Annotated in this window: 49 protein-coding genes (2 of these 49 running past the window's edge); 25 read left to right on the top strand and 24 right to left on the bottom strand. The window is 70.4% G+C overall.

What is annotated here, in order from left to right; translation table 11 throughout:
• The 7 genes in view from ACSHWB_RS26980 to ACSHWB_RS26950 are tightly spaced (each overlapping or abutting the next) and all read left to right on the top strand, a layout consistent with a single transcriptional unit that may run on beyond the window.
• Nucleotides 1-496, top strand: the final stretch of a protein-coding gene (locus tag ACSHWB_RS26980) for a glycosyltransferase (protein ID WP_439656075.1). It extends 539 nt beyond the left edge of the window; 496 of the gene's 1035 nt are visible here — the last part of the coding sequence; its start codon lies beyond the left edge, outside the window; its stop codon occupies nt 494-496.
• On the top strand, nt 493-1347 hold the full coding sequence (locus ACSHWB_RS26975; protein WP_439656074.1) for a hypothetical protein: 855 nt from the start codon (nt 493-495) through the stop codon (nt 1345-1347). Before ACSHWB_RS26980 ends, ACSHWB_RS26975 begins: the two co-directional genes overlap by 4 nt.
• Nucleotides 1344-1751, top strand: coding sequence for a hypothetical protein (locus ACSHWB_RS26970; protein ID WP_439656073.1), 408 nt, complete (start codon nt 1344-1346; stop codon nt 1749-1751). Before ACSHWB_RS26975 ends, ACSHWB_RS26970 begins: the two co-directional genes overlap by 4 nt.
• Complete coding sequence (locus ACSHWB_RS26965; RefSeq protein ID WP_439656072.1) at nt 1748-2998, top strand: glycosyltransferase family 87 protein; 1251 nt, start codon at nt 1748-1750, stop codon at nt 2996-2998. Before ACSHWB_RS26970 ends, ACSHWB_RS26965 begins: the two co-directional genes overlap by 4 nt.
• Complete coding sequence (locus ACSHWB_RS26960) at nt 2995-4395, top strand: oligosaccharide flippase family protein (protein WP_439656071.1); 1401 nt, start codon at nt 2995-2997, stop codon at nt 4393-4395. Before ACSHWB_RS26965 ends, ACSHWB_RS26960 begins: the two co-directional genes overlap by 4 nt.
• Nucleotides 4392-5459 carry a glycosyltransferase family 4 protein gene (locus ACSHWB_RS26955; protein ID WP_439656070.1) on the top strand — a complete coding sequence of 356 codons (1068 nt, stop codon included), beginning with the start codon at nt 4392-4394 and terminating at the stop codon, nt 5457-5459. Before ACSHWB_RS26960 ends, ACSHWB_RS26955 begins: the two co-directional genes overlap by 4 nt.
• A complete protein-coding gene (locus ACSHWB_RS26950; protein ID WP_439656069.1) occupies nt 5456-6553 on the top strand; it encodes a glycosyltransferase family 4 protein in 1098 nt (365 codons plus the stop codon). Before ACSHWB_RS26955 ends, ACSHWB_RS26950 begins: the two co-directional genes overlap by 4 nt.
• Here ACSHWB_RS26950 and ACSHWB_RS26945 read toward each other — a convergent pair.
• Together ACSHWB_RS26945 and ACSHWB_RS26940 are read right to left on the bottom strand one after the other, a co-directional pair.
• Nucleotides 6534-7769: a putative glycoside hydrolase family 15 protein gene (locus ACSHWB_RS26945; RefSeq protein WP_439656068.1), complete on the bottom strand. Its 1236-nt coding sequence runs from the start codon at nt 7767-7769 to the stop codon at nt 6534-6536. The genes ACSHWB_RS26950 and ACSHWB_RS26945 overlap by 20 nt on opposite strands.
• Nucleotides 7751-9094, bottom strand: coding sequence for an exopolysaccharide biosynthesis polyprenyl glycosylphosphotransferase (locus tag ACSHWB_RS26940; protein ID WP_439656067.1), 1344 nt, complete (start codon nt 9092-9094; stop codon nt 7751-7753). Before ACSHWB_RS26940 ends, ACSHWB_RS26945 begins: the two co-directional genes overlap by 19 nt.
• Nucleotides 9095-9433: 339 nt before the next feature.
• Here ACSHWB_RS26940 and ACSHWB_RS26935 point away from each other — a divergent pair, with 339 nt between their 5' ends.
• From ACSHWB_RS26935 to ACSHWB_RS26915, 5 genes are all read left to right on the top strand, one after another.
• On the top strand, nt 9434-10258 hold the full coding sequence (locus tag ACSHWB_RS26935) for a glycosyltransferase (protein WP_439656066.1): 825 nt from the start codon (nt 9434-9436) through the stop codon (nt 10256-10258).
• The gene (locus ACSHWB_RS26930; protein WP_439656065.1) at nt 10258-11592 is read left to right on the top strand and encodes an NAD(P)/FAD-dependent oxidoreductase; all 1335 of its coding nucleotides are present in this window, start codon (nt 10258-10260) and stop codon (nt 11590-11592) included. The genes ACSHWB_RS26935 and ACSHWB_RS26930 overlap by 1 nt, the downstream gene beginning before the upstream one ends.
• The gene (locus ACSHWB_RS26925; RefSeq protein ID WP_439656064.1) at nt 11568-12518 is read left to right on the top strand and encodes a lysyl oxidase family protein; all 951 of its coding nucleotides are present in this window, start codon (nt 11568-11570) and stop codon (nt 12516-12518) included. The genes ACSHWB_RS26930 and ACSHWB_RS26925 overlap by 25 nt, the downstream gene beginning before the upstream one ends.
• A 304-nt stretch (nt 12519-12822) precedes the next feature.
• Nucleotides 12823-14007 carry a tryptophan dimethylallyltransferase family protein gene (locus ACSHWB_RS26920; RefSeq protein ID WP_439664671.1) on the top strand — a complete coding sequence of 395 codons (1185 nt, stop codon included), beginning with the start codon at nt 12823-12825 and terminating at the stop codon, nt 14005-14007.
• Nucleotides 14008-14083: 76 nt separating this feature from the next.
• The gene (locus ACSHWB_RS26915) at nt 14084-15445 is read left to right on the top strand and encodes a tryptophanase (RefSeq protein ID WP_439656063.1); all 1362 of its coding nucleotides are present in this window, start codon (nt 14084-14086) and stop codon (nt 15443-15445) included.
• Between the two features lie 51 nt (nt 15446-15496).
• On the opposite strand, the gene ACSHWB_RS26910 is transcribed toward ACSHWB_RS26915, so the two are convergent.
• The 6 genes from ACSHWB_RS26910 to ACSHWB_RS26885 all read right to left on the bottom strand — a co-directional run bounded on the left by ACSHWB_RS26910 (nt 15497) and on the right by ACSHWB_RS26885 (nt 22406).
• Nucleotides 15497-16105: a GTP-binding protein gene (locus ACSHWB_RS26910; RefSeq protein WP_439656062.1), complete on the bottom strand. Its 609-nt coding sequence runs from the start codon at nt 16103-16105 to the stop codon at nt 15497-15499.
• The gene (locus ACSHWB_RS26905) at nt 16086-16463 is read right to left on the bottom strand and encodes a DUF742 domain-containing protein (RefSeq protein ID WP_439656061.1); all 378 of its coding nucleotides are present in this window, start codon (nt 16461-16463) and stop codon (nt 16086-16088) included. The genes ACSHWB_RS26910 and ACSHWB_RS26905 overlap by 20 nt, the downstream gene beginning before the upstream one ends.
• The gene (locus ACSHWB_RS26900; protein WP_439656060.1) at nt 16460-16897 is read right to left on the bottom strand and encodes a roadblock/LC7 domain-containing protein; all 438 of its coding nucleotides are present in this window, start codon (nt 16895-16897) and stop codon (nt 16460-16462) included. The genes ACSHWB_RS26905 and ACSHWB_RS26900 overlap by 4 nt, the downstream gene beginning before the upstream one ends.
• Nucleotides 16898-16923: 26 nt before the next feature.
• Nucleotides 16924-19317: a nitrate- and nitrite sensing domain-containing protein gene (locus tag ACSHWB_RS26895; protein WP_439656059.1), complete on the bottom strand. Its 2394-nt coding sequence runs from the start codon at nt 19315-19317 to the stop codon at nt 16924-16926.
• 453 nt (nt 19318-19770) lie between these two features.
• Complete coding sequence (locus tag ACSHWB_RS26890) at nt 19771-21678, bottom strand: FtsX-like permease family protein (protein ID WP_439656058.1); 1908 nt, start codon at nt 21676-21678, stop codon at nt 19771-19773.
• Entirely contained in the window at nt 21678-22406 is a 729-nt protein-coding gene (locus ACSHWB_RS26885) for an ABC transporter ATP-binding protein (protein ID WP_439656057.1), read from the bottom strand. The genes ACSHWB_RS26890 and ACSHWB_RS26885 overlap by 1 nt, the downstream gene beginning before the upstream one ends.
• Nucleotides 22407-22499: 93 nt before the next feature.
• Between ACSHWB_RS26885 and ACSHWB_RS26880 the strand changes: the two genes are divergently transcribed.
• The 4 genes from ACSHWB_RS26880 (at nt 22500) to ACSHWB_RS26865 (ending at nt 26025) form a co-directional block, all read left to right on the top strand.
• Nucleotides 22500-23642 (top strand): sensor histidine kinase, encoded by a 1143-nt coding sequence (locus ACSHWB_RS26880; protein WP_439656056.1) that lies wholly within the window; start codon nt 22500-22502, stop codon nt 23640-23642.
• Nucleotides 23642-24271 (top strand): response regulator, encoded by a 630-nt coding sequence (locus ACSHWB_RS26875; RefSeq protein WP_439664670.1) that lies wholly within the window; start codon nt 23642-23644, stop codon nt 24269-24271. Before ACSHWB_RS26880 ends, ACSHWB_RS26875 begins: the two co-directional genes overlap by 1 nt.
• Nucleotides 24272-24343: 72 nt before the next feature.
• Entirely contained in the window at nt 24344-25222 is an 879-nt protein-coding gene (locus ACSHWB_RS26870) for an ATP-binding cassette domain-containing protein (RefSeq protein WP_439656055.1), read from the top strand.
• Entirely contained in the window at nt 25219-26025 is an 807-nt protein-coding gene (locus tag ACSHWB_RS26865; RefSeq protein WP_439656054.1) for a hypothetical protein, read from the top strand. The genes ACSHWB_RS26870 and ACSHWB_RS26865 overlap by 4 nt, the downstream gene beginning before the upstream one ends.
• Before the next feature lie 3 nt (nt 26026-26028).
• Here ACSHWB_RS26865 and ACSHWB_RS26860 read toward each other — a convergent pair whose 3' ends face one another.
• Nucleotides 26029-26676 (bottom strand): hypothetical protein, encoded by a 648-nt coding sequence (locus ACSHWB_RS26860; protein ID WP_439656053.1) that lies wholly within the window; start codon nt 26674-26676, stop codon nt 26029-26031.
• Between the two features lie 445 nt (nt 26677-27121).
• Between ACSHWB_RS26860 and ACSHWB_RS26855 the strand changes: the two genes are divergently transcribed.
• The 5 genes from ACSHWB_RS26855 to ACSHWB_RS26835 are packed head-to-tail and all read left to right on the top strand — an operon-like array spanning nt 27122 to nt 35463.
• Complete coding sequence (locus ACSHWB_RS26855) at nt 27122-28423, top strand: helix-turn-helix domain-containing protein (protein WP_439656052.1); 1302 nt, start codon at nt 27122-27124, stop codon at nt 28421-28423.
• A 35-nt stretch (nt 28424-28458) separates the two neighbouring features.
• Nucleotides 28459-29415: an AAA family ATPase gene (locus tag ACSHWB_RS26850; RefSeq protein WP_439656051.1), complete on the top strand. Its 957-nt coding sequence runs from the start codon at nt 28459-28461 to the stop codon at nt 29413-29415.
• Between the two features lie 59 nt (nt 29416-29474).
• Nucleotides 29475-30593, top strand: a complete 1119-nt coding sequence (locus tag ACSHWB_RS26845; RefSeq protein ID WP_439656050.1) for a DUF58 domain-containing protein — start codon at nt 29475-29477, stop codon at nt 30591-30593.
• On the top strand, nt 30590-32860 hold the full coding sequence (locus ACSHWB_RS26840; RefSeq protein WP_439656049.1) for a transglutaminaseTgpA domain-containing protein: 2271 nt from the start codon (nt 30590-30592) through the stop codon (nt 32858-32860). The genes ACSHWB_RS26845 and ACSHWB_RS26840 overlap by 4 nt, the downstream gene beginning before the upstream one ends.
• The gene (locus tag ACSHWB_RS26835; RefSeq protein ID WP_439656048.1) at nt 32857-35463 is read left to right on the top strand and encodes a PKD domain-containing protein; all 2607 of its coding nucleotides are present in this window, start codon (nt 32857-32859) and stop codon (nt 35461-35463) included. The genes ACSHWB_RS26840 and ACSHWB_RS26835 overlap by 4 nt, the downstream gene beginning before the upstream one ends.
• Before the next feature lie 3 nt (nt 35464-35466).
• Here ACSHWB_RS26835 and ACSHWB_RS26830 read toward each other — a convergent pair whose 3' ends face one another.
• Nucleotides 35467-36855, bottom strand: a complete 1389-nt coding sequence (locus tag ACSHWB_RS26830; protein ID WP_439656047.1) for a toll/interleukin-1 receptor domain-containing protein — start codon at nt 36853-36855, stop codon at nt 35467-35469.
• A 316-nt stretch (nt 36856-37171) separates the two neighbouring features.
• On the opposite strand from ACSHWB_RS26830, the gene ACSHWB_RS26825 reads away from it, so the two are divergent.
• On the top strand, nt 37172-37603 hold the full coding sequence (locus ACSHWB_RS26825) for an XRE family transcriptional regulator (protein WP_439656046.1): 432 nt from the start codon (nt 37172-37174) through the stop codon (nt 37601-37603).
• Here the strand turns inward: ACSHWB_RS26825 and ACSHWB_RS26820 are convergent.
• The 5 genes from ACSHWB_RS26820 to ACSHWB_RS26800 are packed head-to-tail and all read right to left on the bottom strand — an operon-like array spanning nt 37557 to nt 41851.
• Nucleotides 37557-38633 (bottom strand): MAB_1171c family putative transporter, encoded by a 1077-nt coding sequence (locus ACSHWB_RS26820; RefSeq protein ID WP_439656045.1) that lies wholly within the window; start codon nt 38631-38633, stop codon nt 37557-37559. The genes ACSHWB_RS26825 and ACSHWB_RS26820 overlap by 47 nt on opposite strands.
• Complete coding sequence (locus tag ACSHWB_RS26815) at nt 38626-39135, bottom strand: toxin (RefSeq protein WP_439656044.1); 510 nt, start codon at nt 39133-39135, stop codon at nt 38626-38628. Before ACSHWB_RS26815 ends, ACSHWB_RS26820 begins: the two co-directional genes overlap by 8 nt.
• Nucleotides 39136-39168: 33 nt before the next feature.
• On the bottom strand, nt 39169-40194 hold the full coding sequence (locus tag ACSHWB_RS26810; protein ID WP_439656043.1) for an NAD(P)-dependent alcohol dehydrogenase: 1026 nt from the start codon (nt 40192-40194) through the stop codon (nt 39169-39171).
• Complete coding sequence (locus ACSHWB_RS26805) at nt 40191-40841, bottom strand: iron-sulfur cluster assembly protein (RefSeq protein ID WP_439656042.1); 651 nt, start codon at nt 40839-40841, stop codon at nt 40191-40193. Before ACSHWB_RS26805 ends, ACSHWB_RS26810 begins: the two co-directional genes overlap by 4 nt.
• A complete protein-coding gene (locus ACSHWB_RS26800; RefSeq protein WP_439656041.1) occupies nt 40838-41851 on the bottom strand; it encodes an amidohydrolase family protein in 1014 nt (337 codons plus the stop codon). Before ACSHWB_RS26800 ends, ACSHWB_RS26805 begins: the two co-directional genes overlap by 4 nt.
• 145 nt (nt 41852-41996) lie before the next feature.
• Here ACSHWB_RS26800 and ACSHWB_RS26795 point away from each other — a divergent pair, with 145 nt between their 5' ends.
• Nucleotides 41997-43394, top strand: a complete 1398-nt coding sequence (locus ACSHWB_RS26795) for a helix-turn-helix domain-containing protein (protein ID WP_439656040.1) — start codon at nt 41997-41999, stop codon at nt 43392-43394.
• Here ACSHWB_RS26795 and ACSHWB_RS26790 read toward each other — a convergent pair.
• The 3 genes from ACSHWB_RS26790 to ACSHWB_RS26780 form a co-directional block, all read right to left on the bottom strand.
• Entirely contained in the window at nt 43369-44448 is a 1080-nt protein-coding gene (locus ACSHWB_RS26790; protein ID WP_439656039.1) for a serine hydrolase domain-containing protein, read from the bottom strand. The genes ACSHWB_RS26795 and ACSHWB_RS26790 overlap by 26 nt on opposite strands.
• A gap of 86 nt (nt 44449-44534) precedes the next feature.
• Nucleotides 44535-45203, bottom strand: a complete 669-nt coding sequence (locus ACSHWB_RS26785; RefSeq protein ID WP_439656038.1) for a phosphoribosylformylglycinamidine synthase subunit PurQ — start codon at nt 45201-45203, stop codon at nt 44535-44537.
• Nucleotides 45200-47983: an AIR synthase-related protein gene (locus tag ACSHWB_RS26780; RefSeq protein WP_439656037.1), complete on the bottom strand. Its 2784-nt coding sequence runs from the start codon at nt 47981-47983 to the stop codon at nt 45200-45202. Before ACSHWB_RS26780 ends, ACSHWB_RS26785 begins: the two co-directional genes overlap by 4 nt.
• 180 nt (nt 47984-48163) lie before the next feature.
• On the opposite strand from ACSHWB_RS26780, the gene ACSHWB_RS26775 reads away from it, so the two are divergent.
• Together ACSHWB_RS26775 and ACSHWB_RS26770 are read left to right on the top strand one after the other, a co-directional pair.
• Nucleotides 48164-49102 (top strand): DUF6461 domain-containing protein, encoded by a 939-nt coding sequence (locus ACSHWB_RS26775; RefSeq protein ID WP_439656036.1) that lies wholly within the window; start codon nt 48164-48166, stop codon nt 49100-49102.
• Nucleotides 49103-49114: 12 nt separating this feature from the next.
• Nucleotides 49115-49948, top strand: coding sequence for an SAM-dependent methyltransferase (locus tag ACSHWB_RS26770; RefSeq protein WP_439656035.1), 834 nt, complete (start codon nt 49115-49117; stop codon nt 49946-49948).
• A gap of 188 nt (nt 49949-50136) precedes the next feature.
• On the opposite strand, the gene ACSHWB_RS26765 is transcribed toward ACSHWB_RS26770, so the two are convergent.
• The 6 genes in view from ACSHWB_RS26765 to ACSHWB_RS26740 are tightly spaced (each overlapping or abutting the next) and all read right to left on the bottom strand, a layout consistent with a single transcriptional unit that may run on beyond the window.
• Nucleotides 50137-50283, bottom strand: coding sequence for a hypothetical protein (locus ACSHWB_RS26765; protein ID WP_439656034.1), 147 nt, complete (start codon nt 50281-50283; stop codon nt 50137-50139).
• On the bottom strand, nt 50280-52109 hold the full coding sequence (locus tag ACSHWB_RS26760) for a hypothetical protein (RefSeq protein WP_439656033.1): 1830 nt from the start codon (nt 52107-52109) through the stop codon (nt 50280-50282). The genes ACSHWB_RS26765 and ACSHWB_RS26760 overlap by 4 nt, the downstream gene beginning before the upstream one ends.
• The gene (locus tag ACSHWB_RS26755) at nt 52106-53173 is read right to left on the bottom strand and encodes a TRAFAC clade GTPase domain-containing protein (RefSeq protein WP_439656032.1); all 1068 of its coding nucleotides are present in this window, start codon (nt 53171-53173) and stop codon (nt 52106-52108) included. The genes ACSHWB_RS26760 and ACSHWB_RS26755 overlap by 4 nt, the downstream gene beginning before the upstream one ends.
• A complete protein-coding gene (locus ACSHWB_RS26750; RefSeq protein ID WP_439656031.1) occupies nt 53170-54153 on the bottom strand; it encodes a hypothetical protein in 984 nt (327 codons plus the stop codon). Before ACSHWB_RS26750 ends, ACSHWB_RS26755 begins: the two co-directional genes overlap by 4 nt.
• A complete protein-coding gene (locus ACSHWB_RS26745; RefSeq protein ID WP_439656030.1) occupies nt 54150-56396 on the bottom strand; it encodes a hypothetical protein in 2247 nt (748 codons plus the stop codon). Before ACSHWB_RS26745 ends, ACSHWB_RS26750 begins: the two co-directional genes overlap by 4 nt.
• Nucleotides 56393-57671, bottom strand: partial view of a tubulin-like doman-containing protein gene (locus tag ACSHWB_RS26740; protein ID WP_439656029.1) — the 3' portion only. Its footprint extends 1874 nt past the window's final position; only the last 1279 of its 3153 coding nucleotides appear in the window; its start codon lies off the right edge, out of view; it ends in the stop codon at nt 56393-56395. Before ACSHWB_RS26740 ends, ACSHWB_RS26745 begins: the two co-directional genes overlap by 4 nt.

Here is a 57671-nt window from a genome sequence, read left to right as displayed (position 1 = left end):
CGTCGCGCTCTGCCCCGCCCGCCTGGAACCGCAGAAGCGGCACGACGTGCTTCTGGACGCGTGGGCGCAGGTGCCCGGCGACGCCGAACTGTGGCTGGCCGGCGACGGCAGCCTGCGCGCCTCGTTGGAAGCCAAGGCGCCCAGCAGGGTCCGCTTCCTGGGCACCCGGACCGACGTGCGCGACCTGCTGGAAGCGGCGGACGTCACCGTGCTCACCAGCGACTGGGAGGGCATGCCGATCGCGCTGCTGGAGTCGCTGGCGGCCGGTCGCCCAATCGTCGCGTCCGATGTGGACGGTGTGCGGGAGGTCCTGTCCGGCGGTGGCGGCGTCCTGGTGCCCCGCCGTGACCCCGCGCGGACCGCGAAGGCGTTGCGCGGCCTGCTCAACTCCCCCGCAGCGCGTTCGGTGGCGGCCTCCCACGACGGCTCGGCCGACGCGCACACCTTGATGAAGTCCTACGACGAACTGCTTCGTACCGTCCTGGAGGGACGATGAAAGCTTCACGAGCTGTACTGGAGGGCGTGCTGGCCGCCGTGTTGGTCGGCGCCGCCGTACTGCTGGCCGTGGCACTGCGCGACGGCGTGACCGAGGGCAGGCTGACCCTGCTCGCCACCCCGTCCGCACCGGACAGCGCCCAGTTCGGCGAGGTCACCTCACTCGCCGCGCCGGCCGTTGTGCAGCTGGTCCGCAGCCCGTCCGTGCTGGAGGTGGCGGCGAAGGCCGCGGGCACGACGCCGGACCGCCTGTCCGACGCCATCGCCGTCGAACTGGTGCCCGCGTCCGGCGTGGCCCGGATCTCGGTGCGCGCGGACTCGGCTGCGCACGCCTCTGCGGCCGTGACCGCGGTGGCCACGGCCGTGATCGAGGCGGACCTGCTGGCGCCCGCGGCTCGGTTCCGGCTGGTGGACCCGCAGCCCGAGACGACTCAGGTGACGCCGGACTGGCGTCTCGCTGTTGGGCTCGCCCTGGTGGCCGCGGTGATCGCCGGGGTGGCCGTGGTGGCGTTGCGTCGGTTGCGGGGCAACGTTGTTCGTGCCGCCCTCTCTTCGGCGGGGGTTACGCATCCCGTTGTTGTCGCCACAGATGACGACCCTGCGCTCGCCTCGCGTCTTGCGGCGTTGTGTGTGGCGGCGGCTCGTCCGGTTCGGGTGGTGGCGGTGAGTCCTTCGTTGGAGGAACGGGCGGAGGAGCTTGCTCGGGCGTTGCCGGACAAGGCTTCTGAGCCTGCCGATGGGTGGGCGGTGATCGCTGTCGCTTCCGGGGATCGGGCTCGGCGTGGGGATCTCGCTACGGCGTTGGCGGTGCTGCCGGCTTCGTCGGTGCTGGTGGCGGTGGTGGTGGCGTGATCGCCAGGACCGCGACGGTGAAGCGACTGTCAGACCTGCTTGAGATGATGGGAGTGGGGGCTCGCTCTCCCCTGGGGGCCGGTGAGTCCGAATCGATCCCGAAGGCAGCGGTCGCGGGCAGTCAGTCCGAGTCGGGCTCGAAGGCGGCGGGTGGGGGCGGTCGAGCCGAGTCGGCCTCCAAGGCAGCGGTCGGAGGCGACCGAGCCGAATCAGGCCCGAAAGCAACCGCCGACAAGACCCAGCCCAAGCCAACCCCGAAACCGGCCACCGAACCCGACCAACCCGAGCCACTCCCCAGGTCCACCACGCTGCTCGCAGTCGCCGGCCTAACCGCCCTGGCAGCCCTCACCGCCGTAGTGGCGATAGCCACCACCGCGGTCATCCTGGCGGTGGTGCCGGAATGATCACCACCACCAACCGGGCCGGCCTCGCCAAGACCATCACCCTCGCCCTGGTCGCCCTCGCCGGCATCCTCAGCGCCATCCGCGCCCTGCAGCCGTCGTGGGAGGTGCCGCTCCCCACCGAGGCGAACCTGCCGGAAGAACGCATGCAGGACTTCCGCGACGCGCTCTACTTCCCGATCCGCGAGTTCCTCAACGGCGGCAACCCCTACGACCCGGCGGTGATGTTCGAGCACTGGCCGGTCCGGCAGAACTTCAACCTCTACCAGCCCTACCACCTGGTGCTGCACCTGCCGTTCGCGCTGCCCGAGTACCGGGTGGGTGCGGTGGCGTTCGCGCTGGCGTGTCTGGTGTTGCTGGTCGGGCTCGCGGTCATGGCGGCGGGCAGGGCGAAGTTGCCGATGGTCGCGGGCACCGTCGTCATCAGCACGCTGCTGGTGACGAGTCAGGTCGGCAAGGCGCAGATGTACGTCGGACAGGTCAACCCGCTGATCGCGGTCGGGGCTGCCGGGGCGTTGTTGTTGCGCACCAAGAGTCCTGGGTGGGCTTCGGCGGCGTTGGCGTTGGCGTGGTTGAAGCCGCAGTTCGGGTTGCCGTTGGCGTTGCTGTTGTTCGTGCGCGGTGATCGGAAGGTCGCGCTCATGGGCACGGCGGTTGCCGCGGTGGCAAGTTTGCCCGTGGCGGCGTTGCTCGTGGTCAGGGGTGGTGGCGTCGGCGAGTTCCTTGAGGTCGTCAAGCGGAACCTCGACTGGGCCAGCAGCACCGGGTACGGCGCGGTCGACTCCATGACGGCGCAACGGGTCGACCTGCCGGCCGTGTTCTTCCGCACGACCGGGTGGTTGCCGCCCGCGGCGGAACTGGTGGCGTTGTGCGGGGTTCTCGCCGTCACGGCGGTGCTGGCGCGCAGGCTCGACCAGAGCAAGAACGGCGGTGAGGCGGCGGATCTGCTTACCTGCCTTGGTGTTGTGGTTGCGCTGGTGCATCAGCCTGGCGACGTGCTGATCGCGGTTCCCGCGATGACGGCGTTGGCTGTGGTGTGTTGGCGGCGGCGCAAGGACAGTCACTGGCGGTGGGCCGGCGTGGCGACGCTGCTGCTCCTGGTTCCGTTCGCTCACCTCTACTTCGTGAACACGGCGATCAAGAACGTCCTGGGCGCGCGGGCTGACGTGACGCTGGACGGTGCCGCGGTCGTGGCAGCCTGGCTGGTGCTCACGGTGTTCGCGGTCCGGCACGTCCGGCGCGGCGCATGACAGACGTGGCGGTGCGGGGGTCGTTGTGGCTCTTCGCGGTCAACCTGGTGAGCAAGAGCAGCCAGATCGTGGTGACCCTCGCGCTCGCCCTGTTCCTCACGGAGGCCGACCTCGGCGCGGTGGCGCTGGTCGTGTCGATCGTCAACATCGGCCAGGTCATCCAGGCGATGGGCGTCTACGACATCGTCAGCCGCACCGCCCTTGACCCGCTGCGGACCGCGGGAACCGTGCTCGTCATGAGCGTCGCGGCTGGAGCGGCGCTCACCCTGATCATCCTGGCCACCGCTGACCCGATCGCCACTGCGCTCGGTGCTCCCGAGGCCGCCGGGATGCTGCGGCTCGCGGCGCTCACCCTGCCGTTCACCGCGGCGGGCGGGGTGCAGATGGCGTTGATGCACCGCGACCTCGACTTCCGGCGCCGCATGCTCCCCGACGCGGGCGGCATGCTCATCGGCGCCGCGGTCACCGTGACGCTGGCAGCCAAGGGAACCGGGCCGACAGCACTGGTGATCGGCCTGCTGTGCACGGCCGTCGCCCAGCCGGTGCTCGCCGTCGTCGCCGGGGCGCGGATCCGTCCTGTCTGGGATCGCGAGGCGGCCGGAGAAGCTGCTAGGTGGCTGGCGGTGGTCGGGCCCGGTGCGTTGATCGCCGTGCTGCTGATCAACGTCGACTACCTCGCGATCGGGCACGTCCTCGGGCCCGAGGCGGTCGGCGGGTACAGCCTCGCCTTCCGCATCGCCTGGGTGCCCTACATCATGATCGCGGTCGTGCTGGGCGGGGTGCTGTTCCCGATCTGCGCCGAGCTGGTCCGGAATGGACGGACCGGCCGGCTTCCCGAGACCTTGCAACGGTTCACCGTCGCAACGCTTGTCATCACCGGCGGTCTGTACGTCGTCACGGCGCTGTCCGCGCACGGCATCGTGGTCCTCGGCGCGCAGTGGGCCGATGCCGCGCGAATCCTCGTCCTGTTGTGCGGCTACGGACTCGGCCTGAGCCTGCTGCACGTCTGGTACCAGGTGATCAGGGCAGCCGGGCACGCCCGCCAGTACCTCGCCCTCGAAGCCACCCACCTCATCGCCCTGCTGACGGCGCTCGCGTTCACCACCGAGCTCGGCCCGCAGGCCGTCGCGATCACCCAGCTCTCCGTGGTGTGGCTGCTGGTGCCGGTGACCTGGCTGGTCCTGACCCGCAACGGCCTCGCGTTCCCCCTCCCGCTCCGCGCCATGACCGGCGTTGCCGGGGCAGCGCTCGCCTGCCTGGCCATCAGCACTCTCCTGCCGGAGAGCAGGACCGTCGCGGGCCTCGTCACCACCGGCCTGGTCCTGCTCGCCACCTACTGCGCGATCACCCTTCCCCTGAACAAATCCGTCCTCATCGGACTGAAGGAGCGCGCGTGAAGATCGTCCACGTGACGCAGCCGGTCGAGGCCGGGGTCGCCGTCGTGGTCCTGGACCTCGTCAGGGCACAGCAACGACGAGGCTGGGACGTCAGCATCGCCTGCCCACCAGAGGGGTGGCTCGCCCGAGAAGCAACCAAAGCCGGAATCCCGTTGCACCCCTGGCGAGCAACCCGCACCCCAGGACCGCGCACCGCTCTGGAGCTCCACAACCTCCGGAAAGCCCTGAAGAAGCTCCGGCCAGACGTCGTCCACCTGCACAGCTCCAAGGCCGGTCTCGCCAGGCTCGTCCTGCGCGGCCGCACCCCGACGATCTTCCAGCCCCACCTGTGGTCGTTCCGCGTCGCCACCGGCCTGCTCAGCCGGGCCTCCCGGTTCTGGGAGGCGAAGGCGTCCCGCTGGACGACCCTGCTCCTGTGCGTCAGCGACGACGAGCTCCGAGCCGGCCGCAGCGCACGGATCACCGCACGAGCCGCGGTCGTCTGGAACGGCATCGACACGCAACGACTGACCCCCCGGCCCAAACCCCACGACACCCCCACGGCGGTGTGCGTCGGCAGACTCGCCCACCAGAAGGGCCAGGACCTGCTGCTCGAAGCGTGGCCCCACGTGCTCGAGAAGGTCCCGGACGCCGAACTCCTGATCGTCGGCGACGGCCCTATGGCGGAACAGCTCAAAGCCGAACACCACCCGAACACCCGCTGGCACGGCCACAGCACCGAGGTCGCCGCCTTCTACGCCGAGGCCGACGTCGTGGTCCTGCCCTCCCGTGCGGAAGGCATGGCACTCGTTCCGCTGGAAGCCATGGCCTGCGGACGCCCGGTCGTCGCGTTCGACGTCGAGGGCGTCCGGCACAGCCTCGGCGACGCAGGCGAGGTGGTGCGCCCAGGCGACACGAAAGCCCTGGCGCAAGCGATTGCGCTGCGGCTGGCGGACCCGGAACTGGCGGCCACCGAAGGCAAACGCGGCAGGCAACGGGCCGAGACCCTGTTCGACCGCGACCGCATGACCGACCAGATCGTGAGCCTCACGGCGCACCTGGTCACCGAGGAAGGACGACGATGACACGGATCGCCTACCTGCTCACCCAGGACAGCGGTGGCCCGGTGGACGTGACGGTGCGCCTGGCCGCCGCGCTGGCCAAGTCGGGCGACGCCGAGGTGCGCGTGTTCGGCCCGCGGCCCCGGCGCGGCGCCGAGCTGATCGACCCGTTCTTCGAAGAGACCCTGGTGACGCGCAAGGGGGACATGGTCGCCGCACGGCAGGCGCGCGCCGCCCTCAAGGCCTGGCGCCCGGACGTCGTGCACGCCCAGGACCGCCGGTCGGGACTGGTCAGCGCCGCCCTCGCGACGACCGGTACCAAGATCGTGCACACCTACCACGGCGTGCCGGACGAGGTGGCCGAGCCGTGGTTCCGCAACGTCCGCGGCGCCACCCCTCCCCCGCCCTACACCAGGGCGGTGCTGGCCGCCGACGCCGCCGTCGCCCGCGTCGTGCACCGGACCGTCGTCCCCGCCAGGGAGATGGGCAGGTTCCTGCGCGAACGTCTTTACGTGCCCCCGCATCGCATGACCCACATCGACAACTGCGTCGAGGTCGGCGCCGCGAACCCTCCCACGAAGCCCGTGCGCAGGCTCGTGTTCGTCGGGCTTCTGGTGGAACGCAAGGGTCTGCTGAACCTGCTGGACGCGCTGGAGACCACGATGCCGGAGGACGCGACGCTCACGGTCGTCGGCGACGGCCCGCAACGGCTCCAGGCGGAGGGCAGGGTCACCCGCCGGGGTCTCGGGGACAGGGTGGAGTTCCTGGGCTTCCGCGGGGACGTCCCCGAACTGCTGCTGGAGCACGACGCCCTGGTGCTGCCGTCCACAATGGAGCAGCAGCCGCTCGTCGTCGCGGAGGCCATGGCTGCGGGCAAGCCCGTCGTCGCCACGGACACCGGTGGTGTCGCGGACATGCTGGGCGTTCCCGGCGAGGACTGCCCGAAGCCCGGTGACGTGCCCGCTCTCGCCGCACGCCTGAAAGAACTGTTCGCCGACCCCGACCCCGCGAGCACCGGACATCGGCTCGCCACGAGGGCACGGGAGCGGTTCACCGCGGAGGTCTGCGCCCGCAGGCACCTCGACCTCTACCGCAAGCTCACCGCTTCGGCCCGTTGACCAGCACCACCGCGTCGGCGGACGGCAGGTCGAGCTGGAGGGGCACCGGTTCGCCCTTGAGCGTCACGAGACCCGGCGGAGGCGTGAGCAGCACGGACGTCTTCGTCGGGTTCACGGCCACCCAGCCGCCCGAGTAGCGGCGGTTCCACACCCCGCTCGGCAGGCGGTTGGCCGTCTCGACGGCCTCGCCGAGCCGGGCGTCCTGGTACAGCGACCAGTACGGGTTCCGGTAGTCCGGCTGCGCCCTGGTCCAGCACGTGTGGGGGCTCGCGAGCAACGCGGCGGAGGCGTACCCGACGCGTTCCTCCTTGTCCGAACGGGTGTGCGTGATCAGCAGCAGCCACGACTCGCCGAGTGCGGCCTGGGCGCGCTGCTCCTTGAACTGGTTGCCCTGGAACGTGATCAGCTCGCCGGTGCCGTCGTCGCCCTGCAGGCCGAAGTTCTCCTCCATCGCGCCCGAGTACCGGGAGTGCGCCGACCAGCGCCCCGGCGTCAGCTGCGACTCCGAGACGTTGGGGATCAGCATCTTCCCGGCCTTCTCCAGGGCGTCACCGGTGAGCGCGAGCATCCCGTCGAGGCCGTCGCGCAGCAGCCGGTCCGATCCCGCAGGGTCGGCCGTGCCCGCGACCACCGCGGACGAGTAGTACTTGAGCGAGCTGAAGTCGTTGTCCGCCAGCACGCCGTCCCAGCCCTCGCGCAACACCTCGCCGACGACCGCGTCCGCCCAGGCCTTCTGGTAGGCCGGGTCCCACACCGTCATCTGCCAGTGCTTCGGGTAACCGTCCCACTCGATGCGCTGCCCGAGCGTGCTGATCGCGAACCACTCCGGCCGGTCGCGCTCCGCCGCGTAATACCCGACCCCGGTGGGCAGGTACTTGGCGTCGCGGTCGCCCTCCACAGCGCCGAAGTAGTTGCGGGTGCTGGAGAAGTCCTTGTACACCAGCACCTTGATCTTGGGGTTCAGCTCGTGCAGCCGGCGCATGGACGCCGTCTCCCACGCGTTGAGCACCACGACGTCGTAGTGCTTCGCGGCGGCCCTGATCTCCCACGACGAGGGCGAGTCACCGATCGCGTACCACCACGCGCAGGGCGCCAGCGCCTTGGGCAGCGGCCCGTTGATGATCGGGTCCGACTCGGCGGCGCTGACCGCACATGCACTCGAAAGGAGTACGAGAGCGACAGCGGCGAATCGACGTATCAGCGATTTCTCCGACAACACAACTCACCCGCTGTCATCAGTAGAATCCTCAGGTCGAGCCACAACGACCAATTCGCGATGTAGTAGTTGTCGTATCGAGACCTGTCGGCGATTGAAGTGTCACCCCGCAGCCCGTGCACTTGAGCGAGCCCCGTCAAGCCGGTCGGAACGCGATGGCGAGCCCAATATAGCTCGTGAATGGAAGAAAACTCGCGAACGAAACCAGGACGCTCCGGGCGTGGCCCGACGACGCACATGTCGCCGCGCAGGACGTTCCACAGCTGGGGCAGCTCGTCGAGCGAGGTGCGGCGCAGGAACCGGCCGACCGGCCCGACCCGCGAGTCACCGACCACGGACCACTTGACCTGCGAGTCGTCCGCGCCGGTCTGCCGGACGCTGCGGATCTTGAACAGGGTGAACGTGCGGTCGTCCATGCCCACGCGGACCTGCCGGAAGAACAACGGCCGGCCGCTCTCGACGAGCACGGCGAGCGCGCACAGCCCGATCACCGGCGACAGCACGACCAGCGCGAACGCCGCCAGCAGCAGGTCGGCGGCGCGCTTGATCCACCAGGTCGGCCTGCTGGTCGGCGCGGTGCCCAGGCGCATCAGCGGGTAGCTGCGCAGCCGTTCGATGCCGGGGCCGTCCGGGTGGAGCTCGTACATCCGGGGCACGACGAGCGTCGAGCAGCCGAGCCGGTGCGCGGTGATCGCCGCGTCGACCAGCGGCGAGTCGCGGGTGTGCGAGAACGCGAGCACGACGGTGCCGGCCTTGAGCCGCACGATCGCGTCGGCCAGGTCGCCGTCGATCACGTCCAGCAGCGGCGGCTCGCGGTCCGGGTCGGGGCCGGAGTCGACGAACGCGACGGGCCGCAGCCCGAACTGCGGGTGCTCCAGCATGGTCCGCGCGAGGTTCACGCCGACCTCGCCCGCGCCGACGATGATCGTGCGGTCGCAGCGGTCGAACCTGCGGCGGCACCACCGGCCGAACGCGAACACGCACCACCGCACCGGTTCGACGACCAGCGCGAACTCGATCATCGCCCACTGCGCGGCAGCCAGGTCACCCGCGTCGGCACCGCCGAGAAGGCCCGCGCCGGACAGCAGGGCGAAGGCCAGCGCCGTGCTGGCGGCGGACCGGGGCAGGTCCTGCAGCCACGACAGCCACAGCCGCCGCCGGTAGAGCCGCCAGGTGCCCCTGATCACGAGCACCGCGGCCACGACCGCGCTGCCCCAGCCCCAGCCGAGGCCGTGCCGCACGGACACCACGACGAGCAGAACGGTGTCGGCGAGGGCGAGCAGGACCGCGACCGCGTTCACCCGGCTGAGCAGGTCCCTGCCCACCGAGGACGGCTTGAGGGGGCGCTGCGACGGCCGTCTGTGATCAGCCTCGCGCGCGGGCAGTGGGGCAGCTGGAACGGCAACCGCCGAGAATCGCCTCATTGGAAGATCATCCGATCGAAGGAGTTTTGGTCGCAGGAGCGCACGAAAGAGTGAATGAACTCTGAGAAATCATCTCTTCGGGTATCAATATTCCCTCTTCAGTGTTCCGCTCGAACGCAGTTGGTGAGGATTCGACGTTGTTCCTGCCCTGAACTCACCCAGGGCCGCCTCAAAGCTTTAGCACGCCGTGTCAATAATTCACGCCACCAACCACGAGCCACCGAAGAGGGGGCATTGAACGTGAGAGTCGACGAACACGGCATCCGGCATTCCGCCGGCGAACCGGTCGCGATCGTGCAGAAGCCGATCCGCACGTGCGGCGATGTGCACGTCGTCCTGCCCGCCTACAACGAGGCGGAGGCGCTGCCGTCACTGCTGGGGCGCATCGCCGGCACCGACCTCGCCGACCGGATCACGGTCTGGGTCGTCGACGACGGCTCGTCGGACGGCACCGGCGCCTGCGCGACCGGCGTGCGCGGGCTCGACGTCCGCCTGGTGACCCACCCGGTCAACCTCGGGCTCGGCCAGGCCGTCCAGTCAGGACTGCGCGCCGTCCTCGCGGAGGCCGCCCCCGACCACGTGCTGATCGTCATGGACGCCGACGACACCCATGACCCCGGCGTGTTCTCGAAGATGCTGACCGAGATCAAGGCCGGCGCCGACGTCGTCATCTGCTCGCGCTTCGTCTCGGGCGGCGACGACTCGACGGCGCCGCAGTGGCGCAGGCTGCTCTCGCGCGGCGCCCGCGTCGTGTTCGGCAAGATCCTGCACTTCGACGGCGTCCGCGACTTCACCAGCGGCTTCCGCGCCTACCGGGTCAGCCTGCTGCGCCGGGCCACCGCGCACTGGGGCGAGCGTCTGGTCGAGGAACGCGGGTTCGCCTGCATGGTCGAACTCCTGCTCAAGCTGCGGCACTGCGGTCCGATCGTCAGCGAGATCCCGCTGCACCTGCGCTACGACCGCAAGCCCGGCGCCAGCAAGCTCCGGCTCGGCCGCACCCTCAAACAGTACCTGCTCCTGCTCACGCGTGACCGCCTCGCGCCCGTGCCGTTCCGCAAGCTCTGATGGCCGCACGGGTCGTCGTCATCGGCGGGGGCATCTGCGGCCTCGCCACCGCGCACCGGCTGGCCCGCGAGGGCATGGCCGTGACGCTTCTCGAGGCCAGTGACCAACTCGGTGGCCTCGGCACGTTCTTCACCTCGCGGGGCCGGTCGGTGGAACGCTTCTACCACTGCGTGATGCCGACCGACGCGGCACTGCTGGCGTTGCTGGACGAGGTCGGCCTGCGCGAGAGCGTCGCCTGGAACCCGACCACGATGGGCATGATCGTCGAGGGCGAGCACCGGTCGTTCAACTCCGCGCTGGACCTGCTGCGGTTCCGGCCGCTCAGCCTCGTCAACCGGATCCGCTTCGGCGTGGTCTCGTTGCTGCTGCGCAGGCTCGGCAAGGGCAAGGACCTCGACAACCTGCGCACCGAGGACTGGTTGCGCGGCCTGTACGGCGACACCATCTGGGAGCTGATGCTCGCCCCGATGTTCGGCGCCAAGTTCGGCTCCGCGTTCGGGGACGTGCCCGCGCTGTACGTGTGGCAGCGCCTGGGCCGCGAGAGCAACGAGGCGGTGCGCGGCTACCCGGCCGGTGGCTACGAGAGCGTGATCGACGCGCTGAGGGCGTCCATCGAGGCGCACGGCGGCGAGGTCCGCACGTCGGCACCCGCGGGCAGGCTCGAGGCCTCCGCGGACCGGGTGCTCGTCACGCTGGCCGGTGGCGAGACGATCGAGGCGGACCACGCGGTCTCCACGGTCCCGCTGCCGGCGTTGCGGGCCATCGCCGATCCCGACCTCGCGCCGCGGCTGCCCGAGGTGCGGCTGCCGTACCAGGGCGTCGTCAACACGCTGTTCTTCCTGCGCAAGCCGTTGTCCGGGCACTACTGGGCGCCGGTGCTGCGCTCGGGCACGGACTTCGACGGCGTGATCGAGATGACGCCGCTGACCGGTTCGCAGCGCTACGGCGACCGGCACCTCGTGTACGTCATGCACTACACCGACCGCGAGTCCGCGCTGTACCGCGAGGACGCCGACAGCATCGCGCGCCGGTGGACCGAGCAGCTGCTGAGCATCCACAAAGGACTCACGGCCGACGACGTCGACGAGGTGCGCGTGTTCAAGGCGCCGTTCGTCGAACCGGTGTACCCGCTGGGGTACCTCGCGAAGCGACCGGCAGTCGAGGTGGCAGGCACGCGCCTGCTGCTCGCCACCACGGCCCACGTCTACCCCAACGTCACGAGCTGGAACTCGAGCGTCGAACTCTCCAACTCCGTGACGGACACGCTCCTGCGCGCCGCCAGGAGCTCCCCGACCCAGGAGAACGCCGCATGGTCAGCAGAATCGGCGCGGTGATCGCAGCACTGACGATCACCGCGGTCAACCTCGTCTCCTCACAACACGTCCAGGCCGACCCCGCGCCGCTGCTGCCGGACCTCCGCCAGGCGCCCATCGGCTGTCCCGGCGGTTTCGACGGCTCCCCGATCATGTGCGGCGACTGGGACGTGTGCCTCGTGGAGGACGCCTCGGCACCCCGGGGCAAGTGCATGTACCGCGGCGGCACCGCCCAGGCCGTCCGCCTGAGGTTCACCACCTCGATCGACAACGTGGGCGACGGCCCGTTGTTGCTGCACGCGCACCGCGACAGCACCGCCACTCCGACGATGGACGTGCGTCAGGCCATCCAGTCCGGTGTGGACGGTTCGATCGCCGGGTCGTACAACGAGGCGCGGCGCGAGACCCGTTCCAGCGCCTACTACGAACCTGCTCCCACGCACACGCACTGGCATCTGCTCAACTTCGAGTACTTCCAGCTGCGCACCCCGGACGGCGGCGTGGTCGTCACGGACCGCAAGAACGGCTTCTGCATCGGCGACCGATACACGGTCTTCGACGACCTCGCGCACCGGCCGGAGGACCCGGCGAGCCCGGCAGGTCAGCTCGCGCAGCGCCTCGACGGTCACATGTGCGAACACCACAACCCTTCCGCTGTGGACGTCATGTTCGGCATCTCGGTCGGCTCCGGTGACGACTACCGGCACGACGTCGACTTCCAGTGGCTCGACCTCACGAGCGTGAAGTCCGGTGTGTACGACGTCGTCAACGTCGTGAACGCCGACCGCGCGTTGCTGGAGAAGAACTACGACAACAACGCGTCGTCGATCGCGATCTCCATGCAGTGGCCGGACGGTGCGGTGAACCCTCCCGGCACGATCGAGGAGGCGCCGGTGGTGCGGATGATCCGCAGCTGTCCAGGTAAATCCAGGTGCGCCAGGACGTAAGGCTGAGAGGTTTCAATACAAGCCCCGAACGGGGGTGTTCAGGGGTGTTCGCGCCGCGAACGCCCCTGTTTTTTCTTTTGTACCGAGACAAACGAGCAACAAACTCTCGCATTACCACATTGCCCGCGATTAGCACAATCCTTCACTCTGCGACACCATTGTGGATCGCGCATAGCACACCCGTGCCCGCAAACACAATCACACAGGAAGACAGCATGGAGCGATCAAGTCAATAGACCGAGCGGTGCAATCTTGATCACAGCGCAGAGTGTCGCACGCAACCCCCTTGGCTCTTGACCTGGGCATGTGGCTGGTTGAGAGAATTCAGGTTGCGATTCCACCCCGTCAGGATTGCAACCGACCGGATTACCGGCCCGATCAGGAGTGCCCCATCTTGAGCGCGCCAGCCGTCTCCCTGCATGATTTCGCCATTGGACAACTACACGACCTCCTGCGAGCCGTCGGTTTAGCGAACGCGGCCGAAAGTGCGACAAAACTGCTGGGTGAGGCATTAGGTCCCGGTTCCCGGTTGCCTCTGTCCGCTGTTCCGCATTGGACCTCTTATGTGGCCGACGACCACTCCCCGGTCGAATTCTCGGTGGCTTTGGCCCAGAACGAGCGTCCGGTCGTCCGCATGATCGTCGAGTCGCTCGCGGAGCAGCCCGGCCCGCGGGCCAACCTCGCCGCCGCGCTCGGGGTGCTCGACCGGCTCGCGCAGCAGCACCGGCTGAACCTCTCGCAGTTCGACCGGGTGCGCGACCTGTTCCTGCCGGAGGACCCGCAGGGCGTGTTCGCGTTCTGGTACTCGCTGATCGTCGGGCAGGACGCACCTCCCGCGATCAAGGTCTACCTCAACCCCGACGTGCGCGGCCGTGAGAGCGCGACCTCCCTGGTCACGGAAGGACTGTCCCGGCTCGGCCTGGGTGCGGCGTTCCCCGCCGTGGCCGAGCACGCGCTGCGCCGCGACGGGCAGGACCGGTTCTCCTTCTTCGCCCTCGACCTGATGGACGAGGACCATGCCAGGGTGAAGACCTACGTGTCCCACGACGACGCGGTGACCGCGGACGTGGTGGCGGCAGCGGCGGCGGTGCCCGACGTCGACCCCGCGCTCCTGGCGGACGTCTGCGCGCTCGCCCGCGGCGGCACCGACCCGTTCTCCCAGCGGCCGCTGATGTCGAGCTACACCTTCCTGGCCGGCGACACCGAACGACCCAGCGGCTACTCGCTCTACATCCCGGTGCGGGACTACGTGCAGGACGACCTCGAGGCGTGCGAACGCGTGCTGGCGATCATGGCCAGGTGCGGGTTCGACACGGCGCCGTTCGTCATGGCGCTCGCGAGCCTCGTCCAGCGGCCGCTCGGTGACGGCGTGGGCCTGATCGCCCACGTGTCACTGCGGCTGGGCAGGCCGAAACCCGGCGTCTCGGTCTACCTGTCCTCCGAGGCGTACGACGTCACGCCGCCTCGTGCCAAAGCACTCTCTGTCTAGTGGCGCGGCCCGGCTCGTTGGCGAACGGCAACGTTCCGAGCCACACCACTATCCGCCGCACCGAGAAAGGCCCGCCGTGGAGCCGTACCGCATCAAGGTCGTCGAGCCCATTCCCATCACCACCCGCGACTACCGGGAACGCCGCTACGCCGAGGCCGGGTACAACCAGTTCAACCTCACGGCGGAAGACGTCACGATCGACCTGCTGAGCGACTCGGGCACGGGCGCGCTGTCCGCGGAGCAGCAGGCGGCCGGGATGCGCGGCGACGAGACCTACGCGGGTTCCCGGTCCTGGTTCCGGTTCCGCGAGGTGACCGAGGAGCTCACGGGGTACGAGCACATCCTGCCCGTGCACCAGGGCAGGGCGGCGGAGCGGATCCTGTTCGGCTCGCTGCTGAAGCCAGGGCAGATCTCCGTCAGCAACACGCACTTCGACACCACCCGCGCGAACGTCGAGCTGGCGGGCGGCGTGGTGCGGGACCTCCCGTCACCGGCCTTCGCGGACCTCGACAGCGACGAGCCGTTCAAGGGCAACATCGACCTCGTCGCCCTTGAAGAACTGCTGGAGGGGCCAGAGGATGTCGGCCTGGTGCTCATGACGATCACCAACAACGGCGGCGGCGGACAGCCGGTGTCGATGGCGAACCTCAAGGCCGTCAAGAAGTTGTGCCGCAGGCACGGGGTGCCGTTCATCCTCGACGCGGCCCGGTTCGCCGAGAACGCGTGGCTCGTGACGCAGCGGGAGGAGAAGTACCGCGGCCACACTCCGCGCGAGGTCGCGAAGAAGGCGTTCCGGCTGGCCGACGGGTGTGTGCTGAGCCTGAAGAAGGACGGCATCGTCCACATCGGAGGGTTGCTCGCGCTGCAGGACAAGGACCTCGCCAAGCAGTGCGAGCTGCTGCTGATCGCCACCGAGGGGTTCAGCACGTACGGCGGGCTCTCCGGCCGCGACCTCGACATGTGCGCGCAGGGCCTCGTCGAGGTCACCGACCCGCTGTACCTGCGCGAGCGGGCCGAGGCCACCGCCTACCTCGCCGACTGCGCGCGGGAGGCCGGTGTGGACAGTGTGCGGCCGACGGGCGTGCACGCGGTGTACCTCAACGCGGCCAGGCTGCTGCCGCACATCCCGCCGAGCCGGTTCACCGGTCACGCGCTCGCGTCGGAGCTCTTCCTCGCGGGCGGGATCCGGTGCGCCGAGGTGGGATCGCTCTACCTCGGGGAGATCGACCCGGCCGGCGACCTGATCACGCCCGCGCCGTTCGAACTCGTGCGGCTCGCCATCCCGCGCCGCGTGTACACCCGCAGCCACCTGGAGTACGTGGCGGAGACGCTGGCGGGCATCGCCAAGGATCCCGAGCAGGTTCCCGGCTACCGGCTCACGGAGGTGCCGCCGATCCTGCGGCCGTTCCGCTGCCGGCTGGAGCAGGTCAGACTGTAGAAACAGCTGATGCCCTTGGCGCACAACGCCAAGGGCATCACCAGAAGAAGATCAGGCCATCACGTCGAGGCGGTTCATCGCGTGCTCGATCACGCGGACCAGCACCGCCTTGCACGACTCCCGGTCGCGGGCGTCGCACAGCACCAGTGGCACGTTGGCCGCGACGTCGAGCGCCACGCGCATCTCCTCCGCCGTGTAGGAGTGGCTGCCCTGGAAGCAGTTCACCGCCACGACGAACGGGATGCGGCGCCGTTCGAAGAAGTCGATCGCGCCGAAGCCCGCGTCGAGCCTGCGGGTGTCGACCAGGACGACGGCGCCGATCGAGCCGATGGCGAGCTCGTCCCACAGGAACCAGAAGCGGTCCTGGCCGGGGGTGCCGAAGAGGTAGAGGACCAGTTCGGGGTTGATCGTGATGCGGCCGAAGTCCAGGGCGACCGTGGTCGTGGTCTTGCCCTCGACGCCGTAGAGGTCGTCGATCTCCTCGCCGGCCTCGGTGAGCAGCTCCTCGGTCCGCAGCGGGGTGATCTCGCTGACCGCGCCGACCATCGTGGTCTTGCCGACGCCGAAACCGCCGGCGACGACGATCTTGACGGACGAGGGGATGGTGAGCTCTTCTCTCCCCTGCCCGGAATCAGGCCGATCAGATTGCACGGACACCATCGAGCACCTTCTGGAGTAGGTTCATGTCGACCGGGACCACCGTGGTGGCCGGGCCGCTGGTGATGACGTCACCGCGCTGGATGAGGTCGCTCAGGAGCACCTTCACCACGACGAGCGGTGCGTGCAGGTACGCGGCGACCTCCGCGACGGAAAGCGGTTTCCGGCAGAGCTTGATGATCTCCAGGTGCTCCACCGACAGCGTGGCCTGGTCTGTTGTCGTGCGCAACGCCCTGACCTGGGTCGTGAGGGTCAGGTCCTCGCCCGCCGGCTTGGGCCGGGTGCGGCCGCTCACCATCGCGTACGGGCGGACCATGGGGCCCGCCGCCTCGTCGTACCACCAGTCGGAGGAGTTGCTCATGACAACCCGAGGGGGTTGGGCATCCTCGGTGACGCCAGTGTCCGGGGTGCGGAGGAGAGGTACGCGCCGACTCTCTTCACGAGCATGTTCATCTCGTAGGCGATCATGCCCATGTCGGCGTCCTCGTCGCCCACCACCGCGAGACAGGCGCCCTGGCCCGCCGCGGTGACGAACAGGTGCGCGCGCTCCATCTCCACGATGGTCTGCCGGACCTGGCCACCTCCGAAGTGGCGTCCGGTGCCGCGTGCGAGGCTCTGGAACGCCGACGCCATCGCCGAGAGGTGGTCGGAGTCGTCCTTGGAGAGCTCGGGAGAGTGGGCGAGCAGCAGGCCGTCCGCGGAGAGCACCACCGCGTGCCGGGCACCGACCACTCTCCCGACGAGGTCCTCCAGCAGCCAGTTGAGCTCGGGGTGCCCGCCGGTCAGGTCGTCCACGGAAATAGCCCTTTCAGTATTCGTGATCACGGTTCCACGACGTCGTCGTCTGCCTGCCGGGCGTTGCGCGTGCCCTTCTGGAAGGCGGACATGCCGTCGCGGGTGCGTTCCGCCCGTTCCTCGGGGTCGAACTCCGCGAGTTCGGGCATCGGCCGGGGTTCGTCGTTGGCCAGCTGAGGTACCAGGTGCTGCTGGCGCCTGCGGCGCGGCAGCTCCGGCCGGGTGTTCTGACGCGTCGTCGCCTCACCTTCCGCCGGGTCGTCGGTCGGCCAGGCGCCTCCCAGGCGGTCTCCCGGGGGCAGCTCGATGTGCCCGCTGCTGCTGTCCAGGTCCCGTTCCGGGCCTGGGCTCCGGCCGTTTCCCACTGCCCTCCCGGCCCAGAACTCGTCCAGGTGGAAGGTCTCGGTCGAGCTCTCGCCGGGACGGTGGCCCAGGTCGCCCTGCATCGGCACCGAGGCCTCCAGGGCCTCCGGCGACCGCGAGGCCTGCTGGAGCGCCTGCTGGCGGAACGTCGGCTTGGGCATCTGCACCGAGTCCGCGGGGTCCACCGCGCCCGCCTCGCCGACGATCAGCTCGGACGGGATGAGGACCAGCGCGATGGTGCCGCCGGACGGGCAGTCGCGCAGCTCGACGTGGATGTGGCGGCGCGCGGCCAGCCGGGCGACGACGAACAGGCCCAGGCGGGACTCGCCACGAAGCCTCATCGCCTCGAAGTCGGGCGGCGCGGCCAGCATCTTGTTGTGCAGCTCGCGGTCGTCCGGCTTGATGCCGAGGCCGTGGTCCTCGATCTCGATGACGAGACCCTGCGGCACCTCGCTGCTGTGGATCTCGACCTGCGAGCGCGGCGAGGAGAACGAGGTCGCGTTGTCGACGAGCTCGGCGATCAGGTGGATCGTGTCCGCGACGGCGGCGCCGACCAGCGCGACCTCGGGCACCGGGTTCACCTTCACGCGGGCGTACTGCTCGGTCTCCGCGACGGCGGCGCGCACGACGTCGAGCATGCGCACGGGCTTGCGCCACTGCCTGCCCGGCTGCTCGCCGGTCAGGATGATCAGGTTCTCGGCGTTGCGGCGGGCGCGGGTCGCGAGGTGGTCGAGCTGGAAGAACGCGTCGAGGTGGTCGGGGTTCTCCTCCTCGCGCTCCAGTTTGTCGAGGATCTTGAGCTGGCGGTGCACCAGGCCCTGGTTGCGGCGCGCGATGTCGAGGAAGACCCGGTTCACGCCCTCACGGGTCTGCGACTCCTTCACGGCCGCGGCGACGGCGGTGTACTGCGCTGCGTTGAACGCGTCGGCCACCTGGCCGATCTCGTCGTTGCCGTAGTCGAGCGCGGGCACCTCGGCGGCGACGTCGACGTGCTTGCCCTCGCGCAGCCGCTCGACGATGTTCGGCAGGCGTTCGTGCGCGAGCTTGAGCGAGTCGCTCTTCAGCGCGATGAGGCGGACGATCAACGCCTTGTTGACGAGGCGGTTCGAGACGCGCACCGCGACGAAGATGCCGCCGATGACCGCGATGAGGGCGATGAGGCTGCCGATGAGGACGGTGGTGAACTTGTCCTTGCCGTTGGCCATGGCGATGTTGACCGCGCCGGTGGACTGCTCCTGCACCATCGTGGTCAGCTCGGTGGACACGGCGCGCGTGGCGTTCTCGTAGTCCGCCAGCGTGACCTGCTGCCCGACCGGCCGCTCCGAGTTCTGCAGGAGGCGGTTCTCCAGGTTCACCAGCTGCTGGTACGGCGCGCTGCCGGTGAGCTCCTTGAAGTGGTCGCGCACGTCCGGCAGGGCGGTGGGCTCGATGACGTTGAGCGTGAAGTGGTACGCGCCGACGAGGTTCGCGAACTCGCGGTGCTCCTCCGGCGTGAACTTGCCCGCCGCCAGCGCACCCGCGGCGACCGAGCTGGACCGCGACATCGCGTCCGAGGCCTGGAAGTACTGCAACGCACCTAGCGCGCCCTGCACCGTCTCGGCGTCGGGCACGATGCGGGCCTGCGTGCCGAACAGCGAGCCGCCGGCGTCGAGCACGCTGTTGTAGTAGCGGTAGACCTCGTCCTTGGAGGAGGACCCGGCCTCCAGGCGCTCGCGCTGGTCCGGCAGCTGGTCGAGCAGCCCGTTGAGCTTGTTGATGCCGTCGACGATCTCCTGCGGCGCCTGGGAAGCGAGCTCGGCGAACGCCGACTTCATCTTCTCGACGTCCTTGTCGGTGTCCTGCTGCTGCTTGACCAACGCCGACGTGCTGGAGCCCGAGCGGCTCAGGCTCGTCATGCTCAGCTCGCGTTCCTTCTGCAGCGACGCGAACGACTGGACCGCGGGGATCGAGGCGTCCCGCGCACCGGAGGCGACCAGCTGGAGGTAGAGACCCTCGAACACCGTGTAGGACGAGAACAGCGCCCACATGGCCAGAAGGACGACGCTGGGAACCACCACGACACCAGTGAGCCGGGAACGAATTGTCTTGTAATTCGTCTCAGGCACGTTCTTCAGCTTCACAACGCTCCACGACCACCCGAATTGGCGACGGAAAGATAACACCACATGATCAACATGACCAACAGCGATGATCTTGAGGGGGTGAGTGCAGAGTACTCAGTCAACTGCGCAACGCAACACCCCCGTTCTCAGGTTCGATCCCTACCTGTTGCAGTGATGTGCGCGCTCTCGCACGGAGTCAGGTCCGTCGCGACCGGGCGGACGAAAGAGGGCGAGCTGGGCTTTTGCTAACTGAACAGTGGAAACGCGACGACTATTGACCCCGAACTTGACAAAGGCGTGGGCCATCTTCTAAGCAAGAACGGAGCGCAACCGGACGTCGCTTTCCGTCACCGGCTCCTATTCGCGAATTCGCATGCCGATCACCGCGGCCACCGTGATCAACACAGGTCATTCCTTGGTCGTGATCAACGAGACCGGCCGCTCCCCTGTCGTCAAGAACGCGGTAATTCCGCTGGTCACCGCCACCACGGTGATGGATCCGGCGGCGAGCACCGCGAGAAGCGTCCAAGGAACGTGCACCACGGTCACGCCGATAGAGGCGCGGACGGAACCGCCGATGCCCGCCAATCCGGCGGCCGCCACCGCGCATCCGAGCACGAGGCCGATGACCGCCACGAGAGTGGCCTCTGCCACAGCGGTCCGCACGACCTGGGGCCTGCGCAGCCCCGAGACCCGGAAGACGGCGAACTCCCGGCGGCGTTCGGTACCAGCGATGACGACCGAGTTCACGACGGCCATCAGGGCGTAGAGCCCGGCCAATCCCATCAGCACGGTAAGGATCTGCACGTTTCCCGCCTGATTTGTGCCCGCTCGCTCCCTCGCCCAATCCTCGACGGTCCGCACCTGCCCGATACCGGCCCGTTCGACGCGTTCGGCGACAACAGCGGGATTTTGTTGTCGTTCGACCTGGATCACGGTCTCGGTCGGCGCGTTCGCCCACACCTGCCGGGGCAGAATCCCGCGGGGGACCAAAAAGTTCTCGCCCGGTTCGAGCGTCTCCGGAAGTCCTCCGACGACGGTGAGACTCAGCGGTTCTCCTTCTGTCTGCGCGGTGAGCACCTCCCCCAGCCCGATCCACTCCGAGTACTGGGCCGGGCCGGTGAAAACGGTGTCACCGGTGAGTGCGTTCAGGTCACCGCTGGTCGGCGCGAGTTTGTGGGTGCGCGCGTAGTCGGCGGCGTCGACCGCGATGATCCCGGAGTACACGCCGCGCCGGTCCCCCGCGGTGATCGTGATGTCGACGGCGTTCTGCCGGGACGCGACGGCGACGCCCTCGACGCCGGGCAGCCGTTCCGCCTCCTCACCGGTCGAGGTGACGACGAGGTGGGCGTCGAGGGACCGCTTCGCCTCCTCCGCTCCGGCCTCGGCGAGCGAGCCGAACGTGCCCGCCAGCCCGAGCAGCAGGGAGACCAGCACGATCAGCGGGGAGGCCGTGGCGGCGCTGCGGCGCACCCCGTCGCGCAGCGAGGCCAGGGCGAGGCTGCCGGGCGCGAGCAGTCCGCACAGCCACGCGGTGAACGGGACGACGAGCGGGCTCAGCGCGCTCATGGCCACGGCGCCGACCATGGAGATGCCCAGCGCCGCCAGCATCGCGCCGATCAGGTTAGCGCCGTGCGCCACCACGACCACGGCGACCGTGCAGGCCGCGCTGGACAGGCCGAGCAGCCAGCGGGAGGCGGTCATGACCCTGGCGGCCCTCCCGGTCTCCCGCAGCGCGTCCAGCGGCCGGATCCGGGACGCGCGCAGCGAGGCGGCGAACACCCCTGTCAGCGCGACCCCGACACCGCCGGCCCCGGCGACGACCACCGCCCACCACCGCCACGGCGCCGTGAAACCGTGCGGCACCAGGCCGATCTCGGCGAGCAGCCACGTCTGCACGTAGGTCGCGACCAGGCCGAACGGCACACCCAGCGCGGCCCCGGTGAGCCCGAGCAGCACCGACTCGGACAGCAGCAGCATCCGCACCTGGCTGCGGCTGCCCCCGGTGAGACGCAGCAGGGCGAGGTCGCGGCGGCGCTGGTCGACGGTGAAACCGAAGGTGGAGCTCACGATGAAGACCGCGAGGAACATCGAGAGGAACGCGGTCATGCCCATGACCGTGGCGGCGCCGACGAACCCTTCGCGGATCCGGTCCTCGGCCTCGCGGGACAGTCCCTCCGGGATCCGCGGCTCCCCCGTGGCCACCAGGATCAGCATCGAGGCCTGCACGAGCGCGACCCCGACGGCCACGCTGAGCACGGCCCCGGCGAACAGCTGCCAGCGTTCGCGGAAGGTGTTGAACGACAACCGGATCATCAGCTCTCCAGCCGCGCGAGCCGGGCGGCGACCTCGTGCGTGGCCGGTGCGTCGAGCCGGTCCACGAGCCGTCCGTCGGCGAGGAAGACCACCGCGTCGGCACTGGCCGCGACCGCCGGGTCGTGGGTGACCATCAGGATGCTCTGGCCGTTGTCGCGCACCATGTCCCGCAACAGCTTCAGGACCACCTTCGCGGAGTGCGAGTCGAGCGCGCCGGTCGGTTCGTCGGCGAACAGCACGGCGGGGCGGGAGATCATCGCGCGGGCGATCGCGACCCGTTGCTGCTGGCCGCCGGAGAGCTCGCGCGGCCGGTGCGCCGCCCGGTCCGCGAGCCCGACGCTGCGCAGGACGCCGCGGACATCGGTTCTGGGGGCACGGATCCCTGCCAGTTTCAACGGGAACGCGACGTTCTGCTCGGCGGTGAGCGAACCGATCAGGTTGAAGTTCTGGAACACGAACCCGATCGAGCGCCGCCGCAGTTCGGTGAGCACGCCGTCCGGTGCCGTCGTGATGTCCCGCCCCGCCAGCACGACGCGGCCGCTCGTGACCTGGTCCAGCCCGGCCGCGCAGTGCAGCAGCGTGGACTTGCCGGACCCGGACGGGCCCATGATCGCGGTCCACGTGCCGGCGGGGCAGGTCAGGCTGACGTCGTCGAGTGCGGCGACGGCGGTGTCCTTGGCTCCGTAGCGGCGGGTGACCTGGCGCAGTTCCACGGCTGGGTACGACATGGACGAACCCAACCGCGCGGCGCGGGCCGGAGTCACTGGTGTTGATGTCCACCTTGGAGGTGGGGAGAACTCCACCTGGCTACGGTGGGCCTGGTGGGGGAACACACGATCTGGGAGGCCGTGCGGCAGCGGCGGTTCCTGCTGGGCTGGTGGCCGTGGCGGGCGGTGGCGTACGTCCTGAGCACGCCGTTGGCGGCGCTGGTGAGCCTGGCCGCGCTGCCGTTCGCGCTGCTGGGCGGCCCGCTGGTGGCTCGTCCCGTCGTGACGCTGGAACGGCGGCGGTTGCGGCTCGTCCACACCGCGCCCGCCGGTCCGGCGGCTTGGTGGGACGTCGCCTACCTGGCCGCGGTGGCGTTGCTGGCGGTGCCGTCCCTGGTGCTCGCGCTGGCGCTGACGCTGGTGCTCGTGCTGATCGCGAGCCCGTTCTTCGTGGCGCCGGACCGCGTGCTCGCCCTCGGGTTCGGTGAAGCCCGAACGGTGTCCGAGTCGCTGCCCTACTCGCTCGCGGGCGTGGCGCTGTTCCTCTTGCTGCTGTACGTGTTCGCGTTCGTGGCCGGTGTGCACGCGACGGTCGCGCGCGCTCTGCTGCATCCGTCCGGGAATCGCCTGAGAACCGAACTGGTGCAGGTCTCCCAGTCACGCGAACGGCTCGTCACGGCGTTCGACGCGGAACGCCGCCGCATCGAACGGGACCTGCACGACGGTGCCCAGCAACGGGTCGTGAGCCTCGTCATGCAACTGGGCATCGCGACGCTGGAGCTGCCACCGGACTCCCCCGGCACCGAGTCCGTCGCCGCCGCGCACGCGCAGGCCAAGCAGTTGCTGGTGGAGCTGCGCGAGTTCGTCCACGGCATCCACCCGCAGGCGTTGTCGGACCTGGGTCTGCCCGCCGCGCTGCGCGATCTCGCCGACCGCGCACCGGTTCCGGTGACCGTGCACTGCGCCGTTCCCGAACGGCCACCGGCGGCCGTGGAGAGCGCGGGCTACTTCGTGGCCGCCGAAGCGCTGGGCAACGCCCTGCGGCACAGCGCGGCCACCGAGATCCGGCTCTCGGCCTCGGCGCGGCACGGTGTGCTGCGGGTCGAGGTCACCGACAACGGCCGCGGCGGCGCGGACGCGGGGCGCGGCACCGGCCTGACCGGGCTCGCCGACCGGGCCGCGGCGCTCGGCGGCACCCTGTCCCTGTCCAGCCCCACCGGCGGCCCCACCACCGTACGAGCGGAGTTCCCGTGCTGATCCGCACCGTCCTGGCCGAGGACGGCACCCTGCTGCGCGAAGGCCTCGCGGCGTTGCTCGACCGGTTCGGCTTCCCCGTGGTGGCCGCGGTCGGCGACGCGGAGGCACTGGTCGCGGCCGTCGCCGAGCACGCGCCCGGCCTGGTCGTCACCGACATCCGGATGCCGCCGGGCTTCACCGACGAGGGCCTGCGCGCGCTCGTGCGGCTGCGCCGGGACCACCCGGACCTGCCCGTCGTCGCGCTGAGCCAGTACGTGGCGCCGAGCTACGCGTCCACCCTGCTCGACCTCGGCGCCGGAGTCGGTTACCTGCTCAAGGACAGGGTCGGCGACGTGCGGGAGTTCGTCGCCGTGCTGCACCGCGTGGCGGCCGGCGAGACCGTCCTCGACCCCGAGGTGGTCCGCACGCTGCTGAAGCGCAACCCGCTCGCCGGTCTGTCCGGCCGCGAACGCGAGGTGCTCGGGCTGATCGCGCAGGGGTACTCGAACGCGGGGATCGCCGAGAGCCTCGTCGTCTCCGAGGGGGCGGTGAACAAGCACGTCGGCAACATCTTCACCAAGCTGGGCCTGGCGCCGGGCGAGGACCGCAACCGCCGGGTGCTCGCCGCCCTCACGTACCTGCGCGGGTGAACCGCTGTGCAACTGCGCCGCGACACGGCCGTTCAGTCCACGACGGACAGTGACAACCGCTACGGTGGGTAGGTGCTTGCAGCGTGGGGGCTGACCAAGGCCTATGAGGGTCGCACCGTCGTGGATCAGGTGGGCTTCGAGCTCCAACCCGGTACCGTCACGGCCTTTCTCGGGCCGAACGGCGCGGGCAAGTCGACGACGTTGCGCATGATCACCGGGCTGACCCGCCCCGATCGCGGCCAGGCGACGATCGCCGGGCGCGCGTTCACCGCGTGGCCCAACCCCTCCCACGTGGCGGGCGTGCTGCTCGACGCGGCGGCCGTCCATCCCGGACGGAGCGGGCGGGGTCATCTGCGGATGGCCGCGACGCTGGCAGGGGTGCCCGCGCGCAGGGCCGACGAGGTGCTGGAGATGCTGGGGCTGGCCGACGCCGCCACCCGCAAGATCGGCAAGTACAGCCTCGGCATGCGGCAGCGGCTCGGCATCGCGCACGCGCTGCTCACCGATCCGCCGTTGCTCGTGCTCGACGAACCCATCAACGGGCTCGACCCCGAGGGCATCCGCGCGGTGCGCAACCTGTTGCGGGGTCACGCTTCCCGGGGCGGCACCGTGCTGCTGTCCAGCCACGTGCTGTCCGAAGTGGACCAGACCGCCGACCGCGTGCTGGTGATCGGCGGCGGGCGCATCGTGGCGGACGGGCCGCTGGCGAGCCTGACCACGTCGTCGCGTTCCCTGGTGCGCGCCAAGGACATGCACCGCCTGGCGGAGTCGTTGCAACGGGGCGGGGTCGCCGTCCAGCCGGCGCCGGACGGGTTCCTGGCCGCGCACGCGCCGGTCGAGCAGGTCTCGGCCGTCACGTTCGCCGCGGGGATCCCGTTGCTGGGACTGCGCGAGGAGCAGATGAGCCTGGAAGACCTGTTCTTCCGCCTGACCAGTGGAGGTAGGCCGTGACCGTCGGTCATCCGGCAGCGTGGCAGCAGCAGGCGGCACCCGCACCGGCACCCGGCCCGTGGGCCGCGCGCGCCGCCCAGTCGCCGTCGTTCTGGCGGCTGGTGGCGGTGGAGGCGCGCAAGCTCGTCGGCACGCGGTCGGACAAGATCGTGATGGCCTGCGCGCCGGTGTTCCTGATCGGGCTGATGGCGCTGTTCACGTTGCCGCAGACCAACCTCGCGAGCGCGGGCAGGCAGCTGCAGCCGATGCTCATGGTGGTCCAGCTCGGCCTGCTGCTGGTCTTCGCGACCGTGATCAAGCTCGTCGCCGGCGAGTGGCAGTACAAGAGCGTGCAGCCGACGCTGCTGGTGCAGCCCTCGCGCATCCGCTACCTGCTGGCGCAGGCCACCGTGCTCGCCGGCGTGTGGCTGGTGTGCTCGCTGGTCACGTTCGTCCTGTACCCGTTGCTGATCAAGAGCGCGGCACAGGGGCTGAACCACAACTACCTGCTCGGCTCACGGCCCGGCTGGGTGCTCGGCGTGACGATGCTGGCCACCGCGCAGGTGCTGCTCACGGCGTTGATCGTCTCGCTGCTCATCCCGAACACGGGCGGCTCGCTGACGGTGTTCTTCGTCGTCGTGCCGATGCTGGCGGTGGCCCGGCTGGCGCTGCCCGAGGTGTTCAGCTTGGTCTACCCGCTCGAAGCGGCCTGGCACATGGCCGGTGACGGCGTGGGGTGGCCGCAGACGATCTCGTCGCTGGTGGTGTGGCTGACGCTGCTCGCCGTCTCGCTCGTGGTGCTCAGCAGGCGCGACGCGGGCTGAGGCTCAGCGCGCCCGGCTGCCGCCGTTCTCGTCGATCAGCGGCAGCAGCTTCTCCGCCGCCTCCTTGGCCCTGGGGCAGAAGTCGCGCAGGGCGCGGTCGATCGGCTGGTCGACGTCCTGGGTGGACAGGGCGATGCTCTCGTCGAAGTCCATCGAGGCAGTGACCTCGAACGGCTGCTCGGAGCCGGTGTCGACGGTGACCGTGCAGCTGTCGTTGACCGAACCCGCGATCTTGGTGATGGCGTAGTAGCGGTCCAGCAGGATCGACCGCTGGAAGTAGCCGCCCCCGCCGAGGTCGCCGTTCCAGGCGTCGGAGAAGTACTGGGCCTTCGACTTGCGGTTCGACATCGGGCTGAACAGGTGGATCGAGAGGTTGCCCCACGACTCCCGCGCGTTGCAGCCGCCACCCATGCCGTCGGACGGCTTCGACTCGAGCCCGAGCACCGACCCGAGATCGCGCGGAAGGGTGCCGCACTTGTTGTCGAAGACCGCCGGACGTGACTTCACGAAGTCCAGGTTGTCGTAGTTGACCGCCTGCGGGTCCAGCTCCGGCCCCGGCGAGGCCACCGGTGGTTCGGGTGGCGCGGTGCAGGCCGTGAGAGCGGCGATGCAGGCAAGTAGTGCGGTGTAACGGATCGTGCGCGAGCCCATGCCGGTAGTCCAGCACATCCGTGATCTTCCGGCGCGGATTTGGCGCAGTTGACCAGGCGCACGACCGGGTGACGCGTGGTCAGGAGGGCGCGCCCGTCCAGTCCCTGTTCACTCTTCGGTTCCCCTTCTCCCCTTGTGTCTGTGGCGGCAGGCTGAGCCCCCAGCCCCGGCCTGCCGCCACACCCCCAGAAACCGGCCGGCGTCTTGCGTGCCGCCCGGAACCAGCATGTCCCGCGACGACTCCCGGGGGCAGGGGTCTCCCGTCTCCTGCTCACGCAGGCGACGGGAGACGCCTGGGATAACGCAGGTCGGCGGATCAGACTCGGAAGCGGCCAGACGTCCGCCGACGTCCGGCGCTCCGGGGGGACTGGGTCTGCGACCAGCGGCTCAGTAGTCTGCAACGGTCGGTACCGGCCGCTGGGGCGGCGGTCGAGGGCGGGGACGCATGGCTGAGCAGTCGGATGTCTTTGGGGTGGAGCTGCGGCGCCTGCGCACCGCGGCGGGCCTGTCGCTGGCGGTGCTGGCGCAGCAGGTCCACTACAGCAAGGGCTATCTGGGCAAGATCGAGACTGGCTTCAAGCAACCAGGTGTTGATCTGGCCCGGCGCTGCGACGCGGTTCTCGGAGCCGGTGGACGTCTGGCAGCCCTGGTGGACCAGCCCGCCCCCGCGAGCCCGCTCGCTGCCGTCGCGGCCGACGGCGACGGCGAAGTGTGGGTGATGAGCATGGCTCCGGACGGGTCGAGCTGGATGGTTCCGATGCCTCGGCGCGAGGCGATCGCGACGGGCGCCGCCTCGTTGCTCGGGCTGACGCTGGGGGCTCCCCGCGCCGCCTCCGCGAGCGCGGCGCACGACGGCACGCTGACGGCGTTCCGCTCGCTGTTCTCCGAGGTCAGAAAGCTGGGGCAGACGACGAGCCCGAGCGTGGTGCTGCCGATGGTCACGGTGCACACCCACACGTTGCGCGGCATGGCCAACGGCGCGCCGACCCCCGTCCGCGAGCAGCTGCTGGGCCTCGCCGCCCGCTACAGCGAGTACGCGGGCTGGATGGCACAGGAGGCGGGCGACGACAGGGCCGCGATGTGGTGGACCCGCAACGCCGTCGAGATGGGCGCCGCGGCCGGCGACACCGAGATGGCCACCTACTCGCTGATCAGGCAGGCGCTGATCACGCTCTACCGCGACGACGCCGCCGGCACCGTAGACCTGGCCCAGCAGGCGCAGGCCGCACCGGGCACCTCTCCGCGCGTGCAGGGCCTCGCCGCGTTGCGTGAGGCCCAGGGCCACGCGCTGGCCTGCGACTACGACAACTGCCGCCGCGCGCTCGACCGCGCCGCCATCCTTCTCGCCAGGGCCGACACCGCCGACGGCATGACCATGGGCTCGGCCTCGGTCAGCGGCGCCGACCTGATCAGCCTCGTCGAGGCCTGGTGCCTGCACGACCTCGGCCAGTCCCGCCAAGCGGCGGACGTCTTCGACCGCCAGCTGTCCCTCGTGCCGGACAGCGCCCACCGCACCCACGCGCGCTTCGGCGCCCGCCGTGCCCTCGCCTACGCCTCCGCCGGCGACATCGACCACGCCAGCGCGTTGACCGCGAAGGTCCTCGACGCCGCCGACCTGGTCGACTCCGCCACCGTGCGCCAGGACCTCAGGCAACTGGCCCGCCTCCTCGGCCGCGAGCGCAGGCAGGCCTCGGTCAGCGAGGTCTACCCCCGCCTCAACGCGGCGTTGCGCAGTCAGCTCCACTAACGATTCACCGAACACAGCACGATGGGGGCGTCGAAGTGTCCGATGCGGCGATTTTCCAGCGCAGGTTCGAGGCGCTGGCCGCGAACGTCGAGGACTTCATCCGCGGCAAGCCCGAGGTGGTCAGGCTCGCACTCGTGTGCCTGCTCGCCGAGGGACACCTGCTGATCGAGGACGTACCGGGCGTGGCGAAGACCTCGCTCGCCAAGGCGATCGCGCGCTCGATCGCGGGCGCGGAGGTGAAGCGGATCCAGTTCACCCCGGACCTGCTCCCCTCCGACGTGACCGGCGTGCAGGTCTACGACCAGGGCCGCTCGCGCTTCGAGTTCCGCCAGGGCCCCGTCTTCACCCACATCCTGCTGGGCGACGAGATCAACCGCGCCTCCCCCAAGACCCAGTCGGCACTGCTGGAGGTCATGGCGGAGGGCCAGGTGACCGTCGACGGCCGCCCGATCCCCGTGCCCTACCCGTTCCTGTGCATCGCCACCCAGAACCCGGTGGAACACCAGGGCACCTACGCCCTGCCCGAGGCGCAGCTGGACAGGTTCATGATGCGCATCAGCATCGGCTACCCCGAGAACCTCGCCGACGAGGTCAGCATCCTGTCCTACGGCGTCACCCGCCGCCGCCCCGACGAGCTCAAGTCCGTGATGGAGCTCGACGACCTCCGCCTGATGATCCGAGCCGTCCGCGAACAACGCGTGGCCGACGAGCTCCGCGAGTACGTGGCCCGCCTGGTCCGCGCCACCCGCGTGCACCCCGACGTCGAACTGGGCGTGAGCCCGCGCGGCGGCATCGCCATGATCACCGCGGCCCAGGCCTACGCCCTGGCCGCCGGCCGTCCGTACGTCACCGCGGACGACGTGAAGGCGGTGGCCGTGCCGGTGCTCAACCACCGGCTGCTGCTCACCCCGGAGGCGCGCATCCAGCAGCGCACCGCGGAGTCGGTGCTCGGGGACGTCCTGGCGACCGCGCCGGTGCCGGCTGGCCGGTGAGCGCAAAGCCAGGGGGCCCACGGCTCACCAGAACCGGACTGACCTCGACCGGGGTGTGGATGGCGGTCGCCGCCGTGTGTCTGGTGGCCGCCGGCATCTGGGCGGACTACCCGGAACTGGTGACGCTCGGCCTCGCCGCGGCGGGCGCCCTGCTGGTCGCCGTCCTGTGGCTGCTGGCGACACCGAAGCTCACGGTCGCGCGGGAGGTCCAGCCACGCCGCGTGTTCGAGGGCGAGGCCGCGCAGGCGGCGCTGACCGTCAGGAACGTCGGCCGTCGCCGCAGTCCGCCGCTGATGGTCACCGATACGGTCATCGGGCAGCGCACCTCCGTACCGGTGCCCGCGCTGGCCGCGGGCGGCGAGTGCACCGTGGGCTACCCGCTGCCAGTCACTCAGCGCGGCCGCTACGAGATCCCGCCGGTGCGGCTGGGGCACTCCGACCCGTTGCGGCTCATGCACCGCGGGCGGGCGAGCAGTGGCACGCACGTGGTGCACGTCCTGCCCCGAGTGCACGCCCTCACCCTGGTCGCGGCAGGCGGGCCCCAGGACGCCGAAGGGCCGACGGTGAGCAGCGCCCCCCTCGGCGGAGCAGCGTTCCACGGCCTGCGCGAGTACGAACCGGGTGACGACTGGCGCCGCATCCACTGGGGTGCGACGGCGAGGGCGGGCACGCTGATGGCCCGGCACGTGGTCGTGCCTGACGAGCCACGCCAACTGGTCGTGCTCGACACGAGTGCCGTCCCCTACTCGACGCCGTTGATGTTCGAGCACGCCGTGCGCGTCGCCGCGTCGTTCTGCGTGGCGGCCGAGCAGGCCCGGCTGCCGTTCCGCTTCCGCACCACCTCGGCCGACGAACGGGAGTCCGGCAGCAGCGCACTGGAGTTCCTGTCCACCGTGGCCAGGTCCTCGGCCGATCGGGGCCTCGCCGGACTGTCGGACCACGTGCGGGACGTCGTCTCCAGCACCCAGGGCGTCGTGCTGACCGTGATCACCGGCCGCACCGACGCCGCGGTTGCGCACCTGCTCACCTTGGCGCACCCCAAGTTCCTCTCCATCAACCTCGCCCAGCTGGTCACGTCCGATCCGGCCGCGCTGTCCCGGCCACGCGGCGTGCTCGCGGTGTCCGCGTCGAACAGCGAGCAGTTCGCCATCAACTGGAACCGGCTGGTGCAGCGATGAAGTGGCGAATCAGCGCGGGTACCACGCTGACGCTGGTCGAGGTGGCACTGGTACTGGTCGCCTGCGCGGCGGGTGCGTTGGTGTACAGCTACTTCTTCACCTCCGAGAGCTACCTCTCCTCGCTGAGCGTCGCGCTCTTCGTCGGCGCGGTCTCGGCGGCGCTGGCGCGTCGGGCGTGGTCCATCGCGTTGTCGGCCGTCGTGGGGCCGGTGCTGGTCGTCGTCGCCGGTGTGTTCCACGGCTCGGTGCCCGCTGTGCTCGCCGGGATGCGCGGCAGCTGGAGCCGCCTGCTCACGACGGCCGTGCCCGCCGACCCGTGGAGCGAACTGCTGGTCGTGCCCGCGCTGGTGATGTGGGCGGCGGCGTTCTCGGCGGTCCTGCTCGTCCTGCGGACGCGGAGTGTGCCGGCCCCGCTGGCTCCTGCCTTGGCGGCTTACGTGTTCGCCGTGTTCGCCGTCGGCGACCAGGCGGGCAGCCACCCGACCGCCACCGTCGTGTTCCTGATGGCGGCGCTGAGCCTGATCGCGGTCCGCGCCCACCGCAGCGCCGTCACCGCCACCGGCCGCGGCGGCCGGCGGACGACGAAGCCCGCCGTCGCGCTCGGCCTCGTCGTGCTGACGGTCGCCGCCTCGGCGCTGTTCGGCGTCGTGGGCGGCAAATCCGCGCCGCTGGCGTCGGGCGAGCACCGCTTCGACATCCGCGACGTGCTCGCACCGCCGGTCGCGCTCACCGACACGATCACCCCGCTGTCGCAGGTGAGGAGACAGCTAAACGAGAACCCGCCGCGCACGCTGTTCACCGTGCGGCTGGAGGGCGAGGCCACCGGGCTGGTCACCCACCTCAGGACAGCCACGCTGGAGAGCTTCAACGGCACCACCTGGAGGTCCTCCGGCACGTTCCGCACGGCGGGAAGCCGGCTCAGCTCCGAACCCGGAACGGCCACCTCGGACAGCGTGACGGCGCACGTCGAACTGGAGGACCTGACCGGGCCGTACCTGCCGGTGTTCGGCAGGCCGACTCGGCTGAGCACGCCTGGTGAGCCCAGGGGCCGGTTCGGATTCGACTCCGACTCGGGCACCGTGATCGGCACCGAGTCCCCGGAGCAGGGGTTTCGCTACGACGTGACCGGTCAGCCCGCCAGGAGGAACGACCTGACGCCCTCGAGCGAGATGGCCAGGGACGTCCCGTTGCAGACACTTCTTCCGAAAGAGGACGGCTCGCCACTGCTCCCCGCCGGTCTGCCGGAAGCAGTGCGCGCGCTGGCCGCGCAGTTCCAGGACCCAAGCCCTTTCCTGCGGCTCGAGGCCCTCGAAACGCGTCTGCGGGACGTCAGCTACCGGCTGGACCGTCCTCCGGGGCACTCCTACGCGGCCATGGCCCGGCTGCTGGCGGAAGGAGACGCGGGCGGTGGGTTCGCCGAGCAGAAAGCCGCGGTGTTCACCACGATCGCGAGGTTCTGGGGGTTCCCGGCCAGGATCGCCGTCGGCTACCGGCTGGACACAGAGGACGGCAGCGGCACCTTCGGCGTCACCACCGCGCATGCTCACGCGTGGTCGGAGGTGAAGTTCGCGGGTTACGGCTGGATCGAGTTCGATCCGACCCTCACCAGCGACAGCCCGCACGTCCCACCGGTGGCGGAAGCTCCCCGGGTGATTCCGCCGCGCCCGGCGGCGCCGACCGCGGCCCCGCCGGTCACCGCACAGGCGGATGGCTCACCGGTCGCGTCGAAGCCCACCGAGACGGCGAGCGACCTGGGTATCGGCTGGGACGACGTGCTGGACGGCACCACGGTCCTGGCATCGGCGGTGGCCGTGCTCGTCGTGCTCGCCGCCGGGGTCGTGGTGCTCGTCAAAGCCCGCCGCCGCGTACACCGGCGCCGCGACCCAGACCCCGCGGCGCAGGTGCTCGGCGCGTGGCGAGAGCAGTTCGACCGGCTGGCCGAACGCGGCATCTCCCCTCCGGTGTCGCTCACCTGCCACGAGATGGCCGAGCACGTGCGAGGCCGCATCGGCGACGTCGCGGAACCCTTCGAGACGACGGCGGAACTGGCGACCACCGCGATCTACGCACCAGACCACCTGGGTCACACCGACGCCGACCGCGCCTGGGACCAGGTGGCACGACTGACGGCAGGGCTCTACCCGCGACGTGTCTCCGCGGCACGGATGCTCGCCGCGGTCGATCCACGTCCACTGTGGACTGAATGGGACGCCGCCCGGCGACGGCGGCATGCTGGGGAGCAGCTGGAAATGGGGCGGTACCGATGAGAACGAGGCGCAGTCGGGTTCTGGTCGCGCTCGTCGCCGTGACCGCCACCATCGCCGCGGCGGCGCTGGTGACGGGGCCGGGCTACCAGACCAGGGTGGTGCGGATGACGTCCGGGTCCGCGTGGCTCGCGTCCACGCAGACCGGCGAGGCGACCCTGCTGGACGGCGCGTCCGCCGAGGTGAAGTCCTCCGTCCAGATCGCTGGGGCGGGCACGGCGCTGGAGGTCGCCCAGATGGGCGGCACGGCCACGACGCTCAACCGTGAGACCGGTGAGTTCCGCACGATCGACGGCGCGACCGAACGCGCCTCCGCACCGGTGGCGGTCCTCCCCGCGAGCGAGGGACTCACCCTGTTGCCCGCGGCGGAAGGGGTTTACGCGATCGACGTCCACAGTGGACGCGTCGTGCAGATCGATCCCACGACCTGGGCCCCGCGAGACGAGCCCGTGCAGCTGGCCGAGTCGATCAGGCCGGGCAGCGCCGTCACGGACGCCACCGGACGGCTGTGGGCCGTCGACGACACCTCCGGCGACCTCGTCTGGCTGGACGGGAATCGGAAGCGGTCCAGGGCCGGAGTGGGCGAGCACGCCCGTCTCGCGATCGCCCAGGGCTATCCCGTGCTGGTGGATCCCGAGCACGGCACGGTGGAACTGATCAACCCCGAGAACGGGCTGACCAGGGACTCCGTCCGCACGGACCCGGCGGCCGGCGGCGCGGTGGTGGTCGGCGGGTCGAACGACCTGTCGAGGGTGCACCTGATGAGCGTCGACCGGGGCGAACTGGTCACTTGTGCGTTCAGCACGCACGCCTGCTCCACCCCCGTCCAGATCGGCGCGGCCGGCGACGAGTTCGGGGCGCCGGTCGAGGTCGACGACCACGTCGTCGTGCCTGACTACTCCACCGGCCAGGCGACGATCCTGGACCTCAAGACCTCGCGAGTGGTCGCCGAGCGCCAGCTGTTCGACCGTCCGACCAGGTTCGAGCTGCGCGCCTTCGAGGGCATCGTCTTCTTCAACGACGCGAACGGCGACAGGGCCGGGGTGCTGGAGCTGTCCGGCGAGGTCAGGGCCGTCACGAAGTACACGGGGAAGCCCGCCGACGACGTGCCGTTCCAGCACGACGACTCCGGGCAGCACGACCAGGCGGTGCAGGTCGGCAACGACAAGCAGAAGCCGGGCAGCGTGGGAGTTCCCGGACGCGACGTCAAGCCGTCGCGCGTCGAACCGCGTCCGGGCACGGTCGCCGCCTCCATCCTCGTGCGGCCGGGCCATCAGGGGGTGGTCGGAGACGAGTTCGACCTGACCATGGTGGTGCCGACGGTCCCCGGCGTCGCCACCGCCGACTGGCAGTTCGGCGACGGGGCCGTTGCCGCCGGTGGCACCGTCCGGCACCGCTGGCAGCAGGCCGGCACGTTCACCGTGCGCGCCGTCAGCACGTTGCCCGGCGGTCTGCGGGCGGAGGCGGAGACCACGGTGATCGTGGATCCGGCGGGCGCTCCCATCCGGATCACCGCGCTCAACGTCCAGCGGCCGAGGCCGGTGTTGGGAGAGTCGGTGCGGTTCACCGCCGACACGACCGCGGTGCCGGACGGGTGGTCCTGGACGGTCACCAGGAACGGCAACACGAACCCCGAGGTGACCGCGCGGACGGCCGACTTCACCCACACCTTCGCCGAGGCGGGGGTCTACACGCTGTCGCTCACCATCACCGCGGGCCTGCAGACGGCTCAGTCGTCGCGGGAGGTGAGGATCGCGCGGGGTGCCGTGAAGGCGTGGTCCAGCCAGAACATCAACGGTGAGGCGACGCCTCCGCCGTCGGTGTCGAGCGGCGTGAAGGCGATCTCGACAGGATGGGGACACGCCCTCGCGTTGAAGACCGACGGTTCCGTCAAGGCCTGGGGCGACCAGGAACACGGGCTCACCGAAATTCCTCCGCCGGCGTGGAGCGGCGTGAAGGCGATCTCGGCCGGACGCCACAACATGGTGTTGAAGGACGACGGCTCCGTTTTCTCCTGGGGTGGCGGAAACTTCAACGGGGAGTTGCAGCTTCCGGACGAGGTGCACAAAGGCGTGATCGCGATCTCGGCCGGAGCCCTGCACAGCCTGGCGTTGAAGGACGACGGCAGGGTCATCGCCTGGGGCTACAACGGCTACTTCGGCCTGACGGACGTGCCGCAAGAGGCGCAGAGCGGTGTCATCGCGATCGCTGCCGGGGGCACGACGAACATGGCGTTGAAGGCGGACGGCACCGTCGTCGTCTGGGGGGAAAGTTGCCGCGACCTGGCACCGTCGGTGGCCGACGCGGTCGCCATCGCCATGACCCACGAAGTCTGCTTCGTGATCAAGCGGAACGGATCGGTCTTCGCCTGGGGTGGACCGAGCATGGCCGGCGAGGACCAGGTTCCGCCCCAGGCGCTGAGCGGCGTCGTCGGGATCACGGCCCGCGGGGCCGCGGTCCTGGCGTTGAAGGAGGACGGCACCGCGGTCGGCTGGGGCTACGACGGCTGGAACCCGGTGTCCGTGCCCGCGCAGATCAACAGGGGTGTGCTGGCCGTCTCCACCGGCGGCGGATTCAGCACGGTGCTGCTGGAAGATCTCGAATGACGGCTAGGAGTAGCGGGCCCGGGTCGCCTCGCGCAGTTCGCGCCACGCGACCGCGACTCGGGCGGGATCGCCGTCGAACGCGCCGGAGCGCAGCAGGGGCGACTCCGCGTCCAGCCGGGCCGCGTTGCGCTGGTGGATGACCGAGTCGTCGTGGTCGAGGCGGACGGCGAACTCGCCCAGTGACGAGAACGGCGCGTCGTGCAGCTCGAGCAGACTGCGGAGGAACTCGTAGTCGGCGAACGTCCAGTTGAACGCGGCACCGTCGACGACGTTGAAGAACACGCGGCTCAGGATCTGCCGCAGTTGCACGCTCAGGGCCTGGTGCGGAGCCGTGCCGCCCCACAGGGGCAGCGATGCCGCGTGGCGCGGGTCGACGACGTTGCGCAGGGCCAGCGCGCGCAGGACCGGGGTGGTCCGGCCGTCGGGCGAGGTGATCGGGGTGGCGCACAACAGCCGGTGGACGAGGTCCTCCCTGCCTGCCGCCACGGCCGCCACACCGATCACGTAGACGAGCAGCAGCGCGGGGAAGGCGGAGGCGTTCGCCCAGACCTCCCGGACGCCTGGCTGATGCCGTGGGGGCTGCAGGAACCGTTCGACCAGGGAGGTCCACAGCTCGTCGTGCCTGCGGTCGCCGGAGCGCACGCCCACGGCAACCAGGCGTAGCAACGGAGCCAGGTCGTGTTCGTAGCCGGCGAGCCGCTTCTCCAGTTCCGCGGGCAGGTCGGCCTCGTCCAGATGACCGGTGGTCGGGTAGCGCTGCTCCGTGAGCAGTTCGAGCGCCGCCGAGGCCGCCGCCTGCACGCGTTCGTACACCGACTGCCCCAGCGGCTCGGACAGGGCCTGGCGGAACTCCGTGATCGGGCTGCGCAGTTCGCCCTCGGCCGGGCGGTCGTGGCGCGGCGCGGACGGGGCGGGCCTGGGGGTGAGGAGTTCCGGTACGAGTTCGACGAGTTCGTCGACCAGGCGCGGGAGGTCCAGGTCGTCGCTGCGGTGGTGGATGCGCAGGTACTGGCAGCGGGCCACGCGCTTCAGGGCGTCGGGGAGGTCGGCCTCGCGCAGGGGGTCGATGCCGTCCATCAGGACCGGGATGACGCGCAGGCCGCAGTCGAAGGCCTCGAGGAGCTCGCGGCGCACCCAGTCGTCCGGCTTGTCGAGGCGGCGGACGCCCTCGCGGTCGACGGCGTGCACCCAGCGGGGGCCGATGAGGGCCAGGAGGACCTCGCAGCGGCGCAGGCCGCTCAGGATCTCGCGGGAGAAGTCCTCGCCGAGGCGGATCGACTGGCTCGCGTAGAAGACCTGGTCAGCTCCGAAACGCGCACTCAACTCCCGCTTGACCAGGGCAGCAGCCCATTCACCGTCACCGGTGCGGTAGTTGACGAACACGCCAGGCATCGCCCAAACCCTCTCACGTGAGGCTGTGACGAGGAGATTACTGACAGCCTCCAAGGAGGTTTGTCACCCGGCGCTCTTTCTCGGGCTGCGCAACGGCCGGCGTTCGCCGCGGGAGGGCGGATCCGGCGGGTGGGGCCACGCCACCCCCAGGCGCGTGGCCCCACCGCTCCGGGCCGTTGACTGATGTGAATCGCGTGTCACGCTGACTCACTCCAGTTGAAGCGAGGTAAGTTAAACCTGGTCCACCCCGGGCCGTCAACCGGTGTGAATGTCACACTTTTTCGATTCACACCAGTCAAAACGTGAGGTGGGCTGGATGACCGACCGCGAGAAGCCCCAGCCGAACACCCTGGCCGCGCGGCTGGAGTACCTGTTCCGCTCCATCAAGGCGTCCGGGCAGCGCGAGTACAGCAACGAGGACGTCGCCGAGGCAATCACCCGCGACCAGGGCGTGACGATCTCCGCGTCCTACCTCTGGTACCTGCGCACCGGGCAGCGCGACAACCCCACGCTCAAGCACCTCAGCGCGCTCGCGACGTTCTTCGGGGTGCCGGCCGCCTACTTCTTCGACGACGCCGTGCGCGAGCAGGTCGAGGGTGAGATCGCGCTCGTCACCGCGTTGAAGGACAACGGTGTCCGCGAGGTCGCGATGCGGGCGTCCGGGTTGTCGGACCGCAGCCTCGACACGATCACCGAGGTCATCAACCGCGTGCGGGAGCTGGAAGGCCTGCCGCCGAAAGAGTCCTGAACTCGCGAGCGAGGACGGTCAGCCCTGCCACGTCGAGGGCGGGCAGGGAGGCAGGGCCCGCCTCCACGGGTTCGTCCCTGGCCTTCGCGTCGAGTGCGGCCGCCAGTGCCGCCGCCTCGCCCTGCTGGTCGGCGATGCGGGTGTCCCAGTAGGCGCGCAACGCGAGTCGCCCGTCCAGGATCTCGATGACGCACCGGTACAGACGCAGTTCGATCGGCATCCGGACCTCCGGAGGCATGAGCGCGACACCGGGCATCACGTCGTAGCAGGCCCGCCACAACGGCCGCAGAACCCGGTAGGTGCGGTACTGCTCGATCTGCGGACCCCACCGGTACGCGGTCAGGCCCACGAGGAACAGCACCAGGACGATGCCGCCCGTCGAGGTGGACACGGGCCCCTCCAGCCAGGGCGGTGGGAGGTCCAGGCGGGCCGCCAGCGCGTAGGCCGCCTTGTGCGCCGCGTACACGAACCCGACCAGGCTGGACATCGACCACAGGCGCAGGGCGAGCCTCATCGGGCCCTCCGCGGTGCTGCCGGCGAGGTGACGGGTGAGACGGAACACGTCCACCAGGACGTACGCCATGTAGCCGAGGTACACGAGCAGGTACTCGGTGACGAACGGCGCCTTGGCGTACGCACCGACGAAGTCCTCCGCGTCGTCACCGGGCGCCGCCAGCAGGAACAGCACGATCATCGCGACCAGGGAGGCGCACGCCGTCACGGCCCGCACGACGGTCCCGCGCACCGAGCGGCCCCCGGAGTGCGCCACGAACACGTGCAGCCAGAACAGGCTGACCACGACGAGCCCGTGCTGGACCAGCCGGACCAGGCTCGCCCCCTCCGCCAGCCACGGAATCCGCAGGTAGAGCGGGGGAAGCCCGACCGTGAACCCCAGCGCCAGGAAGAACAGCGCGAGGCAGAGCGCGGCGTTGCCGAAACTCCTCGTCGGCCGCCGCAGCAGCACGACGACCCGGTAGGCGGTGCTCGCCCACAGCAGCACCACCACGAGGATGTGGAAGGCCCTAAGCACTGAGCACCTCACGCAGCCGGGCCAGCGCGGCGTCGTCCTCGACGTCGGACTCGACGGTGCCCACGACCTCGAACCCGGCCCGCATCAGCACGAGCGTGGCGAACAGCTCGGCCTCCTGCTCGTGCTCGTTGTCGTAGCTGTCGCGGCACAGCAGCTGCCGCACCACCTTCGGGTCGAGGTTCGGCGCGAGCAGGCGCGCGGTGAGGTCGTCCAGCTCGGCGACCCCGGCGTGCTCGAACACCATGTGCCCGATCTCGTGCAGGACGATGTGCGCGCGGTGCGCCTCGCCCACGGACTCGTCGTAGAAGATGTAGTCCGCCTTCTTCGCGGCCACCCACAGCCCGGACGGGTTGGAGGTGCGCGAGGTCAGCGCGAGCAGGTGCAGAGGCCTGCCGCGCTGCTCCGCCAGCCGTTCGCACAGGGCCGTGACGTCGAGCGGTGTGCTGATGCGCAGTCGCCGGATCTCTTCCTCACAGCGCTTCCGCACCCGCGCCAAGTCCACGGCCCCATTCTAGTGGGCCGCCCCGGCGTGGAATCACGGCGTGAGGATCGCCCTGCCCCGCACCCGTCCGTTGTCGAGGTCGTCGATCGCGTCCTGGAACCTGTCCAGCGGGTACTTCTGGGTGTGCAGTGTCACCTTTCCCTGCGCTGCCAGCACCATCAGCTCGCACAGGTCGTTGTAGGAGCCGACGAGGTTGCCGATCAGGTTGATCTCGGTGGAGATGATGTCGATCGTCGGCACGTCGATGTTCTCGCCGTACCCGACGACGTGGTAGTCGCCCGCCCTGCGCAGCATCGCGATGCCGTCCCGCGTCGCGCCGCCCTCGCCCACGAAGTCGATCACGGTCTCGGCGCCGTCGCCGCCGGTGAGGTCCAGCACCGCCGTGACGTGCGAGCCGTCCGCGACGACGCCGTGGTCGGCACCGATCGTCTCGGCGAGCTTCACCGCGTCCGGGTTGCGGTCCACGACGACGATCTCGGCCGCTGTCAGCGCTTTGAGCACCTGCACGCCGATGTGCCCGAGTCCGCCCGCGCCGATCACCACGCACCGGTCCCCCGGCCGCAGCCTGCGCGCCGCCTTGGCCGCCGCGTGGTACGCCGTGAGGCCCGCGTCGGCCAGCGCGGCAACGTCGGAGGGTTCCAGCGCGTCGTCGATCTTCACGACCGAACGAGCGGAGGTCTTCAGGTACTCCGCGTAGCCGCCGGCGGTGTCGATGCCGGGGAACTGCGAGGCGGCGCAGTGCACGTCGTCGCCGCTGCGGCAGGCCCGGCACAGGCCGCACGTGATCAGCGGGTGCACGATCACCTTGTCGCCCTCCGCGACGTTCGTGACGGCCGCGCCGACGGCGTGCACCCAGCCCGCGTTCTCGTGGCCGATCGTGTACGGCAGCGTCACGCCGGACTTCTCCGCCCACTGCCCTTCGAGGATGTGCAGGTCCGTGCGGCACACCCCCGCGCCGCCGATGCGCACGACGACGTCGAACGGGCCGGTCACCTCGGGTTCGCTGACCTCGGTGAGCTCCAACGGCTTGTGGTAGCCGACCACCTGCACGGCCCTCATGACGTTCCCTCCAGTGCGTAACGGGTGCGGAGCAAGCCGCGGCAGAAATGCGCGTTGCCCTCGATGGAAATACCTACCGACCTCGCGAACCGCAGCCGCAGCGGCAGATCGCCCGGCTGCAACGGCACGCCGTTGTCGTCGACGAGCACCAGCGCGTCCGGCGCGGTGTCGAAGCCGAGCGCGGACCGCCTGCGCCGCAACGCCTCCGTCGACCTGGACGCCGGGAGGTCCTGCAGCGTCAACGACCTCAGGCGTTCCAGCGGCACGTCTCGCACGGCCCGTTCCATCGCGGCCGCGTGCGCCTTGCGCTGGAACGTCAGCCGCAGCTCTGCCAGGTCGCGGGACGCCTCGGCGCCGTACGTGCCGACGAACCCGGCGTCGGCGGCGATACCGCGGTTGATCACGTCCGAGTCGTGGTGGTCGTCCAGCACCACGACCACGTGCGGTGCCAGTCCGCGTAGCACGTCCTTCGCGTCCGATGCCATGAGGTACGCGAAGTTCGGCGAGCAGAACGCGGTCGGAAGTCTCAAGTGGACGGTCAGCACGTCGCCGTCCCGCGAGACCGACTGGACGAACCCGAGCGTGGTGATCGGCTCGTCCAGCTCGGGGTCCATCACCTCGTCGAGCGCCTTCCAGGCCGCCATCATGCGACCGACACCGCCTCCTGCTCGACCGGCGCGACGTCGAGACCCGCGGGCACCGGGATGTCGTACATGTGCGCGGCGTTAAGGCCGAGGATCTTTTTCTTCTGCGCCACGGTGAGCGGTGCGTACTCGGTCATGTCGGCGGGGATCTGGAAGTCGACGAACCGCTCGATCAGCCAGCGGGGCGTCCACAGCGCGTAGTCGCTGGAGAACTGGATCCTGTCCTCGTTCAACCAGTACAGCAGCTCGCCGATGATCTGCGCGAAGTACCGCGGCCGGGTGTGGATGAACGGCATCGCGACCGCGAGACCGGCGTGCACGTTCGGTTCCTGCGTGGCGATCCAGCAGAAGTCCTCCAGGCGCGGCAGCCCGCAGTGCTCGATCACGAAGTTCAGCTCGGGGAAGTCGGTCGCCGCGTGGTCGACGTCCGCCACGTCGAACGCGTCGCGGTCGAGCGGCCGGATCGTCGGCCCCTTGTGGATGTGGATGTTGCGGATGCCCAGCTCCTGCGCGGTCTCCAGGTAGCGGTAGTTCCACGGGTCGTTGAGCCGCCAGCCGCGCGAATCGCCGTACCACTCGGCGGTGTAGAGCTTCACGCCCTTGAGCCCGAACCGTTCCGCGTCGCGCTTGAGCTCGTCGAGCCCCTGCTGCTCGCGGCGCGGGTCCCAGAAGTGGTTGTAGGTGAGCTTGTCCGGGTGCTTCGAGGTGAGCGCGAACGCTTCCTCGGTCTGCCCGAAACCGTTGTGGTAGAACGCACCCAGGTGGGCGGGCTGGAAGATCGCGTGGTCCACGTACCCGTCGTCGAACAGGTCCTTCATCAGGCGTTCGCCGCCCTGGTACAGGTACTCCTCGTACGACCAGCCCTCCTCCTCCGGCGAGAGGTTGCGGTGGTAGTCGTAGAAGCAGTCGATGAACTGCTTGCCGTGGATGTTGCGCTGGTTCTCCGGGCGGGCGTCCCAGAGCGCGACGTGCGCGTCGACGATGAAGTAGTTCTCGCCGTCCTTCGAGTACATGGATGCCTCCAGTGGTTGCGACCGACCGTAGGAAGATCGGCGCAGCTCAGGGACCCACCCGGTGTCTCACTTTGAGACAGCGGCATCTACGCCGGACGAAGCTGCGGGTCGTACATTGGGGTGGAACGCGCGACGAGGAGGTCACGTGGACGACCGGCAGCTCGCCGCGATCCCGCAGCGCCTGCGGGCGTCGTGGCTGCGCAGCGAGCGGTACGGCGTGCCGGAGGACGAGGTGCGGCCGGTCTTCACCGGCACGGTCGACACCACGTCGTTGTTCTACGAATGCGGCCACGAGGTGCTGCGCGGCCTGCACGCCACGCTGTCCAACGAGCCCATCAGCCTGATGATCACCGACAGCGAGGGCCTGGTGCTGACCAGGCTGTGCACGGACCCGGCGATCGTCCGCTCGCTCGACCGCGTCTCGCTGGCCCCCGGTTTCTACTTCGCCGAGGCCAACGCCGGCACGAACGGCCTGGGCCTCGCGCTCGCCGACCGCACCGCGACCCTCGTCCGCGCCGCCGAGCACTACTGCACGGGCCTGCGCGGCTACACGTGCGCGGCGGTGCCGGTGCTCGACCCGGTCTCCGGCGCGCTGGCGGGCAGCGTGAACCTCACGACCTGGTCCGACCAGTCCTCCGATCTGCTGCTGGCGCTGGCCCAGGCCGCGGCGGGCAACACAGCGGCGCTGATGCTGGCCCGCGCTTCAGGCCGCAAGGCCCGTCCCGCGCCGCGCGGTGAGGTGTTCCGCGTCTACTCGGACCGCGTCCAGCCACCGCGGCTGTCGGCGCAGTGGAACGCCGCGATGGCGACCGCGGTCGAGGCCATGCTGGAGGACCGCGTGGTCGCCGTCGTCGGCGAGCCGGGAGCGGGCAAGACGGCGCTCGCCACCCACGCCCGCCGCACCGTGCGGCCCCGCGAACGCCTGCTCAACGCCCGTCCGCCCGCTCCCGACGACGTGGACATGTGGCTGCGGCTGTGGACCCCGGAGCTCGGCAAGGCCGACACGTGCGTCGTCGTCTCGGACGTGGACGCGCTGCCCGCGTGGGCGGCCTCGTCGCTGGCGCCGCTGCTGACCGGGTTCGCGCTGACCGCGACCGCTGCCCTGCCGGAGGCGTTGGCGCCGTTGGTGGACGTCGTCGTGGAGGCACCGGCGTTGCGCTTCCGTCCCGACGACGTCCTGCCGCTGGCCCACTACTTCGCCCATCGCGACCGGGGCCGCGAGGTCACGTTCACCTCGGCGGCGACCCGCGCGCTGCTGTCGTACGAGTGGCCGGAGAACACCCGGCAGCTGCGCCAGGTCGTGCGCGTCGCCGCCGCCCGCTCGGACGTGGTCGACGTGCAGCACCTGCCCGCCGAGGTGTTCACCAGCGTCGGCCACCGGCTGAGCAGACTGCAGGCCCTGGAACGCGACGAGATCGTGCGCTGCCTGACCGAGCCGGGCGCGACGATCGCGCGGGCGTCCGCCGAGCTCGGCATCGGGCGGGCGACGATCTACCGCAAGATGGCGCAGTACGGGATCAAGGCCGATCAGCTGCGGGGCTAGTCGCCGCGTTCGCGATCCGCAACGTCATCTGCTGCTGCGAGCTGTCGCGGACCGTCGGCGTGAACGAGTAGGCGATGCGCCGCTGCTGGTCCCTGGTCGAGAACACCCCTGCGGCGTAGCCGTACCACTCCCCCGTCTTGCCCCACACCTCGATGCCGTTGACGGTGAAGGTCTGCAGGCCCGTGGCGTAGGAGGCGGGACGTCCGTCCACCATGGACACATCAGGCAGCGTGAACATCTTCTGCAGCAGGTCCTCCCGCACCAGCCTGCCGTCGAACAACGCGGCGATGAACCTGGTGAGGTCACCGGTCGTGGAGACCATGTCGCCTTCGCCGTGCGCCCTCGACGAGTTGAAGTCGCTGACGTCGACCACGCCCTGCCCCGGCACGTTCAAGTAGCCGTGCACGTGTGCGCCGCGGATCCGGGTCTCGTTGCGTTCCGGCACATAGGTCTTCGTGAGACCGAGCGGGCGGGTGATGCGCTTCTCGACCTCCCGCGCCAGATCGCGGCCGGTGACCTTCTCGATGACCATCGTGGCGAGCAGGTAGTTGATGCCCCGGTACTCCTGCTTCGTGCCGGCCGCGAACTTCGGCTCCGTGGCGGGGACCAACGCCCTGAGCTGCTCGGGTGTCCACCGGTCGTAGCGGTGCGCGAGGACCTTCTCCGGCGTGCTCAGGTCGGGGTAGCCGACCTCGTTCGGGATGCCGCTGGTGTGGTTGAGGAGCTGCCCGACCGTCACCGCGTCGATGGTCTCCGGCAGATCCGGGAAGTAGTGCCGGACCTTCGTGTCCAGGCTGAGCTTGTGTTCCGCCACCAGTTGCAGCGCGACCGTCGCGACGAACACCTTGGTGACGCTGCCGATCCGGAACCGGTCGTCGGGCCGGCCCACAGCGCCTTCCGCTCCGTACCAGCGGCCGGCCGAGCCCGACACCCGCAGCTGTGCGGACGTCACCACCGGGTGTTCCAGGTCGGCGATGGCCGCGTGCAGCAGTTCCGGTTGCAGCGGAGGTAACGGGGTCACCGCGACCATGGCGGCGATCAGGAGTGACTTCATGATCACCACCGTGCCGCGCCGGCCGGGTCACGGCCATGGTGCCGGCCCCACTCGGAAGGTGGGGCCAGCACCAAGCCGTTCTACGTCTAGCGAACCGCGCGGACGCCGTTCGCGAAGAACGCCAGCCGGACCTCGCGGTCCATCGCGCGCTCCGGGTGGTCCATCAGCCCGAACGCGAGGCCGTCGGCGCTCGTGATGCCGGCGACGTCCTCGAACGACCCGTCCGGGTTGGAGTCCTTCTCGTACCGCAGCGCGACCCGGTAGCCCTCGGTCTCGGTGCCGGGGTCGAAGCGGCCTTCACCGTGCGCGCACGGGAAGGTGAGGGTCTGGCCGCCGAGGCCGGTGAGCCACGGGCTGTCGTTGTCGGTGTCGACGACGTGCCGCTGGTTCTCCTCGTTGCGGAACGTGCCGGCGCTGTTGACCTTCAGGCCGACCTTGCCGAAGCACCCTCCGCGCACGGCGATCTGGAAGCCGTTGCAGATGCCGATCAGCGGACGCTGCCGGCACGCCTCGAACTGGTCCGCGAGGTGGCTGCGCAGCAACGCCGCCGCCACCGCGCCACCGCCGAGGTGGTCGCCGAACGAGAACCCGCCGGGGATGCAGAGGATGTCGGCGTCGTCGAGCCGTTCGGTGCCCGCCAGCAGGTCGGCCGCGAACCGCATCCTCGGCTCGGCACCTACCTCGGCGAACGCTCGGACGGTCTCCTCCTGGCAGTTGGTGCCGGGCAGGTACAGGACGTTGACGGTCGGCTTCATGCGATCCTCGCCGTGAACGAGTTGAGCCAGCCGTCGCGCGCGGCCGGAGCGAACAGCTCGATGCCTTCGAGCACGATTCCGGTGCCCTCCAGCGTGCCTTCGAGCGTGCCCAGGACAACGGGGTTCAGCTCGGCGGGCAGTGCGGCGACGTCCTCGGGGGCGACCTCGACGACAGCGCCGACGCGGTGCTCGGCGAAGAGAGACTCGGTGGTCGCGGACTCCAGCCTCACGCCGATGCCGCTGGCGAGCACACCCTGGGCGAGCACACCCGCGACGCCGCCGGCGCCGATGCGGGCACCGCTGCGGAACAGGTGCCTGCTCGCGGCGATCGCGGTCAGGTAGCTGTCCACATCGGACAGTTCCAGGTCGTCGAGCGCACCGATCGGCAGGCCGAGCTTGCGCGCGGCGACCGTGCCGACCGGGGAGCTCGTGGCCAGGCCGACGCGGACCAGCACGTTGCCCGCCGTGGTCCACTGCTCGCGCAGCAGACCGTCGGTGTGCGGCACCTTGCCCAGCGCGCTGAGGAACACCGCGGGCGGCACGCTGACGAGGCCCTCGTCGGTCTGCACGGAGCCGGCCGAGGAGTCCTTGCCCGAGATCAGCGGCACGCCGAAGTGGCGCACCAGCACCGCGAGCTCGTCGACCATGCCGACCAGCCACTCGCGCCAGTGCGGCGAGAGGTGCGGGGTGTAGAAGTTGTCGCACATGCAGATGTCCTTCACGGCGACACCGGCGAGCACCTGGCCCGCGATCGCCGCGCAGAACATCTGACGCGTCGCGGCGACCGGGTCCGCGTCGAACATCCACGGGTTGAACGCGGTGTTCACGACGGCGGCGGCCTGCGACCCCGCGACCGGCGTGCCGGCCCAGTAGGCCGTGCGGACCGAGTTCTCGGTGCCGTAGTGCGGGCCGTACCAGGTGTTGCCCTGGACCGTGGAGTCGTACTGCGAGTCAGCGAAGTGCTGCGAGGCGATCTCCGCGTCGGCGACGACCTCCTCCAGCAGCCCGGCGAGCTGCGTCGGCGCGAGCTCCGGCCACTCGACCACGTCGGACGGACGCGGCGGCGGGCCGACCTCGAACCGTTCGACCTCGAGGTCGAGCAGGTCGTACGCCACGTCGAAACCGAGCTCGCCCTGGTGGGCGGGCACGGCGTCGGGAGCGCCCGCGATCAGGGCCTCCTCGGTCAGGTCCGGGGCGTGGAACACGTGGTAGCGACCCGTGTCCGCGAACCGGCCGATGACCGTCGAACGCACCATGTGGCGGTCGAGGATCTTCTTCGCCCGCTCCTGGTGCTCCGGCGGCACGGCGAGCAGCATGCGTTCCTGCGACTCGGACAGCAGGATCCGCCACATCGGCAGCGCCGCGGTCTTCAACGGCACCAGCGCGGTGTTGATCCACACGCCGCACGCCTCGCCGATCTCACCGACGGCGCTGTTCAGGCCGGCGCCACCGACGTCGGTCAGCGCGCTCATGCAGCCCTCTTCGCGCAGCTCGATCAGCGCCTTGCGGAACTTGACCTGCTCCAGCGGCGCGCCGATCTGCACGGCGGCGGTGTCCATCACGGCGCCCGCGGAGCTCGCGGACGCGCCGTGGATGCCCTCGTTGCCGGTCAGGCCGCCGATCAGCACGACGAAGTCACCGGGGCGCGGGGTGCCGCGCTGCGCCGCCGACACGGGCAGCAGGCCGATGCTGCCGCCGAGCGCGAACGGCTTGGCGCGGTAGGAGGGGTGGAACGTCATGCGCGACGACATCATCGGCACGCCGAACGTGTTGCCGTACTCCTTGATCGCCCGGATCGTCTCGCCGGCGAGCCTGCGCGCGTCCGGACGGCCGGCGATCGGCGCGGGCGCCTCTGGCTCGCCGATCGCGGTGTACTCGAAGCTGCCGATGGGGTCGGCGGAGAGGCCCGTGCCGAGGATGTCGCGCAGCACGCCGCCGAGCTTGGTCAGCTGGCCGAAGTAGCCGGAGATCGCCGACGGGCCGTTGTGCGTCTCGGCCTTGATGGCGATCGCGTGGCCGTCGTAGAAGTCCCAGACGCCGGCGTTGTCGTGGAACATGCTCAGCACGTTCGGGTTGTCGACGTCCTTGGCGGCCTGGATGAGCCTGCCGAGCAGACTGCCCAGCGACTTCCACGTGGTGTGGGCGCAGTGGTCGCTCCAGCGGGCGTCCAGCGCCTCCAGCAGGACGTCGGTGACGAACTCGTCGCCGAGCGTCACCTGGACGTGCTGCACGTGCTTCATCTGGGCCAGCGAGAGGTTGCGGCCCCCGGCCACGCCCAGCTCGGTGAGCGCCGCGTCGTCGAGTCCGCGCAGGTCGTACTGCACGGCCGACTCGTAGTGGCCCTGCGGCACGAGGGTGTCGTAGTGCGGTTCCTCGTCGTGCAGCTCTTCGATCGTCGGGTTGAACCGCGTCGAGGCGATCAGGTCCCGCAGCCGCGGCGACGCCGACTTGTAGCTGGTCGCGACCTTGCCCGCACGAGCCTTCACGCCGAGCAGCCCGCACACGGTGATGATCGAGTCGCTCTCGTTGTCGACCACGCCGCGCTTGTAGGCGACCTGCACGGCGCCCTCGGGAAGCGGCTGGTCGACGGAGACCTCGACGTCGAGCTGGTCGCCGAGCACGGCGGCCACCTCGGTCAGCGCGGCCGGGTCCGGCGTGCCCTCGAACTCGACGTAGTAGTCACGCCACACCTCGAGGTCGTCGAGCTCCCACGATCGGCCGAGCTCACGGACGTCGGGCTCCGCGATGCCCGCGGAGCGAACCGAGAACTTGTGGATCAACAATCCTCCTGGAGCTGAACGGTCGGGACCAATTGTCCCTGGCAGCGACCGCGCTCGTGGAAGCACCCAGGCAACCGGGCGGGCCTGCACTGCGACACATGCAGCACCCTAGGCGGTGAGCCCGCCGCGACTCGAATTCACGGCGGGCGACGAGCGTCACTCACCGTTCTGGGGGACCAAGTGGAACAGCACGACCTGTCCTGGGCGGACGCCCTGGCCGGCCCGACGACCTTCCTGGGCGAGATCTTCTCGCTCGCGTTCGTCCGCGGCGTCGAACCGATGGAGGCGCTGCGCCGCGCCGGCGGACTGATGGACACGCTGGCGCCCCGCACCCCCGAGCAGGTGCGGGACCTGCACTGCTTCGACGCCGGCTACCCGGAGGTGGCCTCCGTGCTGGCGCTCGGCGAGTGGACGGTCCTGGTCCAGCCGGCGGGGTACGAGGTCGAGTACCTGGTCGACGCCCTGTCCCGGGGCACGGAGGCCGTCGGGATCTCGCGGCACGACTACGCCTCCCCGAGCTTCAGCCACGCCGTGGACGGCAGGGTCGTCACCCGGTTCGACCCCAGCTGGCCCGACCCGCGTCCCGGCGACAGCACGGAGCCGCTGCTCCCGCTGATGCGGGAGGCCGGTTTCTACACCGAGCCGGTCGACTACGACTCCGACACCTACGACGACGAGGACTGGGACACGCGCTACGCCGAGCCCATCGCCCGCTCGCTGCGGCTGGCCGGGCTGATCACCGGCGTCCTGCCCACGTTGGACCAGCTCCTGGCGCCACTGCCCAGCGTCCACTTCGAGCGTCGGTTCAGCCACAGCCGGCCTCCCTTGGTGGAGAACGCCGCCGACGAGGCCACCTCGCTCGCCGCAGAACTCGGGCTGGAGGGCACCCCCGGTCTCGCCGAGGCCCTGGCCGCCGCCCGGCGCGGTGAGCCCGTCGTCCTCACCCCGGACAGCGACCTGGGCAGGCACGTGCGCGAGTGGTCACTGCTGGGACGCAGGGCGAGCTGGACGCTCAACCAGGAGAAGAGCCGCATGACCAGCGAAGAACGCGCCCGAGGCAGCAAGTTCGGCAATCTGGTCCACGTGATGGCCGCCGCCTTCCGCGCCGATCTCGCCTGACCGAGGAGAAGAGTGAAGATTCCCGCCGACGGACTGAGCCAGACCGCCCTGTACACCGCCTGGGTGCGGCACCGGGAGGCCGAACACCCGCAGCCGCTGTTCACCGACCCGCTGGCGACCTTCCTCCTGGCCGAACTGGAGGACCACCCGGTGGCCGCCTCGGTGACCGCGTTCATCGAGCAGATGAAGATCACCTCCACCGGGTTCCCGGCCTACCACGTGGTGCGCACGCGGTTCTTCGACGACCGGATCAGCCAGGCGCTCGACAGCGGTGTGCGGCAGGTCGTGGCGCTCGCGGCGGGCGTGGACGGCCGCACGACGCGCCTGCCGTGCCCGCCGGGCACCCGCTGGTTCGAGCTCGACCTGCCGGACATGACCGAGTTCAAGACGGCACTGGTCGCGCGGTCGGGCCTCACCCCGGCGTGCGAGCGGATCGCGGTGGCCGCCGACCTCACGACGGACTGGGTGGCGCCGTTGCGCGCGGCCGGGTTCGAGCCGGGCCTGCCGACCGCGTGGCTGGTCGAGGGCGTGCTGATGTACCTCACACCGCAGGAGGGTGACGCGCTGCTGGCCACGCTGACCGGGCTGTCCGCCCCCGGCAGCCACCTGTTCCTCGAACACCTCCAGGTCTCGATGCTCGGCGACCAGGGCTCGCGGGTGCGGGGCGGGCTGGGCAAGCACGGCGTGACGTTCCTGGCGGCCCGCGACGACATCGCGGACTGGCTCGGCGCCGCCGGGTGGCAGGCGAGCGCGCACGCCGGCGCGGACCCCTCGATCAGCCACGGCAGGCCTGTCCCACCGGTGCCCGCCTCGTGGCTCGCCGCCGCGGTCCGGCACGTGGCCTGACCGTCCACTCAGGACCGCGCGCCGGACACGGCCCACGTCGGCTTCGCGTCACGACAGCCGGAGCCCGTCGCGCGGTTCGCATACTCGCCCTTCACCTTCGCGCCGCCCACACGCCGGCGCAGTTGAACCCCTGCGTCGGCGTGCCGATCACGGTCAGGACGCCGCAACCATCAACGCCACCACGTGACCTAGCGCAGCGCCGCACCCACCCCGGTGATCCACGCCTTGCGGCGCAACGAGACCGGCCCACGCCACCAGCCGAGCACCACCAGGACGAGGGCGGCGGCGAGACCGCCACCCGCCGCGGCCTGCCACCGCCAGGTCCCGGTGCTCATCCGGACTTGACCGGCACCTGGCTGCTCCACCCCGTCGTCCACGGGACGCCCTTGCGTTGCGCGGCGAGGCCGAGCAGGCCCTCGACCTGACCGGCCTGCACCACCACGGCCACCAGCGCGGGATCGGCCCCGGCGCTCACCGCCGGTGTGTAGCTCTGCTCGCAGCTCCAGGTCGAGCTCCCGATGTCCAGCGCCGCACAAGCACCCTGCGGGAAGTACCGATCGCCGACCTGGACGAAGGCGAAGACCTGCTGCGTTCTCACGTCCGCCGCCACTTGCACCGTGCCGGACTTCAGCTGGGAAACCGGCGGATCCGTGGTCGTCGTCGGGGCCGCTGTGCTCGGCACCGGAGTCGCCGGTGCCGCGACGGTCTCGGGCTGCCCGAGGAGGTACCCGCCGATGAGACCCGCCACCAGCAACAGGAACGCGGCCACGGCGACCAGGGCGAAGCGCTGGCGACGCTTCCCCACCCAGGACAGCACGCCCTTGACCCGGTTCCTCGGACCCGGTTTGAGCGGCCCGCCGAGGTGCAGCTCTCGTTCCAGCACACGTTCGTAGACCGTGGGTCTCTTGTGTTTGGCTGCGGCTCTGCCGAGCATCAGCGCGAGCTGGTCCGAACGACAGTTCTCGACGAGCCGTGCGGCGTGTGCCAGCGCCTCGTCAGGCCCCTTCAGATCCTGGCAATCGGGGCCGTAGAGCACTTCCAGGAGCCTCGTCAGCATCTCGAACCTGGTGTTGATCTCCACGAACTCGACGGCCCTGTTCACCTCGTCGACGTTCATCACCGAGCGCAGCGGACCGCGATCCTTGTCCGCCGCAAGCGTGCGGAGCGCGGTCAGGAACGCGTCGGCGGTCTGGGCACCGAGCAACGGCCCGGACAGCGCATCGGCGGTGTTCGACGCGGTCCGCATCGGGGAGGGCGTGCTCACCGCGACAGCGCTCGGCTGAAGCCGCACACCCCCGGACGGGACGTCCACCGGCGCGGGGTGCACGCGGTTGACGGGCTGGCGCGGTGGCGACGCCTGCTGCTGCGCACCGTGGAACAGGCCGGCGACGAGCTGCCGGGCGATGTCGGTGAACTGGCTGTTGGTCGCCACAAGCTCATCAAGACGGACCACCGTGCGGTTGTGCTGCTCCCCGTCGCTGGGCATGGCGGGCAGGAACACCACCTCCGGCAGGTTGTCGATGCCTGCCCCGTGTCGTTCCTGGTAGGTCGAGAAGGTCCACCGCCGCCCCTGGTTGAAGGTCTGCTCAAGATGACGCTTCGCCGCCCGGTGCAACGCCCAGGCCATCGGCACCCTGTAGTGGTCGGGACAACCGACGATGCTCAGCGGACGGCCTGGGTACTCGAGAAGTCTCACGAGCGCTTCCACGAGCTGCATCTCCAGCGGCCTGGCCCTGGTGAGGAGCTCGTCCTCCGAGCCGGCGACGCTCGCCAGGTAGGGCGCCGCCGTGGTGCCCATGCCACCGTGGGGAGCGGTGCTCTTCCACCCATCCCAGTGCTCCAGCCTGAGCGCGAGCGAGGCACCGAGCGCCGTCTGTGAACCGATCAGCACGTGCGTGTTCTCGCGGCCCTCCGTGTAGCCCTGGCGCACGCGGCGCAGGACAGCGGCGGACCCGTCGGAGAACTCCAGGTACGACAGGGCCGACTGGGGTGTGGGGAAACCGGGGACCGGCTGCAGCCGGACGTGGTCCTGCAGTCTCGCGCGCCACATCTCCGCCAGCTCGGGGCTGAGCGAACAGGAGATGATGGTGTGCTCGCCCGCGGTCAGGGACCAGCCGAAGAAGGCCTCGTCGATGACCTCACCGGGCCCGTGATCCTTCATGGCATGCCCACTTTCTCGGCCTCGTGGCCGGAGATCGCCCCGGTCATCGCGAGGATCGACACCAGGGGTTCGAGCACCCTGGACGGACGGAACCCGCGCGGGAAGTGCCAGCGGGTCGGGCCATCGGTCTCCACCGGCACCGCGTCCCCTCCGCTGGCAGAGGTGAAATGCAGGGTGCAGCGCGGAAAAGCCTCGAACGGGCGCAGCGACGCCCCTGCGCCTGCGTGGTGCAGGTACGCGTAGACGTCCCTGCTCTCGGCACGGATGCGGGCCGCGTTCACCGTGTGCTCGTCCCCGCCGTGCAGCCACCGCTCGGCCGGGGGCACGAACCTCAGCCTGTCCGACTTCGTCACCACGATCGCCGCGGGGATCCGGCGGTCGCGCAGTCGTTCGATCGCCAGCTCGAACGACCTGTTCTCACTGGCCGTCGACGACTGCCCGGTCTCCAGCGGGTCCTCCGACGCGTGCACGAAGATCACCGCGTCCACCCCGAGCAGGAACCTGGTGGAGCGGTTGCGGGCGTCGGGGTTCACGAGGTCCTCACCCGCGACGTCGAAGAAGACCAGCGGGCGATCGCCGGTCGGTGCGCGCAGCAGCAGGATGTCGGCGGCCTCGGTCATACCGGTGCCCGTGCCCGGCAGCGCACCGCCCTGTTCCAACGGCGTGATGAACTGCTCGCGAAAGCGTCGGTGCCTGAGGAAGTCCAGGGCTGACACGGTGATCCCGTGCGAGGCCAGGCCGTTGATGTGCATCTGCCTGACCATCGAGGTCAGCAGGTGGGTCTTGCCGGAGGAGGGCGCGCCGACCAGTCCGATCACCAGTGGTTCGCCGTAGTCGCCGTAGCTCGCGGGGATGAAGTGTTCGACCATGTCGCCGGACGGGTTGGGGCACTTCCGGTACCCGCCCCGTCTCAGGTCGGCCTGCTTGACCGAGGACACCGTCGAGACGTCGAACGCCTCGTAGCGACCAGCCGCCTGGTTGTACAGCCACACCATCGGCTCGTCCGGCCACTCGAACTCGTCGGCGCAGACGGGGCAGCGCACCTGCCGGTGGGACGTCGTCATACCAGCACCGCCGTCGCGACGATCGTCATCGACACCAGCAGCATCGACGACAGGAACGGGAAGATCCTCCTGGTGCGCTTGCGCGGCGCGGCGTCCTTTGTGGACGGTGCAGGCACGCTCTTGCGGCGGGCGACGTTCTCGAAGAGCTCGCGGCCCTGGGTGAACCGCGCGTCTGGGTCGACGAACGCCGGCAGGTGGTTGTCGCCGTGCAGCCGGACGAGCAGCTCCGCCGCGGACGGCCGGTGTTCCACGGTGTTGCCGAAGACCGGGTCCAGCAGTCCCCGCAGCCGGTCGGGGTCGTTGCGCCGGTCCGGTTGCACGTCGGCGGACGGCCCGAGGTGCAACCGGCGGATGAGCACGGCCGCCGCCCACAGGTCGTCACGGGCGTCCACGAGTCCGGTGGCCGCCGCCTGTTCCGGCGACCGGCCCGCTGCCGTGCCGAGCCGCCGCGGTTCGCCGACGCGTTCGGCGGACTCGAAGTCGATCAGCTGCAGCTGGCCGTTGTTCCACCGCAACGTGTCTGCGCCCACCGCGCCGTGCACCACGCCGGCCTCGCTCGTCAGCCGCAGCGTGCGGACCAGGGCGCGCTCGAACTGCTTGCGTTCGGTGTCCTGGAACCGGCTCACCGGACCGGACACCGGCACCCCGGTGTACTCGCGCAGCAACGCGAAGGGCTCCTCCGCGTCGATGTTGTACGCGACGAGCTGGGCGAGCTCCGGCGGGTACCTGTCCGGATAGCTCTGCCCGAGACGCGCGCCCGCGCGGATCTCGTTCTCCAGCAGGTCGTAGAGCCGCGGGTTGCGGGCTCCCGCCGCGCGCGAGACGTACTTGCACACGAACTGCCGCCCGTTCACCCGCACGAGCCGCTGTTCGAGCACCGCGCCGGGCGTGACGAACTCGTTGGAGCCCTCGATCTCGATCTCCTTGAGCACCCCGGACACGTACCGGCAGCGCACCACCTCGATCTGTTGCCCGGTCATCGGCCACCACCCGCCACCTGGCGCACCGACTCCGGTCGCAACGGCAGCAGCCGCAACGCGCCCACGAACTCGCCACCCTCTCCCCAGGTGATCCCGGGATCCGCTGTCAGTCCTCTGTGGACGCCCTCCTGCTCCAGCATCCTGCGCAGCCGCACCGGCCCGAACCGGACCAGGCCGGGAGCGGCGGACGTGCTGAGGTACCCGAGCTGGCCACCCCGGCACAGCTGGGTCATGTCCCCGCTCGCCTGCGTGCGCAACGCCACCAGCGCGGCGGGCGACTCGGACCACACCCTCGCCATCAACGCGTCGCGCGTGGCCTCGTCACCGCCGAAGCGGCTCGCCGACAACAGGCCGTTGCGCCGCACGTCCCCGCCGTACTCGCCCAGCAACCGGTCCAGCCGCTGGGCGTACACGCCTTCCGCCGTGCGCATGGACGTCGCGGCGGCAGGCCACGCGGGCTCCAGCGCGCCGCGGCACACGTCGGCCAGGTCGCCGCGGACCACGGCGTAGAGCTCCTGCGGCACCGGGCGCATCATCGGCGCCAGGCCGTTCGTCGAGGACTTTCCCAGCGGCAGGATGAACAGCCGGTTGCCCGCCTCGTCGAGCGAGGCCGAGATCTCCTCCAGCCCGGCGGCGACCTCCGAGGCGACGGCCGCGATCGCCTGTCTGCGGTGCAGCGGCTGCCACTCGCGCACGACCACGTCCTCGGCGATCCGCGTCAGGTCCACGACCGCGTTCTCCATGTCGGCCAGCCGCAGCTCGCCGCGCCAGTCCCGCACGGCCGACCGCCAGCCGAGCACGATCGTCACCCCGCAGAACACGACCAGGAGCGTGGTCAGCACGGCGACGGTCACCGGCGACAGGCCGATCAGCTCCGCGATGACCAGGTCGCTGACGAACGAGCCTCCCGGGATCTGGCCGGCGACGAACCAGCCCGCGACGGCAGCGGCCACCACCCCCAGCAGCCCGCTCAGCCCGTACGACAGCAGGGCGGGCACCAGCGCGGCACCGCCACCGTGTTCGGCGTCCTTGCCCGGCCGCCGCGCGAGCAGCAACCAGCCGGAGCCGAACCAGGCCGCGGCGAGCAGCGCGCCCGCTCCCCAGCCCGGCCAGCCCGGCCCGAGCACGAGGGTGAGCACGCCGCAGCTCAGGAAGATCAGCGGCAGGGTCAGCAAGGTGAGCGGCCACTGGCGAAAGCCCGGCATGACGAGCTCCAGCGGGCCGCGCGCGGCCACCTCGTCCAGGTCGGTCGTGCAGCCCTGCGGCCCGCTGTTCGCGGCCACCAGCCTCAGTTCGTGCGCCAGCACCGGCAGCGGGACCTGGTCGTGCAGCCGGGCGTCGACGGCCTGCCGCAGGTCCTCGGAGATCTCGCCGCGGTCGGCCTCCCTGGGGTGCTGCACGCCGAGCTCCACCACGTCCTCAATGGACGGACGGCCCGCCTGGACGTGGCCGTCGACGCGGCGCAGCAGCTCGGCCACCGCCAGGCGGTAGTTCTCGACCGCCTGGCCGGCCCAGACCACCTGGGTGCCCAGCCGCTCGGTGGGCCGTGACGAGCCGAACAACGCCTTGGGGGTCCTCAGGACCCGTGCCAGCCCTGCGACGTGTCCCAGGCGGCGCAACGCTTCCGTCCTCGCCGCGGCGACGGGCCCCGTGAGCACCGCGCCGTCACGGCCCTGCACGACGGCGGCCTGCCGGATCGCCCCACCGAGGTCGTGCGACGGCAGGTGTTCCATCGTGCACAGCGACCGCACGGCCGCCGCACGGGCCTCCGCGAGTTCCACGGCGTTGGTGGCGCTCGACACCATCCGGAAACCCGGATTCGCCGCAACGCCGGGGAGTTCCTCGGCCGCGGCGACGACCTGGTCGAAGAGCGCGGGCACCTGGAGGGCGGCGATCAGGCCGTCGAGTCCCTCCCCCTGCTGCTCAGCCGGACGCGGCGGCGCGCTCTCCGGCGCCCAGTCCACGCCCTCGGGGTCACCGACCCACAGCACCGTGGCGTGCCGCAACGCGGGCGGCACGGCGAGCACCACCCCGTCGAGCGGGTTGTCCGTGCCCGACTCGCCGATGGCGATGCACACGACGGCGGTCACCATGTTCCCGCCGAGCAGGGACAGGTAGGTCTCGCTGTGCTCGACGAGCGAGGTGGCGTGGTCGAGCACCACCACGCCGCCCGCCGGTTCGACCGGCACAGCACCGGCCGTGCCGCCCCGCAGATCGACGAGTACGACCTTGGACGTGTTCATACCGCGGTCTCACCGCCCAGTCCGTGAGCGGCGCGCACCTGGTCGCGCAGGTCGATCAGGTTCTTGTTCCTGGCGTTTCCGAGCGGCTGGCGCAGTGCCGCCGGCAGCGTCTGGCGCCAGAACTCCCGGAAGACGGCGAGCTGCGGTTCCTTGCTGAGCACCCGGTGCTGCTCCGCCTCGGAGATCTTGAGCAGCTCCTGGTCCACGAGGTCGGCGATGGCGGTGAACTCCGGCGCGGGCGGGAACGGCGCGCGGTCGGCCTGCGCGGGGATCGCCGACATGAGCCTGGACGCGAGACTGCGCCTGCTCGGGTTGTCGTCGGTGAGCACCCAGCGCTCGTAGGCCTGCAACACGCTGGCCCACGAGGACAACGAGCCGAGCGGGGACAGTTCGAGCTTCATCGACACGGCCTCGCGGCTGCCGATCTCGACGGTGATGTGGTCGGGGCTGGTGAGCTTGCCCGCGACGACGACCTTGCCGTCCCACGCCGCGCACAGCAGCCGGTGCAGCACCTGCCGGCGGTCCTGCTCGCCCATGAGCAGGTAGTGGCTGTCCTGGCTCAGCCTGCGCCGCCACTCGAGCAGGTCCAGCGGCAGCGGCCGGTGCTGCGCCTCGGACCAGAGCTTGATCACCCTGCGCAGCTCGGGCACCTCGGTGACGCCCATCGAGCTGCGGTTGAGCACGACGACCATCGCGTCGGCCTGGACCGCGCGGAACTCCGGCTCCCCCACCATGTCCATGGGCAGGGAGACCTCGCGGCGCAGGAACCGCTGGATGTCGTCGTTCTCCTGGGCCGCGGGGTAGGTGAACAACACCTTGAGCGGCGCGTGCCCGTCCGGTGCGAAACCACCGGGCACCAGTTCCGCGAGCTTCTGCCGGAACCTGTTCAGGTCGGCCTCGGTGACGCTGTTGTCCCGCCGCTGCACGGCGTTCGCGAGGAGGTCCTCCATCCGCGGCACCAGCGCGGGACGGCTGCGGTCGCCGGGACGCACGCGTTCGGCGACGGCCTCCTTGATCCGCTGGCGGACGCAGGCGACCGCGGCCTCCGGGTCCTGGCGTCCCTTCGTGAACGCCTCCGCCCAGCCGTCCTGGCCCAGCAGCAGGTTGAGCACGTGACCCTCGTGCGGGTGCGGACCCAGGTGCTGCGACAGGTCCTGCTTGAGCCGGTCCAGCACCGACTGGTAGAAGCCCTCCAGCCCGTGGTCCTCCGGCGGCAGCAGGTAGGTCACGCCGACCCGTGCCTTGTAGAGGTCCTTGGACCGCAGGTCGAACTGC

It is taken from the genome of Lentzea sp. HUAS TT2, assembly GCF_051853195.1.
Lineage (GTDB): Bacteria > Actinomycetota > Actinomycetes > Mycobacteriales > Pseudonocardiaceae > Lentzea.
This window is presented reverse-complemented; position numbering and strand designations above follow the sequence as displayed.

What these genes read in the sequence shown, in the direction of transcription:
- ACSHWB_RS26975 (WP_439656074.1), top strand. Translation starts at nt 493, where the DNA reads ATGAAAGCTTCACGAGCTGTACTGGAGGGCGTGCTGGCCGCCGTGTTG.
- ACSHWB_RS26965 (WP_439656072.1), top strand. Translation starts at nt 1,748, where the DNA reads ATGATCACCACCACCAACCGGGCCGGCCTCGCCAAGACCATCACCCTC.
- ACSHWB_RS26960 (WP_439656071.1), top strand. Translation starts at nt 2,995, where the DNA reads ATGACAGACGTGGCGGTGCGGGGGTCGTTGTGGCTCTTCGCGGTCAAC.
- ACSHWB_RS26950 (WP_439656069.1), top strand. Translation starts at nt 5,456, where the DNA reads ATGACACGGATCGCCTACCTGCTCACCCAGGACAGCGGTGGCCCGGTG.
- ACSHWB_RS26930 (WP_439656065.1), top strand. Translation starts at nt 10,258, where the DNA reads ATGGCCGCACGGGTCGTCGTCATCGGCGGGGGCATCTGCGGCCTCGCC.
- ACSHWB_RS26925 (WP_439656064.1), top strand. Translation starts at nt 11,568, where the DNA reads ATGGTCAGCAGAATCGGCGCGGTGATCGCAGCACTGACGATCACCGCG.
- ACSHWB_RS26920 (WP_439664671.1), top strand. Translation starts at nt 12,823, where the DNA reads ATGTGGCTGGTTGAGAGAATTCAGGTTGCGATTCCACCCCGTCAGGAT.
- ACSHWB_RS26910 (WP_439656062.1), bottom strand. Translation starts at nt 16,105, where the DNA reads ATGGTGTCCGTGCAATCTGATCGGCCTGATTCCGGGCAGGGGAGAGAA.
- ACSHWB_RS26905 (WP_439656061.1), bottom strand. Translation starts at nt 16,463, where the DNA reads ATGAGCAACTCCTCCGACTGGTGGTACGACGAGGCGGCGGGCCCCATG.
- ACSHWB_RS26890 (WP_439656058.1), bottom strand. Translation starts at nt 21,678, where the DNA reads ATGATCCGGTTGTCGTTCAACACCTTCCGCGAACGCTGGCAGCTGTTC.
- ACSHWB_RS26885 (WP_439656057.1), bottom strand. Translation starts at nt 22,406, where the DNA reads ATGTCGTACCCAGCCGTGGAACTGCGCCAGGTCACCCGCCGCTACGGA.
- ACSHWB_RS26860 (WP_439656053.1), bottom strand. Translation starts at nt 26,676, where the DNA reads ATGGGCTCGCGCACGATCCGTTACACCGCACTACTTGCCTGCATCGCC.
- ACSHWB_RS26855 (WP_439656052.1), top strand. Translation starts at nt 27,122, where the DNA reads ATGGCTGAGCAGTCGGATGTCTTTGGGGTGGAGCTGCGGCGCCTGCGC.
- ACSHWB_RS26845 (WP_439656050.1), top strand. Translation starts at nt 29,475, where the DNA reads ATGGCGGTCGCCGCCGTGTGTCTGGTGGCCGCCGGCATCTGGGCGGAC.
- ACSHWB_RS26840 (WP_439656049.1), top strand. Translation starts at nt 30,590, where the DNA reads ATGAAGTGGCGAATCAGCGCGGGTACCACGCTGACGCTGGTCGAGGTG.
- ACSHWB_RS26835 (WP_439656048.1), top strand. Translation starts at nt 32,857, where the DNA reads ATGAGAACGAGGCGCAGTCGGGTTCTGGTCGCGCTCGTCGCCGTGACC.
- ACSHWB_RS26830 (WP_439656047.1), bottom strand. Translation starts at nt 36,855, where the DNA reads ATGCCTGGCGTGTTCGTCAACTACCGCACCGGTGACGGTGAATGGGCT.
- ACSHWB_RS26825 (WP_439656046.1), top strand. Translation starts at nt 37,172, where the DNA reads ATGACCGACCGCGAGAAGCCCCAGCCGAACACCCTGGCCGCGCGGCTG.
- ACSHWB_RS26810 (WP_439656043.1), bottom strand. Translation starts at nt 40,194, where the DNA reads ATGAGGGCCGTGCAGGTGGTCGGCTACCACAAGCCGTTGGAGCTCACC.
- ACSHWB_RS26805 (WP_439656042.1), bottom strand. Translation starts at nt 40,841, where the DNA reads ATGATGGCGGCCTGGAAGGCGCTCGACGAGGTGATGGACCCCGAGCTG.
- ACSHWB_RS26800 (WP_439656041.1), bottom strand. Translation starts at nt 41,851, where the DNA reads ATGTACTCGAAGGACGGCGAGAACTACTTCATCGTCGACGCGCACGTC.
- ACSHWB_RS26790 (WP_439656039.1), bottom strand. Translation starts at nt 44,448, where the DNA reads ATGAAGTCACTCCTGATCGCCGCCATGGTCGCGGTGACCCCGTTACCT.
- ACSHWB_RS26785 (WP_439656038.1), bottom strand. Translation starts at nt 45,203, where the DNA reads ATGAAGCCGACCGTCAACGTCCTGTACCTGCCCGGCACCAACTGCCAG.
- ACSHWB_RS26765 (WP_439656034.1), bottom strand. Translation starts at nt 50,283, where the DNA reads ATGAGCACCGGGACCTGGCGGTGGCAGGCCGCGGCGGGTGGCGGTCTC.
- ACSHWB_RS26760 (WP_439656033.1), bottom strand. Translation starts at nt 52,109, where the DNA reads ATGAAGGATCACGGGCCCGGTGAGGTCATCGACGAGGCCTTCTTCGGC.
- ACSHWB_RS26755 (WP_439656032.1), bottom strand. Translation starts at nt 53,173, where the DNA reads ATGACGACGTCCCACCGGCAGGTGCGCTGCCCCGTCTGCGCCGACGAG.
- ACSHWB_RS26750 (WP_439656031.1), bottom strand. Translation starts at nt 54,153, where the DNA reads ATGACCGGGCAACAGATCGAGGTGGTGCGCTGCCGGTACGTGTCCGGG.
- ACSHWB_RS26745 (WP_439656030.1), bottom strand. Translation starts at nt 56,396, where the DNA reads ATGAACACGTCCAAGGTCGTACTCGTCGATCTGCGGGGCGGCACGGCC.